At 46.7% G+C, this 57,553-nt stretch carries 59 protein-coding genes (2 of these 59 only partly in view); 16 read left to right on the top strand and 43 right to left on the bottom strand.

Annotation, left to right across the window (positions count from 1 at the left end; translation table 11 throughout):
• The 13 genes from QZ323_RS02390 to QZ323_RS02335 all read right to left on the bottom strand — a co-directional run.
• Positions 1–3,016 carry the 5' end (the start) of a CotH kinase family protein gene (locus QZ323_RS02390; RefSeq protein WP_294632490.1) on the bottom strand. 3,884 nt of this gene lie to the left of the window's left edge, so 3,016 of the gene's 6,900 nt are visible here — the first part of the coding sequence; the start codon lies at positions 3,014–3,016; its stop codon lies beyond the left edge, outside the window.
• Between the two features lie 5 nt (positions 3,017–3,021).
• Positions 3,022–3,327, bottom strand: coding sequence for a hypothetical protein (locus tag QZ323_RS02385; RefSeq protein ID WP_032596996.1), 306 nt, complete (start codon positions 3,325–3,327; stop codon positions 3,022–3,024).
• An 18-nt stretch (positions 3,328–3,345) separates the two neighbouring features.
• Complete coding sequence (locus tag QZ323_RS02380) at positions 3,346–7,128, bottom strand: hypothetical protein (RefSeq protein WP_051997795.1); 3,783 nt, start codon at positions 7,126–7,128, stop codon at positions 3,346–3,348.
• A gap of 35 nt (positions 7,129–7,163) precedes the next feature.
• Complete coding sequence (locus tag QZ323_RS02375; RefSeq protein ID WP_032596997.1) at positions 7,164–7,622, bottom strand: hypothetical protein; 459 nt, start codon at positions 7,620–7,622, stop codon at positions 7,164–7,166.
• Position 7,623: 1 nt separating this feature from the next.
• Complete coding sequence (locus tag QZ323_RS02370) at positions 7,624–12,012, bottom strand: tape measure protein (RefSeq protein WP_051997796.1); 4,389 nt, start codon at positions 12,010–12,012, stop codon at positions 7,624–7,626.
• Positions 12,013–12,249 carry a hypothetical protein gene (locus tag QZ323_RS14430; protein ID WP_084824269.1) on the bottom strand — a complete coding sequence of 79 codons (237 nt, stop codon included), beginning with the start codon at positions 12,247–12,249 and terminating at the stop codon, positions 12,013–12,015.
• A 38-nt stretch (positions 12,250–12,287) separates the two neighbouring features.
• Positions 12,288–12,773 (bottom strand): hypothetical protein, encoded by a 486-nt coding sequence (locus QZ323_RS02365; RefSeq protein WP_032596998.1) that lies wholly within the window; start codon positions 12,771–12,773, stop codon positions 12,288–12,290.
• Complete coding sequence (locus tag QZ323_RS02360; protein ID WP_155269185.1) at positions 12,766–13,365, bottom strand: hypothetical protein; 600 nt, start codon at positions 13,363–13,365, stop codon at positions 12,766–12,768. Before QZ323_RS02360 ends, QZ323_RS02365 begins: the two co-directional genes overlap by 8 nt.
• Before the next feature lie 278 nt (positions 13,366–13,643).
• Positions 13,644–14,054 (bottom strand): hypothetical protein, encoded by a 411-nt coding sequence (locus tag QZ323_RS02355; protein ID WP_032597000.1) that lies wholly within the window; start codon positions 14,052–14,054, stop codon positions 13,644–13,646.
• 21 nt (positions 14,055–14,075) lie between these two features.
• Complete coding sequence (locus tag QZ323_RS02350; protein ID WP_032597001.1) at positions 14,076–14,465, bottom strand: hypothetical protein; 390 nt, start codon at positions 14,463–14,465, stop codon at positions 14,076–14,078.
• Between the two features lie 9 nt (positions 14,466–14,474).
• Positions 14,475–14,939 (bottom strand): N-acetylmuramoyl-L-alanine amidase, encoded by a 465-nt coding sequence (locus QZ323_RS02345; protein WP_032597002.1) that lies wholly within the window; start codon positions 14,937–14,939, stop codon positions 14,475–14,477.
• Positions 14,939–16,144 (bottom strand): BACON domain-containing protein, encoded by a 1,206-nt coding sequence (locus tag QZ323_RS02340; protein ID WP_281513075.1) that lies wholly within the window; start codon positions 16,142–16,144, stop codon positions 14,939–14,941. The genes QZ323_RS02345 and QZ323_RS02340 overlap by 1 nt, the downstream gene beginning before the upstream one ends.
• A gap of 11 nt (positions 16,145–16,155) precedes the next feature.
• Positions 16,156–17,196, bottom strand: a complete 1,041-nt coding sequence (locus tag QZ323_RS02335) for a head maturation protease, ClpP-related (protein WP_032597030.1) — start codon at positions 17,194–17,196, stop codon at positions 16,156–16,158.
• Positions 17,197–17,389: 193 nt separating this feature from the next.
• On the opposite strand from QZ323_RS02335, the gene QZ323_RS02330 reads away from it, so the two are divergent.
• From QZ323_RS02330 to QZ323_RS02310, 5 genes are read left to right on the top strand one after another with little or no spacing between them, the layout of a single operon-like run.
• Positions 17,390–17,836, top strand: a complete 447-nt coding sequence (locus QZ323_RS02330; protein WP_032597004.1) for a helix-turn-helix domain-containing protein — start codon at positions 17,390–17,392, stop codon at positions 17,834–17,836.
• A gap of 1 nt (position 17,837) precedes the next feature.
• Positions 17,838–19,406, top strand: coding sequence for a hypothetical protein (locus tag QZ323_RS02325; RefSeq protein ID WP_032597005.1), 1,569 nt, complete (start codon positions 17,838–17,840; stop codon positions 19,404–19,406).
• Positions 19,403–19,828 (top strand): phage protein Gp36 family protein, encoded by a 426-nt coding sequence (locus tag QZ323_RS02320; RefSeq protein WP_032597006.1) that lies wholly within the window; start codon positions 19,403–19,405, stop codon positions 19,826–19,828. The genes QZ323_RS02325 and QZ323_RS02320 overlap by 4 nt, the downstream gene beginning before the upstream one ends.
• Positions 19,829–19,830: 2 nt before the next feature.
• Positions 19,831–21,186, top strand: coding sequence for a DUF935 family protein (locus tag QZ323_RS02315; RefSeq protein WP_032597007.1), 1,356 nt, complete (start codon positions 19,831–19,833; stop codon positions 21,184–21,186).
• Positions 21,180–22,781: a phage minor head protein gene (locus QZ323_RS02310; protein WP_050443417.1), complete on the top strand. Its 1,602-nt coding sequence runs from the start codon at positions 21,180–21,182 to the stop codon at positions 22,779–22,781. Before QZ323_RS02315 ends, QZ323_RS02310 begins: the two co-directional genes overlap by 7 nt.
• Here QZ323_RS02310 and QZ323_RS02305 read toward each other — a convergent pair.
• A complete protein-coding gene (locus QZ323_RS02305) occupies positions 22,771–23,016 on the bottom strand; it encodes a hypothetical protein (RefSeq protein WP_032597008.1) in 246 nt (81 codons plus the stop codon). The two genes, QZ323_RS02310 and QZ323_RS02305, sit on opposite strands and share 11 nt — an antisense overlap.
• A 46-nt stretch (positions 23,017–23,062) precedes the next feature.
• Here QZ323_RS02305 and QZ323_RS02300 point away from each other — a divergent pair, with 46 nt between their 5' ends.
• Together QZ323_RS02300 and QZ323_RS02295 are read left to right on the top strand one after the other, a co-directional pair.
• The gene (locus QZ323_RS02300) at positions 23,063–23,677 is read left to right on the top strand and encodes a phage virion morphogenesis protein (RefSeq protein ID WP_032597009.1); all 615 of its coding nucleotides are present in this window, start codon (positions 23,063–23,065) and stop codon (positions 23,675–23,677) included.
• 1 nt (position 23,678) lies between these two features.
• On the top strand, positions 23,679–24,128 hold the full coding sequence (locus tag QZ323_RS02295; protein WP_032597010.1) for a hypothetical protein: 450 nt from the start codon (positions 23,679–23,681) through the stop codon (positions 24,126–24,128).
• Here QZ323_RS02295 and QZ323_RS02290 read toward each other — a convergent pair.
• The 12 genes from QZ323_RS02290 to QZ323_RS02235 form a co-directional block, all read right to left on the bottom strand.
• Positions 24,094–24,399 carry a hypothetical protein gene (locus QZ323_RS02290; RefSeq protein WP_032597011.1) on the bottom strand — a complete coding sequence of 102 codons (306 nt, stop codon included), beginning with the start codon at positions 24,397–24,399 and terminating at the stop codon, positions 24,094–24,096. The genes QZ323_RS02295 and QZ323_RS02290 overlap by 35 nt on opposite strands.
• Before the next feature lie 118 nt (positions 24,400–24,517).
• The gene (locus QZ323_RS02285) at positions 24,518–25,171 is read right to left on the bottom strand and encodes a DUF3164 family protein (protein WP_032597012.1); all 654 of its coding nucleotides are present in this window, start codon (positions 25,169–25,171) and stop codon (positions 24,518–24,520) included.
• A gap of 18 nt (positions 25,172–25,189) precedes the next feature.
• Positions 25,190–25,618 (bottom strand): hypothetical protein, encoded by a 429-nt coding sequence (locus QZ323_RS02280; RefSeq protein WP_032597013.1) that lies wholly within the window; start codon positions 25,616–25,618, stop codon positions 25,190–25,192.
• Positions 25,615–25,851, bottom strand: coding sequence for a hypothetical protein (locus QZ323_RS02275; protein ID WP_032597014.1), 237 nt, complete (start codon positions 25,849–25,851; stop codon positions 25,615–25,617). Before QZ323_RS02275 ends, QZ323_RS02280 begins: the two co-directional genes overlap by 4 nt.
• Positions 25,852–25,870: 19 nt before the next feature.
• Complete coding sequence (locus QZ323_RS02270) at positions 25,871–26,164, bottom strand: hypothetical protein (RefSeq protein ID WP_032597015.1); 294 nt, start codon at positions 26,162–26,164, stop codon at positions 25,871–25,873.
• A gap of 411 nt (positions 26,165–26,575) precedes the next feature.
• Complete coding sequence (locus tag QZ323_RS02265) at positions 26,576–26,935, bottom strand: hypothetical protein (RefSeq protein WP_032597016.1); 360 nt, start codon at positions 26,933–26,935, stop codon at positions 26,576–26,578.
• A 3-nt stretch (positions 26,936–26,938) separates the two neighbouring features.
• Complete coding sequence (locus tag QZ323_RS02260; RefSeq protein WP_032597032.1) at positions 26,939–27,178, bottom strand: hypothetical protein; 240 nt, start codon at positions 27,176–27,178, stop codon at positions 26,939–26,941.
• A 19-nt stretch (positions 27,179–27,197) separates the two neighbouring features.
• Positions 27,198–27,785, bottom strand: a complete 588-nt coding sequence (locus QZ323_RS02255; RefSeq protein ID WP_230590682.1) for a hypothetical protein — start codon at positions 27,783–27,785, stop codon at positions 27,198–27,200.
• A 39-nt stretch (positions 27,786–27,824) separates the two neighbouring features.
• Entirely contained in the window at positions 27,825–28,697 is an 873-nt protein-coding gene (locus QZ323_RS02250; RefSeq protein WP_032597018.1) for an ATP-binding protein, read from the bottom strand.
• A gap of 21 nt (positions 28,698–28,718) precedes the next feature.
• Positions 28,719–30,824 carry a hypothetical protein gene (locus tag QZ323_RS02245; protein WP_032597019.1) on the bottom strand — a complete coding sequence of 702 codons (2,106 nt, stop codon included), beginning with the start codon at positions 30,822–30,824 and terminating at the stop codon, positions 28,719–28,721.
• Between the two features lie 11 nt (positions 30,825–30,835).
• The gene (locus QZ323_RS02240; RefSeq protein WP_032597033.1) at positions 30,836–31,213 is read right to left on the bottom strand and encodes a hypothetical protein; all 378 of its coding nucleotides are present in this window, start codon (positions 31,211–31,213) and stop codon (positions 30,836–30,838) included.
• Between the two features lie 13 nt (positions 31,214–31,226).
• Complete coding sequence (locus QZ323_RS02235) at positions 31,227–31,418, bottom strand: hypothetical protein (RefSeq protein ID WP_032597020.1); 192 nt, start codon at positions 31,416–31,418, stop codon at positions 31,227–31,229.
• A gap of 102 nt (positions 31,419–31,520) precedes the next feature.
• Between QZ323_RS02235 and QZ323_RS02230 the strand changes: the two genes are divergently transcribed.
• The gene (locus tag QZ323_RS02230) at positions 31,521–32,246 is read left to right on the top strand and encodes a LexA family transcriptional regulator (RefSeq protein WP_050443418.1); all 726 of its coding nucleotides are present in this window, start codon (positions 31,521–31,523) and stop codon (positions 32,244–32,246) included.
• Between the two features lie 397 nt (positions 32,247–32,643).
• Here the strand turns inward: QZ323_RS02230 and QZ323_RS02225 are convergent, their stop codons facing one another.
• Positions 32,644–32,856, bottom strand: coding sequence for a hypothetical protein (locus tag QZ323_RS02225; protein WP_032597021.1), 213 nt, complete (start codon positions 32,854–32,856; stop codon positions 32,644–32,646).
• A 340-nt stretch (positions 32,857–33,196) separates the two neighbouring features.
• On the opposite strand from QZ323_RS02225, the gene QZ323_RS02220 reads away from it, so the two are divergent.
• Entirely contained in the window at positions 33,197–35,704 is a 2,508-nt protein-coding gene (locus QZ323_RS02220; RefSeq protein ID WP_294632472.1) for a TonB-dependent receptor, read from the top strand.
• Positions 35,705–35,737: 33 nt separating this feature from the next.
• Here the strand turns inward: QZ323_RS02220 and QZ323_RS02215 are convergent, their stop codons facing one another.
• The 4 genes from QZ323_RS02215 to QZ323_RS02200 all read right to left on the bottom strand — a co-directional run bounded on the left by QZ323_RS02215 (position 35,738) and on the right by QZ323_RS02200 (position 39,038).
• Positions 35,738–36,799 carry a GNAT family N-acetyltransferase gene (locus QZ323_RS02215; RefSeq protein WP_294632470.1) on the bottom strand — a complete coding sequence of 354 codons (1,062 nt, stop codon included), beginning with the start codon at positions 36,797–36,799 and terminating at the stop codon, positions 35,738–35,740.
• A 93-nt stretch (positions 36,800–36,892) separates the two neighbouring features.
• Positions 36,893–37,807: a phosphatidylglycerol lysyltransferase domain-containing protein gene (locus QZ323_RS02210; protein WP_294632468.1), complete on the bottom strand. Its 915-nt coding sequence runs from the start codon at positions 37,805–37,807 to the stop codon at positions 36,893–36,895.
• Between the two features lie 183 nt (positions 37,808–37,990).
• The gene (locus QZ323_RS02205; RefSeq protein ID WP_294632467.1) at positions 37,991–38,686 is read right to left on the bottom strand and encodes an LrgB family protein; all 696 of its coding nucleotides are present in this window, start codon (positions 38,684–38,686) and stop codon (positions 37,991–37,993) included.
• 13 nt (positions 38,687–38,699) lie between these two features.
• Entirely contained in the window at positions 38,700–39,038 is a 339-nt protein-coding gene (locus QZ323_RS02200; protein ID WP_294632465.1) for a CidA/LrgA family protein, read from the bottom strand.
• Positions 39,039–39,359: 321 nt separating this feature from the next.
• On the opposite strand from QZ323_RS02200, the gene QZ323_RS02195 reads away from it, so the two are divergent.
• The 6 genes from QZ323_RS02195 to QZ323_RS02170 all read left to right on the top strand — a co-directional run bounded on the left by QZ323_RS02195 (position 39,360) and on the right by QZ323_RS02170 (position 46,543).
• Positions 39,360–40,043, top strand: coding sequence for a hypothetical protein (locus QZ323_RS02195; RefSeq protein ID WP_363174828.1), 684 nt, complete (start codon positions 39,360–39,362; stop codon positions 40,041–40,043).
• A gap of 34 nt (positions 40,044–40,077) precedes the next feature.
• On the top strand, positions 40,078–40,869 hold the full coding sequence (locus QZ323_RS02190; RefSeq protein WP_294632461.1) for a DUF4384 domain-containing protein: 792 nt from the start codon (positions 40,078–40,080) through the stop codon (positions 40,867–40,869).
• A 46-nt stretch (positions 40,870–40,915) separates the two neighbouring features.
• The gene (locus QZ323_RS02185) at positions 40,916–42,463 is read left to right on the top strand and encodes a hypothetical protein (protein WP_294632459.1); all 1,548 of its coding nucleotides are present in this window, start codon (positions 40,916–40,918) and stop codon (positions 42,461–42,463) included.
• Between the two features lie 131 nt (positions 42,464–42,594).
• Positions 42,595–43,611, top strand: a complete 1,017-nt coding sequence (pta, locus tag QZ323_RS02180) for a phosphate acetyltransferase (protein WP_294632457.1) — start codon at positions 42,595–42,597, stop codon at positions 43,609–43,611.
• 21 nt (positions 43,612–43,632) lie between these two features.
• Positions 43,633–44,832, top strand: coding sequence for an acetate kinase (locus QZ323_RS02175; protein WP_294632455.1), 1,200 nt, complete (start codon positions 43,633–43,635; stop codon positions 44,830–44,832).
• A gap of 307 nt (positions 44,833–45,139) precedes the next feature.
• Positions 45,140–46,543 carry an alkaline phosphatase gene (locus QZ323_RS02170; protein WP_294632453.1) on the top strand — a complete coding sequence of 468 codons (1,404 nt, stop codon included), beginning with the start codon at positions 45,140–45,142 and terminating at the stop codon, positions 46,541–46,543.
• A 195-nt stretch (positions 46,544–46,738) separates the two neighbouring features.
• Here the strand turns inward: QZ323_RS02170 and QZ323_RS02165 are convergent, their stop codons facing one another.
• From QZ323_RS02165 to efp, 6 genes are all read right to left on the bottom strand, one after another.
• Entirely contained in the window at positions 46,739–47,503 is a 765-nt protein-coding gene (locus QZ323_RS02165) for a UDP-2,3-diacylglucosamine diphosphatase (protein ID WP_294632451.1), read from the bottom strand.
• 15 nt (positions 47,504–47,518) lie between these two features.
• Positions 47,519–47,830: an iron-sulfur cluster assembly protein gene (locus QZ323_RS02160; RefSeq protein ID WP_294632450.1), complete on the bottom strand. Its 312-nt coding sequence runs from the start codon at positions 47,828–47,830 to the stop codon at positions 47,519–47,521.
• Between the two features lie 109 nt (positions 47,831–47,939).
• Positions 47,940–48,833, bottom strand: coding sequence for an Rpn family recombination-promoting nuclease/putative transposase (locus tag QZ323_RS02155; protein WP_294632449.1), 894 nt, complete (start codon positions 48,831–48,833; stop codon positions 47,940–47,942).
• Between the two features lie 789 nt (positions 48,834–49,622).
• Positions 49,623–50,309: a DNA repair protein RadC gene (radC, locus tag QZ323_RS02150; protein WP_294632447.1), complete on the bottom strand. Its 687-nt coding sequence runs from the start codon at positions 50,307–50,309 to the stop codon at positions 49,623–49,625.
• A gap of 57 nt (positions 50,310–50,366) precedes the next feature.
• Positions 50,367–51,356, bottom strand: coding sequence for a glycosyltransferase (locus QZ323_RS02145; protein WP_294632445.1), 990 nt, complete (start codon positions 51,354–51,356; stop codon positions 50,367–50,369).
• A gap of 208 nt (positions 51,357–51,564) precedes the next feature.
• Positions 51,565–52,131: an elongation factor P gene (gene efp / locus QZ323_RS02140; protein WP_294632444.1), complete on the bottom strand. Its 567-nt coding sequence runs from the start codon at positions 52,129–52,131 to the stop codon at positions 51,565–51,567.
• A gap of 189 nt (positions 52,132–52,320) precedes the next feature.
• Here efp and rpmH point away from each other — a divergent pair, with 189 nt between their 5' ends.
• Positions 52,321–52,482, top strand: coding sequence for a 50S ribosomal protein L34 (gene rpmH, locus QZ323_RS02135; RefSeq protein ID WP_004292199.1), 162 nt, complete (start codon positions 52,321–52,323; stop codon positions 52,480–52,482).
• 57 nt (positions 52,483–52,539) lie between these two features.
• Here the strand turns inward: rpmH and QZ323_RS02130 are convergent, their stop codons facing one another.
• The 6 genes from QZ323_RS02130 to QZ323_RS02105 form a co-directional block, all read right to left on the bottom strand.
• Positions 52,540–52,911: a rhodanese-like domain-containing protein gene (locus QZ323_RS02130; RefSeq protein ID WP_294632443.1), complete on the bottom strand. Its 372-nt coding sequence runs from the start codon at positions 52,909–52,911 to the stop codon at positions 52,540–52,542.
• Positions 52,912–52,943: 32 nt separating this feature from the next.
• Positions 52,944–53,633: a NigD-like C-terminal domain-containing protein gene (locus QZ323_RS02125; RefSeq protein ID WP_294632441.1), complete on the bottom strand. Its 690-nt coding sequence runs from the start codon at positions 53,631–53,633 to the stop codon at positions 52,944–52,946.
• A 30-nt stretch (positions 53,634–53,663) separates the two neighbouring features.
• Complete coding sequence (locus QZ323_RS02120) at positions 53,664–54,827, bottom strand: acyltransferase (RefSeq protein WP_294632439.1); 1,164 nt, start codon at positions 54,825–54,827, stop codon at positions 53,664–53,666.
• A 13-nt stretch (positions 54,828–54,840) separates the two neighbouring features.
• Complete coding sequence (locus tag QZ323_RS02115) at positions 54,841–55,827, bottom strand: D-alanine--D-alanine ligase (protein ID WP_294632437.1); 987 nt, start codon at positions 55,825–55,827, stop codon at positions 54,841–54,843.
• Entirely contained in the window at positions 55,824–56,894 is a 1,071-nt protein-coding gene (locus QZ323_RS02110; RefSeq protein ID WP_294632435.1) for an RluA family pseudouridine synthase, read from the bottom strand. The genes QZ323_RS02115 and QZ323_RS02110 overlap by 4 nt, the downstream gene beginning before the upstream one ends.
• A 95-nt stretch (positions 56,895–56,989) precedes the next feature.
• Positions 56,990–57,553, bottom strand: the 3' portion of a protein-coding gene (locus QZ323_RS02105) for a PASTA domain-containing protein (RefSeq protein WP_294632434.1). Its footprint extends 78 nt past the window's final position; 564 of the gene's 642 nt are visible here — the last part of the coding sequence; its start codon lies off the right edge, out of view; its stop codon occupies positions 56,990–56,992.

Genomic DNA, 57,553 nt, shown 5'->3' with positions numbered 1-57,553 from the left:
GATTAGACCTGTCCACATATAAGGCTTCCGATATATCATACTTCGTTTTTTTATTATTGTTCACGGCGGCCTGCAGGACTGTCGGCACACCGTTTTCCTGCTGCCCCGTAATGATAATGTAAGGCAGGTTATACGGAAGGGAATCCACGCTGATCTCTCCGTTGCCGTCCAATACATTATTTTCCTCATACTTGCCGACAAGTTCATCCGCACCGCCCAAGTCCATCATGTACGCATCAAGCATCTGCGAATCGGTCAGATAGACAGTGTAGGCACGCATGGAATAGACATCCAGCGTACAGCCACCGGAACCCATTGCAATATATTGGGGGAAGTCCTGATAAATGCTGTCGGAAGCCCCGCGCTGTACAGAACCGGACATAATACCGTTTACATATAAATACAGCATATTGTCATTCAGTTTTTCATCCTCCGTACTTTGCGCACCGGCTTTCGGATAGGCCACAAAACCGATATTATATATTTCATCCGTTGCAAACTTGGTTATTACCGTACTGTTGCCCCTGCTCACCATTTTAGCCTCTTGGGTAGTAATGACAAAACCGGTACCGTTCTTATCCACGCAACGGACAACCTCCGCATTTTCATCCATTACATTGGTAACCTTATAGCGTATCATAAATGCCATTGCACCGGTGGCGTTACTCTCCGGTGCCGCCAAAGGCTGGAAACGGACTTCGGCACGTGCGTCATCCGTCATACGGAGGGCACCGTTCATCCAGCCGTCACCGCCCCACTTAAAACCGGTGAATACCGTTTCAATATCATTATAACGCCATTCCTCACGGTTTACATCACTGTTGGAACGCCCGGTGGCGGACAGTTTCAACACCATGTTATCCGTAGGTTCCGTAATTTGAAGGTCGGACTTGCTCACTTCAAGAGAAAATACATATTGACCGGTACCGCATACCATGCTGCATTGGACAACACCGGCATTCATGGCACGGGATTGGAGTTCCGTGCGGACAAAGGAAACACTTGCCGAAGATATAAGGTTGCCGCCTTCATACACTTTTACCGTAGTTGGAATCTCTTTCGGGTTATATGCCGCATAAACCAATGTGTAGTTGTCATATTGAGAAACCGGAATATAAGGACGTGAACCGGATTTGATTACAGTTCCATCCGAATAATCGAAACGCGTGGCGAACACAGGCGTATTTTTCCCTTCCTCGCGGACGGCAAGGTCAAAATAAATACTGTTGCTTTTTATCAAGGAACCGTCTGCCTGTTCCAGTTCCGCCACCAACTGCACGGAATGCGAACCGTGGGAAAGTCCGGAAGTATTCACACTAAAAGAACCGTTCGCGCTGGAAGTGCCAATAGTGCGGTCTTCCGTATCCTTACCATCTATATACATACGGAGTGTTTTACTCCCGGAACCGGTAAGGGCAAAAGGTACGGAAACGGTATCGCCCTTATGAATAACCATTGCCACATTGAAGGAACTGGCCAGCGTCAGCAGGATGGCCGTTACCGTCCATGATATACTGGATACCTGCTGTTCCTCACCGCTACCGGCCACTACCCGGATGCGCACCGTATTACTGCCCGTACCGATATACTTGGTCACATCCAGCGTGGTCGTGCTTCCGGCGGCGATGTCAAGTTCATAACTGCTGGAGACAGCTCCACGGGTAACGGTTATAGTAGCTTTCGCACCGTTCCCGGTGGAATTACCGGAAGCCGTGTCTATCTGATCGTATATGAATTGGAGTTTAACGGTGTCACCCAACTTGACGGTAGGATTAGCTGTGATACGGGTAAGCACAATTTTAGTAGTGGCAATGCTGCCACCGCCGCCACCGGTAAAGGATTCAGTAGTACTCAGTACCTCTCCGTTTTTATCAAGCAAGGAAATGGAAAATGCCTTGTCATCGCCTTCCCCTATCGTGTTCAGTAATACAGAAGCTCCCGCCTGAATATTTTCAATGGCAGCATGGACGGCTTTGCCCTGTACGGGATTAGTGCCGTCAGGGGTAAGGGTTTCATCCACATTCACTACGGGTATATTTATGGTTCCGGTACCTTCCGCGTCCGGCGTTATATCCTTACTTTCCGTACCCATTGTCACATGAAGTTTTTTTATCGCATCACCACCGCCGTGTCGGCTCCATGCCGAAGGTACAAGAAAGCTGTCTGTTCCGGTACCTTCAAAACGGTAATCCTCCCACTTCCCGGCAGATGTCTCAAAAGTGATTATCGTGCCCGGCTTGTCTTCATCCTCGATTTCTGCATCCTTCATGGCGGCAATGGCAGTTGCTTTTGTATAATAGCCGTTCTCCAGCGGATGAAGGTGCGTTACATTATAAAAACCGCTTCCGGAACCGGAACCGCTACTCTTTACCAAATCACCTTTTTCATTATCCCACACATACAGGATGCCGTCATATAAGTAAATCTTATCTTTCAGCATTTCTGTACGGGCAGCATTCATATACAAGTCGGCGGCAGGAACATCCTGCACATTCCAGTCATTATAATATTTGTCACCAATAAAATAAGCAAAGACATGAGAACTACGGACATAGACAACAGTTCCACCTTCATCGGTGGATTGCAGTTGTTGGATAGTGACATTTTCCACAATACCGGAAAAACGTGCCGTTGCACCCCTTAAAGCTGCCCCGGCTGTATTTTCATACTTATTTATTACATTCCCCGCCTCCAAGGCTGCTTTTCTGGCTTCTTCTGCGGCTTTCTCTGCCACACTTGCCTTTTTTGCCGCATCTTCTCCCTTTTGGCTTGCATAATCAGCCTTTTCTTTGGCTTCCTTTGCCGCATCCTCTGCTTTGACCGCTGCATCCGTCGCAGGCTTGGATAACAGAGAGACAGGAACCACCACTACTTTACTTCCCTGCATGGCAGGAAGGGAATTAACCCCGGTTAGAGAAGATACGGTTTCCAGTTCCGAAACACCTTGTGAATTGGCTTTCACTTGATTCAGCACATCTTTTACAATGGCTTCTTTTTCCTCATTCGTTATTGCCATAATTATTATCCTTCTATTAATTTTATTATTTGTGAAAAACATCCGGGAGTCAACCCACCAACAGCTTCTTTTATCAATACCGCATCCTCCAATGTTATATCTACTTCCGCAGTGGAGCCCATTATTCTCATACAAAGATTATAGGACTGTAGTTTTTTTTCATTGTCCACTTGCAAATTACCGGTTGGATTGATACCGGTTCCGTTAAACAAACATTGTGCAACAATCCTTCCAATGCTTTGGGGTTTATCATTTATCAATAATTCACCACCATCAAAATCTTTAAAATACGTATTGAAATTTACCTTCATTATATAAATATTTAATAGTTATCCATATTGAATCAAAAGTCCGTTTACAAATCTCCATCTAACGCCACCGGCAAAAGATATATCCTTGGTCAGCCCTTTGGTATAAGAATACGTGCCATCACTGCCAAGTCCCCAAGAAGTACCGATTTCATTGGCGAGTATCACCCCACAATACACATTCCCGTTCACATGTACACCACCATCAAAATAGCCAGCGTAAGTGTTGGCACTGATAGGATAACTTTGCCCGGAGGATTTACTGGAAGCATAAATGGCAGCCCCGCCAGAATTGGAACCTACAGCCTTCACCCCAAATTTACCCTGCGTAGCCGCATTAAAAGACACGTCCACAATGCCTTCCATGCCTGTTTGTGATACTCCCAACTTTAAACTACGGGAATCATTTCCAAAATAATCACCGGACTTCCAATACAAGCGTCCGGATTCAATAGTAAAACCACCGATTTTACCTTCGTAGGCATACACCGTTCCATAAATTTTAGCATTACGTGTTTCAATACTTCCGTCAAGCAATATTTTAAAATTATTATTCGCTGTTACCAATCCTTCTAAAGTGATGTAATCTCCCTTTATCTTGACACCTTCAACGCTCGCACCTATGAGGGATTTAAGATTTCCGTTTTCATCAACTACAAATGCTCCGGCTGCATCCTTCTTGGTTATAAGCCCGGCACCGGAAACAAGATGTCCGTGTTCATCAAACAGGCCGGAAGCCATCAGATTCATGTCGGCTTTCGTTACAATCTGTGAACTTTCAATTATATTGCCGTCCTTATCGAAATTGGAAGCCGCAATCTTGATTAGCTTTTCACTCTGTTCGAATAATGTTTTGTATTTATAAGCCAACGCTTCCGCACGGTCTGTAGAAAGTACCAGCATGTACAGATAGATTTCACCCGTAAAAGACAGTTTAAAATCACCAGTTCCATTCCAAAGCCCGGAGTGGTTGAATATCTGATAACCGTCCGTCACTTCCAGCTCCCCGTCATAAGTGAACATGTTGAAGTTTTCAAAGCCGGTCTTATCCGCATTCTCAAAATCTATCCGTAAACGTCCGGCTTTGGCTACACGGTAGAAAAAAGCAAGATAAACCGCTTCCGGCCTTTTCTCACCTTCGTCGTTTACATCCGTATAGGTTGGAATGAAACGAAAGTTCTCATGTTTCTGGATGATATGTTTATTACAGATATATACAGTTACACGTCCGTCATCATTACGAACACAAGCATAATCCGTCTTTGTGGACAGTGGCGCATCGTTTACCCAAATCCATTTGCCACCTAATAGAAAGAAGGTCGCTTCATTCTCTGTGTCCCATTTGTTCATTCCATCGCCAAATGAAGCATTATCCAGATAACTCTTATCTTCCGTAAATTCCTTTCTCAATCCTTCAACGGCGGATGAAATTTTACCTTCAACAATTTCAAATTTTGTCAGAATATCCTCACCGGTCATCAAGATAAAAGTACCTCTCAAATACACATTGTCACCATACAATCCATTGTCATGCGGTTGATTATCCAGCGGAAAACGGTCATCCTTAATGCCGTCCAGGTTTCCAAAACGCACACGCAGACAACCGTTGAAATTCTTGGACTTTACGCCATCCAGCACATCGACACGGGGTTGTCCATCTTCGGTGGCAGCTATGGAGATAAGGTTCTGACGTAACGGATTTTCAGTATTACCCATCAATACACACTCATCACCGGCCACCGGTTCCACTCCGGAAAATTCCGACACAGGAACCGTTATTCCATTGGAATCACTTCTGGAAACTTCAACCCAATACCCCTTTATCGCACCTGTAAAAGAGGCACAACGCATCAGGTCATGTTCAACAAAGGCGTTATCTTGTTCAAAAACGATTTTATAATTATCCCCTTCACGTATAACACTCTTTATTTTGCCATTAGCCGCAGATACAATAAACTGCCCGCCGATACTGCGTACCTTTTCTATAAGCAGTTCCAACGCTACCAGTGTCTGACGAATGGTCACCTTGTCAACGGTAAGGTTGGAAAGTCCGGTCAGTTTATCCATCCATAACTGGAAACCTTCACCCAACATGCCATCCACAAACTTGGTGCTACGCAACAGTTCACGGATGACTGCGGTAAGAAATTCGGCATTACCCTCACCGTCAACACAGCCGCCATTTACCCCCTGTTCAAAACGCCCGAAATAAACACCTTTCAAATAGGTTATTATCTCTTTGGCCGTATCGGCTTTGAGTTTACTTATGAACTCCTTTTGTGAACGCCGGGAAGAAAACAGGTTATTATCTGTCGGAAGGGTGTTATCCCAACTTTTAATAATATCAGGGAATGTCGTTGTAGCAGTCTTAACCTCAGTCCTTATCGTCGTTATACTATCCTGCATACGGGATTGTGAGGTTTTGGAAAGAACATCACTGATTTCTATATCCGCCTCATTGGGACGCTGTACATTCCGGGTGATACGGGTTATACGGCTTTCACGATACCCGGTTTTAGGGAAATACCGGTCACTTACAAGACGTACGCGCTGTCCGATAGTCAATACCACTCCGCGCTGATCCAAGTTGATATAGTCCGTCCGGCATTTGAAGACAGAACGGTCGGTCATTCCGGAATGGGTCTCTAAAAAATCCCCGACCGCATCACCATACTCCGTTTCAGCCGCAGGATAGTATTCATCCGGCATACGGATATTATACAATATATAAGCATCACCCGTTTTTGGAACAAGCAAACCACCTGGCACTTGTGTGTCATCATCATAAGGAAAGGTGGTTATAATCTCAAAACGCTTTGTACTGGCATTATAATTTACTTCAAAATCACGTCCGGCCAGTTCCCCGTCCTGAAAAACAACATGTTTCACCAAACCACCGATTTCATAGTCATTCGGGTTAAAATTCAGGCTTTCATCCGTGAAATAATAAACGGTAAATTCAGTCCCGTCATCATTTTTAGCCTGTTCGCTGCTTACAACGGACACATGGCCGGTACGACGGGGGAATATCTTCTCGAAGGCTTCCGCCTCATAGTGCTCAATGACACCGAACTCCTCTGTATTCCTTTCCACGTATTTATCACCTGTAGGAAGCTGCAAACGGGAGTGTCCATATTTCTCCGGGTCAATATTCTTGGTGCTGCCTACCGGAAACAGACGTGTAAAGAATTTTACATTATCCGCATTATCCCGTTCGATAGAAAGAAGGCCGTTATCATAGCCCAAATCAATCGGTTCATCATGCTCACACCGGGAAAGGTTGACGGTCATTCCCTCCATCCACCATTCGGCACCTTCACCAACGGCATCTGAAATTTTATTCAATGCTTCATTGACGTATGTCCCACCGGAATAATCAATCACAAGGTTTTCCGTAGATATGCAGTCACCGACTTTCCAGTCCGTTATATTTCCCATCCAACGGTTAAGGTTCTTTACCACCATTGCAAGCTGTTCACGCGCAGGCGCAGTATAAGCTTCCAACGGGACATTTTCCGAACTAAGCATCAATGCTTGCCTGACAATGCTCTGTGTCCCGTAAAACTTCACATTATATTGCCACTCTACAGTACTGGCTTGTTTGGGTGTATAGGCTTCAACCAGCCAGAAACGGGCACCCAGGAACTCAACAAAATCCCCCGGTTCCAAACGGACACATTCATAAGAAGTCAGGGACAGGGTAAGAATATCATCCTCCTGTACACCGACCTGCTGATTGGAACTGTCAGATTCACACAGTACCACACGTGGTTCTTTATTTCGATCATATACTTGCAAAGCCATTGTTTTAATTCGTTTTAAATGCTGTTCTTATACCATTAGAATGCCGGTTGAGGCTCCCGGAACATAACAGGGAAACGAGCCAAAGAGCCGTCATCCGAGTAGGCAAGCTGTTCCCAGCCGGAAGGAAAATCTTTCAGATAAAAACGGAATGTCGTTTCAATTTCCGGCAAACGGAATAACAGCCACCCCTTATAACCCTTACGAAGAAATTCCCTGAACGCGGAACGTTTTCTTATAAAGTCTGCCCGACTGACCGCTTTAATGGCAAAAAACAAGGTCACATCACGCGGCTTGAATGTCACCGTCAGTTCGTCCGGCAGCCTTTCACCATCACGTTCACGAATATCCACCGCAATCTGCTCCTTTGTTCCGGCTGATGAAAACAGGGCATCATAATTTTCGTGCCCGTTCTTCGTTTTCTCCGCAAGAAAGGCACCATATTCCTCATACACGTCTATATCATTGATATATAAAAGTCCTTCTAATATTTCCATGTTACCGCGTTTTTACACCATCCCTTTTAATGGTGGCTATGTCCGACTTCATTTCACTAATCGCCTTGTCTATATTTTCCAGATGCTTTTTACTCTCACCGGTATTTTCCTCTATCTTCTTCAAATGCCCTATTGCCGTATTCATGCCTTCGGAAATTTCCTCCACATTCCCGTCAATATTGATTTCATGCTCCAACATGGAACTATATAAACCTTCCAAACGGGTAATGCTTTCCTGTGAGGCGGCTTCATAGGCACCGGCCTTACCGCTTTGACTGGCACCGTCCTTTTCCCAAAGATTGATGCCCTTATCAGCCGCCATATCCCTGTACTGTTCCAAAAGAGAATTATAATACCCCTGCTGGTTCAGAATATTATCCGTCATATTATCCAGTATTCTCACATAATTACTGAATTTCTGTTCATCGGTCAGTTCGTCATTTTTCATCACACCCAGCATTTCATCCTGCGCCCGTTCTATGTAAGGTGCCAGAGTGACCGTATAAATCATCTGTTCGGCTAAATCCTCCAACATGCCTGTAACGGCATCCACAAAATTTTCTGCTGCATCGGTACCGTTACGGAAAGCATCCACAAGCGCATCGCTCAAAGTCGTACCCAAATCGCCGAAAATCCCCTCAAAATAGCTGCGGACTTCTTCCCATGCCTCCTCAGCCTGCCGGGTAAGGTCTATCATGTTCTGCAGGGCTGCCTTATCTTCCTCTGACATCTCACGGGTGCTTACAATCGTTTCGGCTAAAGAAGCATTGAATTTACCGTTCGCATCCACCAGCTGAGGATACACGTCAAGTATGGAGGAATAAATATCCTTTCCCTTTCCCCAACCGAAAAGACCGGTTTTTTTATGCCCCGTCTTAACCTCTATATCGGCCAAACCCGAATAAACATCCTTCTGAACATTGTAGTTCCGGTTAAACGCCCGGTCAAAAAAGGCATTACCGGTACTTTTGTATGCAAAGGCATTCTGTTGGGATGCACTACCTTCCAATTCTTTCTGTAGCTGTTTATAGGCTTCCTTCATCACCCTTACCGCATTGGCTGCTTTGCCGTACTGATCGACACCGAATATCGTGGACGCTTTCTCATACGCCAGATTCTGTTCCAACAATAAGAGGTTATACGTTCGTTGCTGGGCTATTTTTTCATTCATTACAGCCTTTAATGCCGCCTGGTGACGGGCTTCCGCAGCAAAGGCTTTCCCTATAAAATTGGCTGCTTCACCAACAGCCGAAGCAATACCACCGACTATTCCCCCTTTGGCAAAACCCTGTCCGATATTGGAAATGGCACTCATGGCATCCTGTATGCCACTCATGGCATCCGCAGCACCGGTGTTTCCCATTTCTTCAAACATATCAGACAAGTTCCCGGCGAGATTACCTATCAAATCAGCCGTTTCCGATGCTGATTCACCAATTTTGGCAAGCTTCTTGGTAGTGGTTTCCTTGTCATCTCCCGTTTTAAACAATGCCTTTAAATCGTTTATCAAAGTGGAAAAAGGATTTTTCTTTACTCCTACTGAATACAATTCCTCTACCGCCTGCTGAATGGCTTTCAAATCTTTCGGTGAAGACTTCAAGGTTTTTAACTGCTCTGCCGTAAAACCGAATTTTGGAGTTATATCCTCCGATGGTGTAGTGGACAGATAAGCCAGCAATTCCCTTGTGGAAGCGGTTATCTTATTTATTTCCGATACGGACTTATTGGAAGCATCCTCAAACAAGGCAATAAGAAAAGTGGAATTTTTCTGCATTTCCTCCATTTCGGTATCATTAACTTGCTTGAGAGCCTCCTTGCGCCGCTTTTCCAATTCGGTTAAAGCAGTATTCTTAATATCTTCACCCAAGGGCTGGCCGTCCGCTCCGATTCCATTCTCCACAATCTTACGCTGGGCATCAAACTGTTTATTTATAGCCGCACGTTGTTGTTCATAACTACGGTATTTCCCTAACAGTTCTTTCAACAGTTTGTCTTCCGAACTCTTTTTATACAAAATTGCGGCATCTTCATAATCTTTCAACTGTTTTTTCTGGCTTTCAGAAAGGTCATCAACCGTAACCACCGGAGAAGTAAGTCCCTTTTTCTTATAATCCGGATGGGCGGTTTCAAATTCAAGTTGAGTTTTATCCTGCAACTCTTTCACCCATTGCTGTTCACGTCGATGGTTTTCTTCGATTAGCTTATCATAATGTAAATTTATGGCGGCTTTTTCTTTCTCCACACCTTCATCCATTGCGGAAATACGGGCTTCACGAATTTCAAACTCGCTCTGCCGTTCCTGTCTGGCCAGACTTTGCGTATATTCTCTTATCTGTCTCTCACGGGTGTCTTTCTCCACTTTTAAGCGGTTGGCGGTTTCCACCGCTGAAGTACCCTTGACGGTTTTCGTTTCACCGCCCAAATTCTCATACTTCTTTTTGGCCGATTCCTCTTTCTGTCGGGCTTTTTCTAACGCAGATTTATAGGCGGCTTCATCCGGGTATTTGATACGGTCGTTACGACCGGCTATGATTGACGTCACTTCGGCCTGTGCCTTTCCCCATGCAACCTTCGCATCGTTCAAGAAATCTTTGGAAGCATTTTCTTGAATAGTTTTTATACGGACGTTAAGTGTCTGAATACGTTTTTCAAGGGCTTCCGTGCTGACAGGCATCGCTTCTCCCTGTATTTGCGCCCATTTCTTGCCTGTATCTTTAGCCAGTTTCAGAAGATTCGAATAGCTTTGTGACATAGCCAATGCGGCATCTGCATTCATACCGTTAACAGAAGCTTCCCACTGGGTTTGTGCATCAGCTCTCACTTTTTCGATGTCTTGGGATATGGTGCCTTCCGCAGCTTTTATCATTTCGGACAACCCGGTCGTAAACAACTGAAAAGTTCCTTTGCTGGAATTAACTTCCGAACGGTATTTCTTGGCCAAGCCTGCATATTCAGCTTTTTCATCGGTTGAAAGGCTATTATAACCGTGGTCAGTACTCTTGTCAAACAGTTCTTTATACCGTTTCAACTCGGAAAGCCGCTTACGGTCATCTTCCAAATTCTTAATACCTTTCAATGTTTTCTCTTCACGCAACTCTTTGTTGTAATCCCTACGCACATCCGTCAGGTGTTCAACCAGTTCTTTCTCCGTCTTATATTGGTTAAACACAGAAGGCATAAGGGTTTTCAGTTCGTTCAGCTTCTCCAGTTTTTCCGCCTCCGTCCGATTCTCATCCTGAATGGCTGAAATCAACTCTTCTATTTTGCCCTTGCGCTGATTCAATAAATCCGCCTGCTCTTTCTCCCGATTATTCACCCGGCCTAATTCATCTTCCAGGACGGTACAACTTTTAGAATAAGCAACAGTGGCGGCAATCAAACCGACAACAGCCATTGTTACCAATACATAAGGATTGGCCAACATGGTTTTATTCAAAGCTGCGGTCTTCGCCTTCAATATATCCGTAACAGCCTGCATCTTGGTCATGCCGGCCATTTGCACCAACGTGGATTGGTAACGCAATTTCTCAGCAACGTGAACGGCCATGACAGCCGCCTTGTAGGAACCGTAAATGCTGATACAGGTTACAAGGGCTTTCCCTACTTCATCGTAGTTCTTGACAATGGCTGTTGCCATCTGAAGACCATCTACATATACATCCTGAAACTTGGTTCCAAGCCCGTTTAACATATCATCCACCGCTCCTTCATAATTGGATTTCATGCCGCGAACGCCTTCGCTCTGTTTCTCCAGCATACCATGAAACTTACCGCCTTCTGCCGTCGCATCGGCAAAAGCCTGTGCAACCATTTCGGCGGAAACGGCACCCTCTGACATTTCATCCTTCAACTGTGCCACAGACTTGCCGGTACGCTCTGAAATGGTCAGCAAAGGATTGAAACCGGCATTTATCATCTGGAGCAAATCCTGCCCTTGTAACTTGCCGGTGGCATACATTTGAGAGAAAGCCAATGTCATGGAATTAAAACGTTCGGCATCTCCCATTGTAATATCACCGATTTGCTTTAAGATTGGGATTACACGTTCCGAATCCACACCAAAACCTAACATCATCTGGGCACCTTTGGACAGGTCATCCAACATTAAAGGAGTTTCTACGGCAAAATCTTTAATTTCCGTGAAGAAAGCACTTGCCTTGCTTTTACCGCCCAAAAGAGTATCAAAGGATATTTGGAAACTGTCAATCTGGCCACGTACATCCATCATGACCTTACCGAACTCTATGGCCTTGTCAACGGTAAAAACCGCACCAACGGTCAGTCCGACACGTTTAAGCGTCGAATCCAACAGGTTGGCTTTTAACCGTGCATTGTCAAGACCGCCGGACAACCTGTCACGCATCAAAAATTCGATTTCTACCGGTTTCATTTATTTTAAACGTGATTGGAATAATTCGGTTATACGGCTTTTTCTTTTACCGGTAGCCGCAGACGGTTTGTTTTTCTTCTGTTTCTTATTTATAGGTTTACTGTCTTCTTGCCCCGGTTTTCTTCCGGTGCTTACATAATGTGGTGCATCATGTAACATCATCTGCAAAGTCTGCAAGTTTATACCCCAAAGGATATAATTAACGCTCCATCCGGTGGCAGACGCTATTTGCCAGATAAACCCGAAGAGGCTATGGGAACCTTCATAACGACTCGTTAACTCCCCTTCTTTTGTTGGCTCTGATTCAGCGGGACTGTCGGATTCGTCTTCTCCGCTGATCTGATAATATTCTCGAAAGACTTGGTTCCCAAAAGGGAAACAAAACGGGTACAGGCGGCTTGCAGATAAACATCATCCACCCACCAAAGCAATATCCATGACACCAAAGGAGATAAAAGCAGACCGGAATATCTGCCCCGACAAATGGTAAGCGCAATCATCCGGCAGACATCATGGCCATGTTCAACCATGAAGCTCATCTGTTCCTCTTTAGTAAAGTCACGCATCTTCTCATAGGTGACCCCTATTTTCAAGTAAAGCCGGGCAATACGAAGCTGAGTTCCCAGTTTGGGTCGTTTCATCGTCATACGCAATTGCACCGGCTTTTTTCTGAAAGGAAGACGGAAACGCCAAAAAGGAATGGAAACGCCTACGTCCAGCAGGGCTTCCGCCACTTGGGGTTCCACATCCTGTTTATTCATCTTCTGTCGGGGTTGGTTCGTCAGTTCCCGCTACAGGCAAATCCTCACCGGCGGACACCGAAGCCGCCACAGAAGCAGCCTGCCCCTCCAGCTTCGCAAAATCATCTTCCGTCATGTTCTCAATTTTATAGGGAGCCGTCTTGGTATCTACCGCAAGCGGTGTTATGGTAGTCTTGATTTTGGCTACCCCGCTCAAAGTCAGCTTATCACCCAGATAAGCGGTTATGGTACCCTTTGGAATAGTTATCTTGTGCCCACTGAATGTGTAAATCACAACTTTATCCGATACCTGCGTCAACTTGTTTGGGGCTTCCCAACCGGTAGCCTTTTCTCCGGTCTTTATAACCTTACCACCCATCACCCTTACCAGATTTTCATAAATCAGATGAATCAGGTCAAAAGTAGGCTTGATGGTTCCGTTTGATTTCGGAATAAGAAGAACCGGCGCACCCGGTATTTGTGAAGCCTTGACTTCCGTTGCCTCACCGGCCTGACCACCCAAATCAAAAGAATCCTCTTCTATAAAACCGATGTCTGTATCGCCTACTTCCATCAAGGCAAGACCGTATAAAAAATCTTGTACATTATCCATTTTTCCTTTTATTATATATGATTATTGTTATGAATACTCCGGCTATAAAACCGGATAAGATATATTTGAACGCCGTTTGAATACTCACAGAATACTGTTCCGTATGCTTCTCATCCGTCATGGTCTGCCCCCGAATGCGCACAAGTTCACGCTCATAATACTCGCAAAGCATTTGCAGGCTGTCGCAACTCGCGTAAATGCGTATTGTATCCTTGTCATGCTCCACCTTTACATTCGCCTGTCCGCTTTTTTGTGTATAGGAAGCGGAAGGCGGAAGGTTAAGGAGGCTTGCCGTCGGGATTGTTAGGCTCACCCTCGACTCCGGAATCCCTATCGGCTTCAACACCCGGATTTCGGATAGTAGGCTGTCCCGAAGGTCTTCTGTCCGGCTTGCCGTAGTTATATGCCCGTGTGTTCTGCAGCTCTGCACGCATAGGGCAAACAGGCCAATAACGGCACACGGAAGCACGCGCCACAATCTGTTCAAGCCTGACAAATTTCTTGTAAAGATTTCCGTTTTCATTTCGCAATTCAATTAGAGTTTTTTGCTGGTCTTCATACATGGTCTTGTAGGTATCGTGTACCTCCTTGACTGTCCGGGTATTCCGCAATGTGCGGTTGGTGAGCCAGACGATAGCAGTACCCAAAACAGGAACAAGCCATTGAAGAACTGTCATTATGGTATCCATCGTGGCTCATCCTTTTATCACTTACCCTTTCGAACCGTCCTTATCCGCAAACAGTCCAAGAAGCCACTGAATCAGCCCGGTGTCCGCCACGCCATTTGCCACTAAAGAAGAACCTAAACCGTAAAGCAAAGCCATATACCATGTCATCCCGGAAACAAATCCTACATCCAGCCACCACAATAACACAGCCGCCACAATACCGACACACCAACTGACTATTTGCGTTGTCAGTCCTTCCATTTTCGGGAACAGGGTTTTGATACCTTCAATAAGCAATACTACACCGCCGACAAAACCGGCGAAAGTGGCGATCATACTGTTATAGTCTACTTCCGGTACTGTAACCGTTTGGGCAAAAGTGGCTGATGCAAATCCAAGCATCAGCACAAAAAAGAAAAGAAATCGTTTCATGTTGTTAATTTATTGAGTTATACCTATTTGTTTAAGCCATTTCTGTACATCGAAACTGGGGCAGGCCTTGGCCGCCAGTTCATTATGCCCGACAATTTTCACGTTGGGAAAACGCCGGTGGAAGTCCTTCACGTACTTCTCCAATGCTTTTACCTGACAAGCTGTACGGGTGTCTTTCGGAGTTTTGCCGTCACTGGCAACACCACCGGCATAGACTACATGGCGGCTCACGGAATTGTAACCGGCCACCCCGTTAGTCACTTCCCACGGGTCTACATTCGCATCCTCGTTATTGTCCACCAAGCGTTCTATTCCACCGTTCAGATGAAACAAGTCAGTATATCCGACCTGCTTCCAACCACGACCGCCCTTAGTGACCGGATTGGTATGCCAGGCGCGAATCTCCGCACCGCTTACCTCACGCCCTTCCGGAGTGGCCGTGCAATGAATTACGAGATATTTCAATGCTGCCATTATTCCTCCGGAATGCTCTGTATTACGGTAATATCCACCTTTTTGCTCTTGTCGGCATCAAGTGTCAGAGTAATAATACCAGTTTTCGCTTTCCCGGTAGTATTAGCCTCCGCAGTAATACTGATACCGTCATCGGTACCTTTGACAGTAAAACCTGCCGGAGACACGCTTATGCTATACTCACCGCTGGCCGTTACAGCCACTTCTTCCGTACCACCTTCCGGCGCAATAGTCACCGTACTATCATCCACCGAAATAGTTCTCTCCGCTGATTTAAACACCGGGGTCTTACGGGTGTCAAGTACCACAAACTCTTCACCGAAAGCAATATTAGTATCGGCTTTCATCAGAAGTTTAAAGAAGTACAGTTCGCTGGCATTGGCTATTTTATCAATCTGAATGACATCTTCGTCATCCTGCAAATTGACGGCGGCGAAGAAATTGCCGTTCGCATCCGGAGAACAAAGGCTGACTACAATCAAATCATCCGGCCATGCCGCCAGTGTCTCAATGGTGATTCCCTTGTAACGTTTGCTATTCACATCCGTTTCGCTGGCATTTTTCGCCTCACGTTCTGTCAGTTCATCATCATACTTATCGAAGTCGTCCACGCTCATTATGATACGCAGATTGGGGTTATTACGCATAGGTTTCGGAATCATTCTGCGCACGGCCTTCAATTTGCCAATCATGGTTGTCTCATCGGAAGAAACAACAATCACCTCGGAATCCTTCGCCGCCTGCGTCAGAATACCATTCATCAAATGGTCATCATCGTTACCGAACTCGCCATTGATATAATGATCGCCCAACTCGAATTTTACCTGTTTGGTCAGTTCTTCCAACAAGACATTCTGGGCTTCGGGGGGAAGTTCCGCAAACACAAGGTTTCCTTTAGGTTGCCACTTACGCCAGATGTGCTCAAAAGCACGGGGATTGAACACTGTAAAAGCCATGAAGTCCACAGGATCCAGAGACTTTTCCGAATAGTTGAAATTTCCTTTGGAATCTTCAATTTGAGGGTTTTCTTTACGCTTCTGGAGCATTTTACCACTTTTGATACGTGGCAGGCTCATTTTCTTTTCCACACCGGGAATGACATAAATCAGCCCTTTATCAACAAACTCATTGCCGGTAGAGGCGACGGTCAGAATCTTTTCAAGTACCTCGCCGTTGTAATTGGTATTTTTTACTACTATTGCCATATTGATACTGGTTATTTACGGTTGTAATTATCCCGGATTTCATTCATACGCTTGTCCCACGGACTTTCACTTCCACCGGGAGCAATATGCAAATCCGTTGTCACTCTCTTTTTTGGTTTCAGGTTCTTCAAAGCCTTCTCACCGTTTTCGCGGTCACTATCCAGCAGATTCTTGTAGATGGCGCGAGTTTCGGCATTGATACGGCCATCACCTTCCGCATCATCCAGCAGTTTCTTTTTGGCGGCTTCGTCATCTTCCTTTGCCTTGTCTTCAAAAACCTTGTTTTTCTTTCTAAGGTCTTCCACCTCCGTTGTCAGGGAAGGAACCTTACCGGCCTCCGCTTCCAACTGATCCATAATGCGGAAAACATCCGCATCCGTCGCGCAATCCTTGAAGCGCGGACGTTTCTTCACTTCTTCTAAATTCATTTGATTATGATTTTGTGGCTGTTGCTTCAGCCGGTTATTGAATGTCCTGTAGATTTGTTCCGGGGTACTGTCCTCCGGTACCGGTTCCGCATCATAGATACCGTCAATAAAACCCAATGCAAGTGCTTCATCAGCTTTCAACCAATGGTCGGTATCATCAAAGTAGCGCGCCCTGATTTCTTCCTCACTGATACCCAATTTAGGGGCATACATCTGACACAGGGTATTTTCCAAAGCCTCCACTTCTTCCAGACACCTGCGAAGCTCCGTTTTGTTTCCGTAGCAACCGCCGGAAACACTATGCAGCATGAGACGGGCATATTTGCTCATTTTGACCGGCTTGCCGCATAAGGCTATGACAGACGCCATACTGGCCGCTATCCCGTCCACATAAATAGTTATGTCAGCCTTGCTGTTCCGGAAGGCGTTAAAGATGGCGATGCCTGCATATACATCGCCACCGTTGCTGTTAATCCTGACATCAATCTTCTTATATGCAGCTTCCGCCTCTATCAGTTCCCTTGCAATATCACCGCTACGTACATCCTCATACTCTCCGATGTCTCCATAAAGCAGGATGCAACACGCATCATTGCCGGGTATCATATTGAAAAATCTATTCATCATTTATTCGTTTTGATAGGCTCTCCGCCCGTTTTACGGTGCAAAAATGAAGCTATTTAAAGGGGTACGCAAATCCGGTTTTTATCATACCGGACTTATAATGTTACCATAACGTTATAAAGTTGTATCATGCGGCGGCCACTTTCCTAACTTCCTTTTTTAGAGCAATTTTGCAAATAAAAAAGGTATCAATATGGCAGATTTAAGCAACCTTCAAAAGAAAGAATGGGCAAAACTGCTCTTCACCAAAGAGAATCTTACACAGCAGGAGATTGCCGAACGTGTAGGGGTGTCGCGCGTCACCATTAACAAATGGATAAACTCTGAAAACTGGGAACATCTGAAAGTGTCCATTACCATCACAAGGGAAGAACAATTAAAAAATATGTACCGTCACCTGGCAGACCTGAACGCCGTCATCGCAGACCGCCCGCCAAGCGAAAGGTTCCCTAATCCGGCAGAAGCCGACACTATTTCCAAACTGGCAAATGCCATCAAGAAAATGGAAACAGACGTCGGGGTAGCAGACATAACATCCGTATTCGGGGATTTCATGAAATGGCTGCGTTCGTTTGACATTCAGCAGGCAAAGGCCATCTGTCCGGTATTGGACGCTTTTGTAAAATCAAAACTCACTTGAAATGGCAAAGAAGAAGCTCACACCAAAAGACAGACTTGCACTGGAGCAGTGGAACGAACTGGTGGCATCCATCAAGGAAAGTTCAGACATCAACACCTCGGATTCGGTAGCCGATATTGAAACCCGTAAAAAAAGGCTGGAAGCAGATGACGATGCGTGGTTCAAATACTACTTTGCCCAATACTACACTTGCGAACCGGCAGTCTTCCATAAGAAGGCCACCAAACGAATTATGCAGAATAACCGGTGGTATGAAGTACGGGCATGGTCAAGAGAGCTGGCTAAGTCCGCCCGTTCCATGATGGAAATAATCAAACTGGCTTTAACCCGGAAAATCCGGAACGTACTGCTCATTTCCAACTCTGCGGATAATGCGGAACGCCTGTTGTTGCCTTTCATGGCCAATTTTGAAGAGAACCAGCGCATCATTCAGGATTATGGCGCACAGAAAAAGCCGGGTTCTTGGGAAACGGGGGAGTTTACATGCCAATGTGGTTGTTCCTTCCGGGCTATCGGTGCCGGACAATCACCACGCGGTACCCGTAACAAGAACTTCCGACCGGACTTTATCCTGATTGATGATATAGACACCGATGAAGAATGCCGCAACTTGGAACGCATTAAAGCCAAATGGAAATGGCTGGAAGAAGCATTGATACCTACCATGTCCGTATCAGGCAATTACCGGATTCTCTTTAACGGGAATATCATTGCAGCGGACTGCTGTATCACACGCGCCATCGCCAAAGCTGAGGAACTGAAGGTAAAAGGTATCGGACATGTGGATATTATCAATATCCGGGATAAGAACGGTCATTCGACATGGCTGGAGAAGAATTCGGAAGAAGACATAGACCTGTTTCTCTCATTGGTCAGTGCATCGGCTGCACAAAAGGAGTTCTTCAACAATCCGGTTGCGGAAGGTGAGGTATTCAAGGAAATTGCCTACGGGAAAGTACCGGCATTATCCAAATTCAAGTTTCTTGTTATATACGGCGACCCGGCACCGGGAGAGAACAAGACAAAGAAAAGTTCGACAAAGACCGTATGTCTGCTGGGTAAAATAAACAGCAGACTGTATGTTATCAAGGCGTTTCTTGACAGAGGGTTGAATGCTGAATTTATAGATTGGTACGTAAAATTGCTGGAGTTTGTCGGGGGGCGCACTTCCGTGTATTGCTACATGGAAAACAACAAATTGCAAGACCCGTTTTTCCAGCAGGTATTCCAGCCGTTGGTAAGAAAAGTCAGAAGGGAAAGGAATATTTCACTTTACATACGTGGGGATGAAGACAAGAAGACCGACAAGGCGACACGTATTGAGGCGAACCTTGAACCCATGAACCGGGAAGGAAACCTGATACTCAACGAAGCGGAAAAGGACAACCCGCACATGAAACGCATGGAAGACCAGTTTAAACTGTTCAACCTTCAACTCACATTCCCTGCCGACGGTCCTGACTGCGTGGAAGGGGGAAACCGGATATTAGACAGAAAACTGCGTGATACGGAACCGCCGAAGAAGATTTCCCGGAAAGCGTTGCGCATAAACAATAAATACAGACAATGAGCCAATTTATAGAACTAAATGATTATGATGCGAGTATCCATAAAGAAATACTGGACGCATTGGTAAGGGAAGATGATACCCTCGTGGAAATTTGCGAAGACCGGGCTTTAGCGGAAATGCGATGCTACCTGTCAAAACGCTATGACTGCAACAAGATTTTCAACGCTACCGGCGAAAACCGGAACCAGCTTGTCCTGATGATAGCCATAGATATAGCCGTGTACCACATCTTTTGCATACACAATCCGCGCAATCTTTCCGGCATACGGAAAGACAGGTACGACCGGGCTAAAGAATGGCTCGCCGATGTAGCAGCGGAAGAAATAAGTATTGAAGGAGCACCGCTTCTACCGGAGGAAGAACGGAAAACAAAAGCAAATTTCCGAATAAAAAGTAACCGCAAACGTGTAAATCATTTCTAAATATGAGTAGAAAAAAGAAAAACAGGATAACGGTCGGCGGCAACATACCCAGACCGGGACAAAAAGGGGCACGGACGATTGTACTCACACAGCCCAAACGGTTTGGGATTGATATAGCGGACTTCACGGCATCCATACATGCAGCCGAGAATGTGGACTACTCGCGCCGGTATAAGTTATACGACTTGTACAGTGACATACTTATGGACACGCATCTTTACAGCGTGATTGACAAACGGATAAAGGCTGTTTTGGCCACAAACATAGAGTTCCGCAGGAATGGTAAGCCGGATGAGGAAATAAACGAACAGATTCGCTCGCCGTGGTTCCGCCGGTGTGTCGAAGATATTCTATCCGCACAATGGTGGGGATTCTCCCTTATGCAGTTCTATAAGAACAAACAGTGGATAGATTACGACCTGATTCCACGCAAACATGCAGACCCGGTACGAAAAATCATCCTGCGCCATCAGACCGACATTACTGGAACCCCGTGGGATGAATACGCGGACTTGCTGTTCGTCGGGGATGCGGATAATCTGGGATTGTTGGCCAAGGCTGCACCGTGGGTTATTTACAAAAGAAATACCACTGCGGATTGGGCACAGTTCTCCGAAGTGTTCGGTATGCCCATACAGGAATATATCTACGAAACGGACGATGATGATGCACGGCAAAGAGCCATTGACGATGCGACAAACGCCGGAAGTCTGGCGGTGTTCATTCATGCCAAAGATACGGAACTGCAATTGAAAGAATCCGGCAACAAGACCGGAACGGCGGACTTATACGAAAGATTGTGTGAACGGTGCAACAATGAAATATCAAAACTATTCCTGGGCAATACACTGACTACGGAATCTTCCGACAAAGGCACACAGGCTCTTGGAACCGTACATAAGAAAGTGGAAGACAAGGTCACACAGGCAGACCAGCGGTATATATTGGATGTCCTTAATTACAATATGACGGACATATTCCTTTCGATGGGTATCAATACCGTTGGTGGCGAGTTCTGTTTCCCGGAACCTAAGGATATTGACAAGGCTGCTAAAATGAATATACTAAGCCAACTAAAGACATCATTTGACCTGCCGGTTTCAGATGATTACCTATATGAAGAATTCGGAATTGAAAAACCGAAAAATTACAAGGAGCTTAAAGCGGAAGCCGAGAAAAGAAGAACGGAAGCGCGGCAGGAACCTACCCCGGCAAAAGAAGAACTGGAAGACGAACCGAAAGACGATCCGAATAAACAGACGGAACCTTCACCCGGACAAAAAAGGAAATTTGCAAACTGGCTGAGCGGTTTTTTCGGCCACGCCCCGAAGGAGAACGACGGGGCTTTAGAATGGTGATGAACACTCTTTACCGAGATGCGGCCACGGATGTTTCTTCTGATTTCACTTTCGACGACGAAGTTTTAAAAGCATTTCTCAAACACATTTACAGCAAAGACTTCCATCCGATGGACGAAATAGAGGAAGGTATGTTCAACGCTGTATGGGAAAAACTGAACATCGCTACCGACAAAGGATTCGGAACACGGCAGGCTCACGATCCCGATTACGATTTCTATCAGGAACTGCGGTATAACAACGCCGTATTTTCCGCCTTCAAGGTACACCGGATGCAGAACGACATGGCGGCATTCCTGCTGGATTCTAACGGCAATCTAAAACCGTTTGAACAGTGGGCAAAAGAAGTGATGCCCATAGCAGACCACCAGGTGTACCAATGGTTGCGGACGGAATATGATACAGCCATTATCCGGGCACATCAGGCAGCCGACTGGAAACAGTTTGAAAGGGAAATTGATATTTTACCCAATTTGGAATGGATTGAATCAACCAGCGTGACACCCGGCGAAGACCACCGGAGGTTCTGGGGTATCGTGCGGCCTGTCAATGACACTTTTTGGGACAACCATAGGCCTGGTGATCGTTGGAACTGCAAATGCGGACTACGGAACACCGGAAAACGGGCTACACCCAAAAACAAGCTGCCGGATGGCAGCAAAAAAGACAACCCATCAGACGGGTTGGACGGGAATCCGGGCAAAACCGGCTCCATATTCGGAAAGACACACCCCTATATAAAGAATGCCTACGACGGAGCAAAAAAGGCTGTCAGAAAGCTAATGGGGAAAGTGGAAGAAGAGGAATTTTCAAAGAAAATGCCTGAGGCATTATTGCCGGAGCAGGATTATCTGAAAGGCAAGAAAATACGGTTCAAGAAGGACTTCTTCAACCTTATAGATGATACACCGGGAAAAGACATACGGTTCCAGATAGACATCAACGGTTCCGGGTCTTATTATATGCCGGACACAACAAAGGTAAGAGAAGGAAGGAAGATTGTGGATGTACCGGAACCCAAACGCCGCATGGTGCATATTGCCGAAAACAAACGCAACAAGGCAAGCGACTGGCATCGGGAGAGTGTCATATACCATGAGTTCGGCCATGCCATTGATGCACAAAGAAACATGTATGCCAGCAAGGAATTGAAGGATGTAATGGATAAGGGACGGATGGAACTGGGCAGACGTGGCAAATATAGTTATTGGGATATCAGGTACAACAGCGAGAAACAGGCATTCGCACCGGTCAAGGTAGAAAAAACAATGAGCCGCTTTGAATATGTGGACAAACGCCTGGGACAACTTTATGAAAAGGTGCGCCGCATGGACGCGGAAACATTCAAACGGCGTGGAATAAGCCAAGAGGATGTCATTGAACAAATATGTTCTACAATGGACACCATCATGTCTTTAAACAGCCGGTTCGGTTTCGGGCATAGCAAAGAATATTTCAAGATTACAGGAATGAGCGAAAAAGAATTTATAGCCCATTGTTTTGAAAACACGTTTGCCGGGAACAGGGTGTTTAAGAAATATCTACCGGAATTGTATGACGATATGGTCAAATATATAGAAGGGCTTACTCCATGACAACCTTAAAAGGACAATCCAAGGCACCGGCTTCCCAAAGAGGATTATCGTATTTCAAACGAATACGCCTTCCCTCACGCTCGCACTGTTCAAGCATGGGGAAAAGGGTGTCGCCAATCTCAACATGGGCAGCCTGCAATGTCTGGCCATAGTCCCGGTCTGCCGCATCTGACAGTGTGTAATACCGAAACAAGTCCTCACCCTTCATCCGGGAAGTGTCTATCATTTCGCTCATAAAATGGATTTTTCGCAAATATACAACATTAAAATGAAAAAAGATTATGGAGATACAAGAATTTACCAGAATACTGGCTGCCAAGCAAAGGGAACTGGACACACTTATGCGCCGGAAATTACCGGTACAAGTGGGAAACATGGCCAAAACGCACTATCAGGAGAACTTTAGACAGGGTGGTTTTGTAAATGACGGACTTCACAAGTGGCCGGATGCAAAAAGAAGGCTGTCCGGTAACAAATCCGCAGCAGCCAATTACAGAACCCTGCTAAGCAGCAGGAACCATTTATACAGCAGCATGAAGTATATTCCGGCTGATTACCGCGTAAAAGTGGCCAATGATGTACAATACGCGCCTTTGCATAACTGGGGTGGCGATACACATCCGCGTGTTACACCGCAAATGCGAAAATTTGCATGGGCTATGTATTACAAGGCCGCAGGGATAAGAAAGAAAGGCACTACGGGTAAAAGAAAAGGCAAAAAGAGAAAAAGGAATATTCCCCCCGAAGCTGAAAAATGGAAACGGCTGGCACTGACCCGGAAAAAGAAATTGAACATCCGAATCCCCCAACGCCAGTTTCTGGGTGAGAGCCGGGAACTGAACGAACAAATAAACAACAAAATCGAATCGGAAATCAGAAATATAATTTTTAAATGATATGGAAGAACTATTAATCGCACTGTTGGAGCGAATTTCCAACAAAATACCTGAAATCTCACTGATAGATGAGGATTGCGGACAACTGGAAGCACTGGAAGATGAAAACGAGGATATGTACCCGGTTACATTCCCTTGTGTACTGGTAGGAAACACGGACATCAACTGGACGGATATTGCTCCGGGAGTGCAAAAGGGAGAAGCGCAACTGACCGTCCGTCTTGCTATTGACTGCTACAATGACACGCATATAGGTTCCGGAACAACCGACAGGATAGCGGAAAGACAGCGTTTGAGCAACAAGGTTTATAAGACCATACAGGGATTCAGGGTAAACCGTTTTTTCGGAGCTTTAAAACGTGTCAAGAGCCGGGACTACAATCTGCCCGGAAATATAAAGGTCTATGAAAAGGTGTTTACCTTCTACTATCACGATGAATCTGCCCGATAGGATAGCCGGCATCGTCTGAAAACAAGGCCAGCTGCTTGTATGTCAGACGGGGGGCACGGACTTTGGGGACAGGCTGAATGTCCGGGTCTATTTTGCTCCGTTCACGAATAACGGCCATGATACGTTCTTCGGAAATAAAGAACTCCTGCTCCGAAAGTATCTTCAAAGCACGGTCAAAGCGTAAGCCTTGTGTTTCCGTCCAATAATAATAGCGGCGGCACAAGGCTTCATCACGTTTTTTGATTAGTTCTTTATCTCTTCCTTTGGGCATATTTGAAACTGGCTGATTTTAAGTGCAAAAATAATAAAAGGTTTCACACCGAACAATAATAAAAGCCTGCATATTTCAGATATACAGGCTTTTATGTTAATAACTTAAACGTACAACACTACAAACGGCAGAAGGAAGGTTCTATCCTGCGCCAGACACTGTTCTCGTCACGTTGGTAAAAATAGTAATTGACCGCTGTTTTATAGACAACATTGCTCTCACGGAACAAATCCATTATTTCAATATATTCTGCGTCAAAACGCGGCTCCAGTTCATACAGTTTGCTAATGGACTTATAATCCAGATCACCCTGTTTGTTGCGTTCAAGTAAGGTCATGGCCAACTGATACATGGGGTCATCCACTCCCTTCTCCGTATGAGACACATAGCGTTTCAGATAGTCAACCAAACGCTCCGCCGCCATGTCCGCACGTTCATCAAAACTCTTGACCTTGTTGCTTTTCACTTCCAGTTTCATATCACCATCCACAATGGTGTAGCTGGATTGTTCCTCACCTTTACGCAACTGGCCGTATTCGCGCATCGTTTCACGGAACGCCTTGCTGTCCTTCTCCAGCCGTTCACGGAACATCTTCACATCTGCCACCATCGGTTGGAGCATCCCCCATACATCTACCATGAACTGACTACGCAAGCCCTCATAGGCATCACGACGGTTCTGTCTTTCTTCTCTCTCCTGTTGCTGCATTTCCGCAATTAAGGCTTTTCTTTCTTCGGCAGAAAGGCTTTTCAAAAATTCATTCTTATTCATAATCTGAAATTTAATGGTTTATAAATTAGCATTCTGTTTTTCTTTCTTACGACGGATAGAACGGATTCTGACCTGTAGGGAATCCAGTTCCTCACAATCCAAATCACGGAACTCCTTACCCGCGATACGGCTGTCTTTGCAAAAAGCATTAACACAATTCCAGTCCGCTGTATTTATCCCTAACAGTTGCATCTGATGCAATGCTTCGGAACGTTTTTTCTTTCGTACCTTCAATAACTGTTCCTGAAAAGTAGGTGGCACAAGTTTCTGAATTCCGGCACAAGCCGCATTATACTCCTTCAAAGTCATTTCCCGCAAACTACAAGTACGGTTATCGGTATATTGGAGTACTATGCTTTCCTTTAAGGCTTCTTTATCCGAAGAAGGAAGGCGGTTCAGCAGACCGTAAAAGGCTGCATAATTTTCGGGGTGTCGTTCGTTATTCATAACTTCACAATTTTAACGGGATTATCTAAAACATGTACTTTGGCTTCCGGTATATCATTGATGATAGCCGCTGCAAATTCTGTATGTCTGGTTTCAACCACCACCCAGCCCTCGTTCTTGACAGAAGGGCTGATAATCATTTTCTGCCGGGGTTCGTAGCAAGTCCAATTCAAATGCACATTGCTCAATTTTTCTATCGGCAAACCTATTTGATATAACTTGTTTTCATTCATCACTATATTGTCTTGAAAATTATTCAGTAGCCTTTTTAATTGCATCACATAAAATGTCATAAGCAGGCTCTTCAACGCAAACAAATTTAAGTGCTTCTTTACATGCCCTAAACAATTCAGGTGCAGCGGCTATTAATTTAGCATTCTCCCGCTGTTTTCTCGTTCCATTCTTATGTCTCCCCTGTGGAAAAGGAACAAGAGCCAAAGGATATTCAATAGAGGTGTCTTCTTTTATAAAAATCACACCATCAGGGAAAAGCGGTGTTTGTTCCTCAACTGTTTTCCATTTTATCAAAACTTCTTTTCTACTCATAATTAATCAGCTTTTAGGGTTATTTTATCACATCTGTTAATCGGTGTTTTTACTTCTTTCCCATACCACGAACACCAATAATATGGCTGAAATAAATTGGGGGAATGCGTGCAATATTTACATCTTTCACACAGGTGGATTATATTCATTTCTATTTTGTTTTGAATTATTGTTTGATTTCTTGATAACCTCTTTCTACAAAGAACTTTCCCATTTTGTAAGAATTACAAAAAGAACTTGTATCGGTAAGCCATTTATTATTTTTGAGGCATTTGTTTCTCCAATAAGTCGGTGCTGGAACCTTTTGCCTTTTACAGTATTCACAACTGGCGCATACCATGTTTGCCTTTACACCATAAGGACTAATCATTTTTTTGCTCATGTCTATTCAATTATTAGTCAATTATTCTTTTAATATTGTAAGTCCGTCCAATGAATTATATACCCCTTAAAATACTCATTAAAGAACATCCAAAAATCTACCAAATTAACAAAACCGTCATTCCATGCCAGCCGCTGCATTTCATTCAGTGACAATAAACGGCCTTCAACATAAACCTTACCGTCATTGATTATAGCACCCGGAACAATTTCTACGTTTTGAGTACAGATACATGTATTTTCAAGTACACATTCCCGTTTATCTTTATGATAGGGATATACTATATGTTTCAATGTCAGACCGACTGAAACCTTTCTTTTCCGAATCGTATGCAGTTTCACACCATTCCGAAGTGGTTCTGCATATTCTTTCTTATAGTGCATATTCATTGCTTACCCTTCCTTCTTTGATGGTTTCCATTCAACGGTTACAACCGCATCCAACTGGCCGGAACCACCACACACCGGGCAGGTCACTTTCACACTATCCCGAAAATCATCCATTCCCCAGTACCAGCCGTTTCCATGACAATAACTACATGTATATCCCGGACTTACAAAAAGTTCTCGGTTTCGGCCTTTTTGCATGTGAGAAGGCGGAACTAACACCACCTGCTTATTTATTCCACTCATAAAATCAAGTTTTAAAGATTTATTTATTTGCATAATACTTGGCGGCACCTTCTTCCCAAATAGTATAATAGTTGCCGGGTGCCGTAATGAACCGCCCTTTGCAGATTGCTCTAAATCCCTGAACGAATATTTTCACATCTGCATCATAAGCCACTTTTTTTGCGGCACGGCCTTCCGGATTCATCCCCTCCGCATGGCTGACGAAAATCAGCAGTTTGTTAGGATGCTTCTCCTTTAAAGCCTTGTAAGTGGCGTATGTCAGACCGGTATATTGAAAACTATCTATTACTACCACTTCCGGGCTCCGGCGTTTTAACAGGCGTTCCGACAATTCTTCCATTGGTTCACGGTCAAGTATCAGAAACTTGCCGTTCACCTCTTCCATTTTATGCCGAATCAACGAGTTTTTTAAGGAAAGTCCCGTACTTTCTTCCAGGCTGTCTAAAGCGACTTTATTACAGTATTGGCACAGTTTCTTTATCAGCTTCATTACAAAAGAACTTTTCCCGTTACCTGATTGTCCCCAAATAATCCACACACCGGTTCTATCCGGGTGTCCGAATGCCTTTTCCCATTCACCGTCGAAAGGAAAAGAAGGTATGTTCATAGACTGAACTTGTGTTGGTGAATATGCACGTCCCATAGCTTACGATCTAAGTTTCTCTATTTCGGTATATAAACGGCGTAAACCACCACCGGAAAGGTTTACAAGACGCATGATGTCGGTTCCATCCGGTGCATTGACTTTGGCAACTATGGCCGCCTGTGCTTTTAAGAATTTCGCGCGTTCCTGCCCGTCATCCGGAGTAACCTTACTGTATGTATCACCATACCGGGACAACATTTCCGTATAACCCACTTTCTTACCTTCAATGGCACGGTTTATTTTTTCCTTTAATCCGTCAGCCCCCATCATGTACCATGCGCAGCAACGTTCCGTTGCATTCCACAAGGCTTTCAACTCTAAAAAGGCTTCATATTGAAGGTCGCCTGCTTCATCCAAAATAATAAGTGGGGTGTCTATGGTACGCAGATAAAACACAAGGTCTTCATATACCGTATAATAACGACCATTACTATCCACACCAAACTCTTTGGCGATATGACGTATCAATTTTAGCTTACTTTTAACCTGTGAACAATCCACATAGATAGCATTCTTATGGCTTTTCACATAGGCACGGGCTGTGTAAGTCTTACCCAAATTCGGAATATCGCAAAGTATTGCGCTCAAACCGCTTTTCTGACATCTTTCAAGCTGCTCCGTGATAAAGACAAATGTCGGGGTTTCAGCAGCCCTCCATGCCATTTCATCTTTCAGCTGTACACCCAAACGGCGAGCGATGCAAATCCATTTTGCATCACTGACCTGTTTGTCCGTCAGCCCCTTTTTAAGATTATTGTACACACTGGTGGATATACCCAGAGCAACCGCATGTTTATTATCCGAAGGATAGTTCACTCTGTCGGCCTTGATAGCTTCCAGTATTCTGTCTTTGATTTCGATTGTCAATTCCATTGTTATAGTATTAAAATGTTATTATAATGCAATTGTAGCCTTCCGTCTGTAGCTGCTTATATCCATAAACTCGGAAAAATCATCATCCGTTTTTTTATCCGGGATAATTGCCGCACGCGCTTCGGAACGTTCTATCGCGTCCTTTTCATCCGGTTTCAATATGCCGACTTTCTGTATCTTCTGCTCTTTTATCATGCTGTCAAAACGAGAGACGTATTTAGCTTGATTGGTATATGCTTCCCGGTCATCTTCCGTCTGTTCTGCCGCAGCTTCATTATAACGCTGTATCAGGCCGCAGGTCGCAATAAAAGTATCATTCTGATAAATATATACCTCGGTAATGTTTCCGTCCATATCGGGCAAATAATAGGCTTCCACCGTATAATTGCGGGGTTCCAGACGTTCAATCAGTTTCGGGTCGGGTAATCCGTATTCTTTATACATTACCGTACAATACATATTGCGCCGGATGGTCGTCTGTGTCTTTTCACCGATATAACGTGCCAACAAATACCTATCATAAGGAGCCAAGTTCGGATTTTGATTACCACAAAGTACATCCCAGCGTGTCATACCCGGATAAAGTTTCTGGTTAGGGTGTTTTTGGCTGTTATACGCTTTAATGGCGGCAATGTCATCCGCTACAAGTTCCTCATAACTGTATGTTTTTTCCTTGTAGGTGTTATTAAACTCATCATAGATTTTTTCTGTCTTAGGTCTGTTGGCTTCCAGAGAAGCATACCAGCGTCCAATACCTACCTGCATATTCTTTTCTATACCGTACTTTTTAGCACGGTTCCCGTGTTCCGCACGTTTTTCCTGCGAGTTACCCGGATTACACCAGCGGACAAAAGGGAAAACCACACCGGCTTTCATAAGCCCGTCCGCAAAGTTGTTTACGAGGTGGTGCTCCACTTCAACCTGTGCAGGCATATACCAGCCGTTTTGTTCTATCGTTTGAAACATGTTTCTGACACAATCAAGAAATAGATCAGCCGTTTTCAATCTGTTATAAGCATATCCGACAACACAGCCGGAAGCGACATCGTAAGCATAATAAGCCTTTACACGTTGACCGTTATTCATTTTACGGGGTAAATCCCGGTCATCCATAGATATTTTACTGAAAGCGAAGAACGGGCTATGGCGCAAATGATGCGGACGATACATGTTATTAAAATCCCACTGGCTGTCATGCAACTTTGCACGGAGAGCCTTGTTTTTAGGGTTGTTCAAATAGTTTGCTATCGTAGCCTCGCTCAACACAAGCGGATTTCCCTTCTTGTCCGTAAACTGCATGGGATTGTAGATTTCACCCGTTTCAGGGTCAAACACCTGCAACTCACCACAAACAAACTGATTATACATTTCGGCCACCGTCGTGTTGTACGGTCTTGTAGGTAAACTGTCAAGGCTCAATATAAGTCGTTCTATCGGGTAGTTGACTTTCCGCGTGTTCTGATTCTTAAACTTCTTACTGATAAGACACTCATAACCTTCCGACTTGAACTCGTTTACCCGTTTTTGAAAACGTGTCGGCGAAAGGGGAAGTGTATGCCCGAACTCCACCTGATAGAAGCTGATGGCACCGGCCATCTCACCCCAGTTTATACGATTGTTCTGCATTGCCTGCCGCATGGTTCTCGTGTCATTCATCACCGACAGAACGGCTTGAAGGACGGAAGCATTTATCGTATATTCATTGATGTGTTCCGGCGGTAATGTAGTTCCATCGGCAAACCGGAACTTCGTAAAGAACTCACGGGCTTTGGCATCTATTTCATAATGCACCCCAAACCAATCACGCAATATATTAGTATTCATATCACCGTATTTTGCTTTAATTCTGTCTTTAAACCGTTGTGGCAACGTCGCCACTTCAACAAGAGCATAACTACCCAAACCCTTTCCCGGACGTACTACGTTAATCTGACCGCGCCTCTTCAACTGCTTGTAATTTGATTCTGTCATGATCGGCGCAAGAATATCATCCGACAGCATGGAAGGATGATTGCCATTCAGAACCCGACTATTACTGTAATCCAGTTCTCCGTCTTTCAAGACAGGCCGGTCATCATAAGTCAAGTCCATAGCCGATATGCACAATATTTTTCCGTAGTATTCCATGTTTCAGGAGATTAAAGAGAGGAAGCAATAAACTGTACTTCCTTTTGCAATTTCATAAACTCCGTAACCGTCAAATGCGACACCTCACGCTCCAGTTTATCATCAATATATACCAAGATGAGCCCGTTCTTGGTATTAGCCACAATCTTCACACGGCTGCCGAACGTTTGTGTCATGGTATGTTCAGAAGTCTGGAATGTCGTATCACATTCCGGAATCGCAGCACCGGAAAGCTGCCCGCCACGCTCCAGTGCAGCCTTCCGTATTCTACGAGCCAAATCACTGTCGCTTTCAAAAGTCAGGGCTTTCCATACCATCACATTGGTACAGTCGAAGAGTTTTTGAAGATACTTCTTCTCTGCCCGGTCTGTTAAAATCTGCTTTTTCATATCACAATCCATTTTAAATTAATTCGATACAATCCTCCGGTACACATATCATAGTCCATACATTTCCGGATTTTATATAATCAACATCATACTGCGCTTCAAAAGTGCAACAGTTGTAGTCCCAATCCTTGATAACACCATCAACGGTTTCACCATTCAACTTTGTAACTCTAACCTCTTGACCTTTCTCAAATCTTGCTTTCATATTCTTTAGTCCTTAAAATTATTTAATCTCGCGGCCTTTTCGTATATTTGGCCGCCGTTAATATCTTTAACACGCTGCAAAGAAACAAAAGATTTCGCCATTATGCAAGAAAAAGAACAAAATATTTCGCCAGTAAAACAGAGAATTTTGCAATTCGTTGATGAACTTGGAATTAGCAAAAGAGAATTTTATGCAAAAACTAATATTTCAAGAGGAACATTAGAAAGTAAAACAGGTATTACAGAAGATACTTTAGCCAAATTCACGCAAACTTTTCCAGATATAAGTTTGGAATGGTTGTTACTTGGAAATGGCGAACAAAAAAAACAAAAGATTTCGCCACAAGGTGAAAAAATAGGAGAGGAGGGTAGCTACGAAAGCAATAATAAAGCAATACCGTATGCGGAAGCCACTCAAACCGGCCTTAAACGAATCCCACTTGTAAGCCCGATGGCAGCAGCCGGTTTTGGGAGTGCTGATTTTTCCATACTGAAAGAGGATGTGAAAGAATACTATGTTATTCCAAAGTTTAAATACTGTAAAGTTGATTTTATGATTGAAGTTACTGGTTTATCTATGCACCCTCATTTCAATCCGGGTGATGTTATAGCCTGCTCTATTCTCCATAACAGCCAATTTATTCAGTGGAATAAATGCCATGTCATTGCAACTCGCGAACAGGGCATACTCGTAAAGAGGCTTATGCCAGGAGATAACGAAGGATGCTTAAAAGCAGTATCCGATAACAAAGAATATCCACCTTTCAATATCCCATTAGAAGAGATAACCGGTATTGCACTTGTTGTCGGTTCCGTCGGACTTGAATAACCTCTAAATCATACACGCACACAGTTTGAGGGATACAAATATACGTATATACATATAAAAGGCTATAAATAGGGCGATTACAACTCATATAATAATGTATATTGTTTATTACAAGTGGCTTTTTACCCTATATATAACCTATAAACAAGCCAAAAACAAACATATTATTGCCGTTTAGGATAGCTGTACTCCACTCCTAAAACGGCAAAATGTAACCCTAAATGTAACCCTAAACTATTGAAAAGTGTAACCCTAAACTGTAACCCTAAGTGTAACCCTAAAGATAAAAAACGACTTGAAAAGGTATAAAATAGGGGAGACACATGGCCTCCCCTATTACATCTTTATGAAAAAGTTCCTATCATGCTATTTTAGTGCCCACATAGCCACTTCCCTTTCAAGCCTTACGTTTACCCCGAATGAGTGTAGATTGCTTGATTATAGCGGTTTTAGTAGTTATTGTGCCATTACCTGATAATCCGGCATGAAGTAAATAACTCTTCTTTACTCCGACTTCTTCTTCAGTCAGTACATTATATACGGCTGAAATACTTGCAAAATAATAATCGCGACGTTTTCCTACTAAATGAACATGAATAACTTTTGCCATAGCTTAATAATATTATACTGCAAATATACCAAATAATAACTATATGGAATATTTTATATATGAAATTCAAAAATAGAGAACAAAAAAAGTGGCCAACCATAGACCACTCCCCTACTCCACTGCCAACTATCAAAATTCTTTTATTAGAGCATCCAAATGTAAACCTCAGACAACTTTAAGCATCCATATTCCCTATCGAATATAAAGCCCATGTAAAGCCGTGTAAACGCTTCGTTTTTTTGTGCCCCTCTCCTACTCTATTCGTAACCTATTGAAGCAAAGGGGGTTCAATTCATTTTCGTTCCTACTCTATTTTAACGCTTCGTTTTATCCCCCATAGATGCTGGCGTTAGCCCCATTGGCAGTGGCACAAAACTCAACGCCTCAGTTTCAGATAAAAGGAGTTCTGTTAGACTCGCTGACACAAGAAGGCGAACCCTACGCCACCATTAAAATAGTAAAAAAAGAGACACCCGCACAAGCACTGAAAATGCTGGTAACAGACATGAAAGGCAAATTTCAGGAAAAAGTTCCGGGAACGGGGAATTTTATCCTGACAATCTCCTCCGTAGGCAGAAGTACGATTGTAAAGAACTTTGCGGTGAAAGCCGGAGAAACGGTAGTGGACTTTGGAACACTCTACATCACGGATGCATCCAACGAACTGGGACAGGTGGAAGTCGTCGCCCAGAAACCGCTGGTGAAAGCCGATATCGACAAAATAGAATACAACGTGCAGGATGACCCCGACTCGAAGTCAAACTCCGTACTGGAGATGCTCCGCAAGGTACCGATGGTGACCGTAGACGGCGAAGACAACGTGAAAGTGAACGGCAGCAGCAACTTCAAGGTCTACGTGAACGGAAAGCCCAACAACATGATGAGCAACAACCCTACGGAAGTGCTGAAAAGCATGCCTGCCAACTCCATCAAAAACATCGAAGTAATCACTAATCCCGGTCCTAAGTATGACGCCGAGGGAGTGGGCGGCATACTGAACATCGTCACCATAGGCGGAGGGCTGGAGGGCTACACCGCCACTTTCAGCGGAAACGTCAGCAACATGGGCGCCGGAGGCGGACTGTTCGGCACGATAAAGAGCGGCAAGCTGACGCTGAGTGCACGCTACAACTATAATTACAACAACTCGCCACGCAACTACTCCGGCGGCACACGGCGCACCGTAAGCGGCAATACCGAGGGAGCCTCCGACCTGGACTACAACGGAAGCAGTAAAGGACGCGGCAACTTCCAGTCCGGAAGCATGGAAGCCAGCTACGAGATAGACACCTTGCGCCTGCTGACCATGTCCTTCGGGCTTTGGGGCGGCGGGAACAAGAGTAACAGCCAGAACAACACCTTCGCCACCCAGCCCGGCACCGGCGACGACCTGTATCAGTATATCTCAAACGGCAACAGCAAGCGGTCGTGGTACTCCATCGACGGAGGCATCGACTACCAGCGCATGTTCAGTGTCAAGGACCGTATGCTGACTTTTTCCTATAAGATCAATACCCGGCCGGAAAGCTCGGATGCCTATTCCACCTACGAATATGACATGGATAACGTAGCTCCCGACTGGCAGGACTTCATGGCGCGAATGAAGAACCAGCATAACGACGGTTCGCAAAACACGACCGAACATACCTTCCAGACCGACTATACCACCCCGATAGGCAAGATGCACACCCTCGAAACCGGTGTGAAGTACATCGTGCGCAACAACACTTCGGAGAACGACCGCTACGAACAGATGACAGCGGCACAAGCCGACTACGAGTTCGACAGCGAGCACAGCTCCCACTACAAACACCGCAACGACATCCTCGCCGCCTATATCGGCTACGGACTGAAGATAAAGAAGTTCTCCGGACGGCTCGGCGCACGTTACGAGCATACGATGCAGGACGTGAAATACCACTTGGGTAAGGGAGATGATTTCAGCAAGAACTTTGACGATCTAGTACCTTCCGCAAGCATAGGATATAAGCTGACGGACATGTCCAACCTCCGCTTGGGCTACAACATGCGCATTTACCGTCCGGGAATATGGTATCTGAATCCCTACCTGGACGACAGCAATCCCACGAACATCAGCCAGGGTAATTCGCACCTCGACAGCGAGAAGAGCCATGCATTCGACCTGAGTTACAGCAACTTCACGCAGAAGTTCAACATCAACTTCTCGGCTCGCTACAGCTTCACCAACAACAGCATCGAGCGCGTGACGGAGCAGAAGAAGGATACGGAAATCGACGGACTGCAGAACCCCACCGGAAAGGAAGTGCTCTATGCCACCTTCCAGAACATCGGCAAAAGCAGAAACGTCGGCCTGAATGCCTACGTCAACTGGAACGCCACCTCCAAAATGCGCATCTACATGAACCTCTACGGCAACTACAGCTACATGGAAGGTGCCAACGGACTGAAGAACGACGGCTGGAGCATGTTTGCCTACGGCGGCATCCAGCAGTCTCTGCCTCACGACTGGCGGGTCAGCCTGAACGTCTTCGGGCAGACACCCTGGATCATGTTGCAGGGCAAGGGCAGCAGCTTCATCGACTACAGCCTGAACGTAAACAAATCATTCTTGAAGAAGCGCCTGACTTTGTCGGCTTTTGCCAGCAACTTCTTCAATAAGTACCAGCGTCCGACTTCCACAATAGAGGGCATCGGTTTCATACAAGAAAGTTGGAACAAATATACCCGCCAGCGTTTCGGTCTCAGTGTCAGCTATCGCATCGGCGAACTCAAAGCCAGCGTGAAGAAGGCTTCTCGTAGTATCAGCAATGATGACGTGAAGAGTAGCGGCGGCGGAAGTGGCGGAAGTGGCGGAAGTGAAAACTAAAAAGCATGCTCTCGTTAAATGGAGGAGAATGCCTTAATTTAACATCAAACTCATGTATGTTTGCTCAGTAGGGAAAAGTTTGATTGCAAGTTGCCCGATGGTCAATTGTTCGTGAGGCTGTTCCGGAAGTGGGGTACGGTGGTAGGTACACTGACCTTCGGCCAGGCGGTAATAACCGTTATTGACGGGCAGGTACTCGTCGGTAAGAGCGATGTCTAACTTCTCTTCGGGATGGGCGGCGGCGTAAAGACGGAGTACGGGCAGGGCTTGAATGATGCGTATCATGCCTAAATCGAAACCGGTATGCCTGTCTGTGCAAGGGGTGATGATGTTGAGGCTTTCGACCTCCATGCTCTTGCAAATGTGGGTAAGGAGGGCGTGCTCTGTTTCCGGCGTATCGGAAAACAGTTCTCCGATGTGGAAAACAACAGGGGGAACAGTATGCGAAACGGCAGGAGAAACATCCGGATAGGCTACTGCTAAAGCGCGGACGCCACACTCGTCCGATAGTGTAAAGATAGCACCGCCGCTCAATTTCAGGTCGGCAAGAAGTACGCGGAAGTCAGCGTCCGTATGTTGCAGGCAGCAGGAACGCTCGTGCATCTTGCGGTTCAGATAGTGGTAGGCTTCTTCGTTGTAGTCGGTGAACGATTGAAATTCTTCGTTCTCGGAAGCGGACGGAGAAGCGTCTATCTCTTCTTTCGGCAGGCGATAAGTACGTTTCTCGTATCGGAAGGCCGTTGCATACCCCGTACGGGCATAATAGCCGAAGAGCCACGGTTCGGCAGGAATGAGGGTGCTGAAGAAGGTCCCGTTGCGGTACATCCTGCCGAACGCTTCGGATAGCAACCGATTCATTACGCCCCGATTGCGGTGATCGGGATGCGTGCAGGCACCTGAGACGTATGCCGTAGGGACTTCACTGCCACAGAAGGTCATCGGGTAGGGAAGCATCTGCAAGGCGGCTATCACCTTGTCACCGCTTTCGATGGCTATGTTTACTTTGTTGTTGTAGCGGAGGCGGAAATACATCTCCACAAACTCTTCGCTGTCGTCGAAACAGAGTTTCCACAGGGCTTTTACTTTCTCGCGCATCGTTCGTTTTCTGTTTTTTTAATGAAAGATCATGAAGGACTATGTAAGATTGGTGAAAAGAAAGACTGATTGACCGGAGTGGGTGAGGGCAGGCTACCATTTCACGGGTTCCACAGGAGCCTCCTTCAGGCATGCAATGTATTTCTCCAAAATGATTGCCGGCTGATAGGAGAGCTTTGCCTTGCGCAGACCCTCGATGCCCAAGTCCTCTTCGCGGTTGATGTAGGTGTACTGTTCGGGGATATGGTTGGCAAATTCATAGTTTATCATGGCATAGGCACCGTCGATGTGGGTGTCTGCTTTCTCTACATGCACTCCGAACGTATCCTGATTGATGGGCATGCCGAACGTAAAGGCAGCAATCCGATTGTCCACATGCAGGATGCCGCCCGTCAATCCGAGTGCTTCGAAGTGATGCAGGGCGTAGGTGAGGGCGCGGCGTTCGTTGCCGGTGCCTTCGTGCTGGTTGCAGTTGTTGGCTTTGCACCATTCGGCTTCCAGGTCGAGGCATTCGCGGATGCGGTCGGGGGTGAGAGGCACATACTCGTAGTTGTAGGTCCTTCGGAACTTGTTCAGATGGTTTCGCTTGGCTTGCAGTTTCTTGCCGGCCAGCGTGGCGAGGTCGGTGCGCAGATAGAGGTAATCGGCATAGTCCCTGTCCGCCTCGAAGTGGAATTCGTCCGGCATGATGGCTTCCAAGTCTGCCCGCATACTGTCGCTTACGCCAAGCATGCAGAAACGTTCGCCTTCTTGTGCGGCGTCCTCCATCATCTCGTCCAATACCTTCTTCATATCTCCGTTTCCTATGGGCGTCATGTACACCAGCTTGCCCTCGGCCCAGAATTTCAGTATCAGAAATCCGTCCTGCGTGGCAAACTGCGTGTTGTAGAGGAAACGCCAACTGCATAAGTTGGAGAAAGAGAGGTCGCAGTTCCGCTGGGGAGCGGCCTGCGTATAGGACGTGATCACTTCTTTGTCCTTGATATCGATGTCTTTGAATGATAGCATACGGTTGTTGATGTTAAGTTAATGATAGGGGTATAACAACGGACGGGAAGAAATTGTTAGAAGTCGTTTTTACTTTTTTAGAGCCTGTTTCAATTTTGTTCAGTCTTCTTTTGAGAGTTCTTTTCGGTCTGTTTCTCTGTTTTTATGAGGATCATAGCGGGCTATGTGACGAATAACAGGCTCTTACAGCAGTCCCAATAATTGCAGGATGGTCGGCGTGAGCATGGCGGTGAAAATGCCGTTTAGCGTCAGTCCGAGTCCGGCGTAGGCTCCGTATTTCTTGCTGATGTCCATTGCAGTGGATGTTCCTACGGCGTGGGCGGCGGTTCCGAGAGACAATCCTTGGGCGATGGGGCTTTCTACATGGGTCATCTTCAGCGTTTTTACGCCCACGATGCTGCCCAGCAAGCCGACACACACCACTACCGCTGCCGTCAGCGACGGGATACCACCCAGCGTGCGGGTCACTTCCATCGCGATGGGGGTCGTGACAGATTTAGGGGCGAGCGAATAGATAATCTCCTGAGGGGTACCCATCAGTTTGGCAATCACTACCACCGAAATGACTCCCACCAGACAGCCCGCCAGTTGGGAGAGCAGAATGGGGAGCAACTGTTTCTTGATGGCCTCCAGTTGCAGGTAGAGCGGCACGCCGAGTGCCACTACGGCGGGTTTCAGCCAGAACTCGATGAGATGTCCGCCCTTGTTGAAAGTCTCGTAGCTGATATTTGCCGTCTTCAGAAAGATGATCAGGACGGCGATGGTCAGGAGAATGGGGTTCAGCAATAAGATCCCCGTCTTCTTCTGCAACAGTTTGGCGAAGAAGAACAAGCCGAATGTGACGGCAAGCAGAAAGAACTCGTTGTTTAAGTAACTCATTTGATTAAATAGCTCATTTGATTTTACGTGTTAGTTGATGTACCCACCCTGTCACGACCAATACCAGCAGGGTGCTGACTAAAGAAGCGATGGCTATGGGCCAGAACTGTGCGGCGATAATGTCGAAATAGAGCATCAGTGCCACGCCGGGAGGGATAAAGAAGAATCCCAGGTTAGCAACCAGAAAGTCGGACAGCCCTTGCACCCAGTGCAACTTGATCCAACCTAATTTCAAGAAAAGGGTGAGCAACAGCATTCCTATGATGCTGGATGGCAGCTTGACTCCCGTAAGGAAAACAACCAGTTCACCCAAAGCCAAACATCCGAAAAGGATGGCGCATTGACGAATCATATACTATATACCTATTTATTATGTTTTTCGGAATTATTATGTTCTTCGGAAGTTATCGGGAGCTCTTCGGAAGTTAGAGGCCGATAATTCCCGAAGAGCTTCTTTAATGTCCTGTCTCCTTCTGTTCCTGAAAAAACGCCGCAAAGTTAGATATTTTGTGCTTCACTGTCACTGTTTACCGTGATATTTATTTTTATTTATTTGGAGTTTGATGAAAAAAGTGACACAAAATGTATCTTATCAGAAATATTTGTTTATTTTTGCAAAGTATAATGTGCATGAAGTTTCAATATAAATATTAATCATTTAAACGGAAAGAACATGAAAAGGAGTTTATTTATTAGCGCTTTATTCGCGCTTGTTATGATGTTTTGTGTAAATGCGAATGCACAAGAGAAAGCAACAGGAAAAGCTTATAGCGACCTGAAGAAACAAGAGAAAGTTTTGGATAAGGAATTGCAGAAAAAAGCAATCAAAGAGGCACGCAAGGAAGCCAAGCAACTGGAGAAAGAGGGTTTCAAAACACCCGTAGGAAAACTTCCTTTGGCCAAACAACTGGAAAATGCATGGGAAAAGCAGGCTGAAATGGATACGGAAGGCAATCCGTACTGGTATATCGCTTCTTCAAGAGTGGTAGGCGGCAATCAGTCGGCAGCCGTTTTGCAGGCCACCAACGCTGCAAAGATTGATCTGGCCGGTCAGATTCAGACTAAAGTGTCGCAACTGATCGAAGCCAAAGTGGCCAACGACGACATGGGACAGGAAGAAGCTGCCAGTCTGTCGAGCGTAGTCGCTTCCAGCAAGAGCGTGATTTCGGCTACATTGGGCCGCACTGTTCCCTTGGTAGAAGTATATAGAACATTGCCCAATAAGAACGTAGAAGTGATGGTAACTATCGGCTACAGCATGCAATCCGCTAACCAGGCTGCCATCCAGGCTATTCGCAAAGAGCTGGCTTCCAAATCGGAAGAACTGGCAAAACAGTTGGATAAACTGGGCTATTGATCTCGATCTCCTATAATAAAAAAGCAATTGCTGAATGAATAGAAATAGCCTGATAGGGTGGATATTCTTTGTGATAGGTATGACAACCGCTCCGTTGCACGCCCAGACCGTCAAGGTGAAGGGCGCGCAAGGGCGTTGGCAGGTCAGTGAGGAAATCACGCTGAAAGAAGCGGAAGAACGCGCCTTTATGGAGGCGAAGAAAGAAGCCTTGCGCAAAGCCGGCGTCATGGAGAACGTGTGGTCCGTGTTCGGACAGATTTCTCAGGAGAGCGGTACGGAACTTCACGAAGCGTATTCGCAGATGAATGTACTTGCCATTGGTGGAATGGTGAATGTCACCAACAAGAAAGTGGAGGAGATATGGGATACGAATGCCCGCAGCCTCTATAAAGTGGTGACTATCGATGCCGTGGTGCAGAAAGAAGAGAAAGTGGACAAGTCGTATGCGCTTGAGGTGAAAGGCGTGGCAAATCTCTATAAAGAAGGGGATGTGTTTTCCTGCCGGCTGACAGTGCACGGGACGGACTCTTATCTGAAATTCTTCTGGTTCGATAGTAACGGCGGAGCACTGTTATATCCTAATACGTATGAGCCCAACACCTTGTTGACAGCAGAGAAAGAATATACGGTTCCCTTCAGTAACGTGGTGGACTACCGCATGGAAAAGCAAGGAAAAGAGAGCGAGAAAATCAATATGATGATGGTGGCTACCAAGGAGAATATCCCTTTTACGGAAGAGGTTACCTACCAAAATGTATTGAAATGGGTCTATTCTATCCCTAATGACAGGCGTTGTGCCTTTTATGACATGATACTTATCAAGTAATGCATGTTACATTATAAAAAAAACTTCTCATAAATCTATGATACAGATGAATAAGATGAAGTGCATCTCGGTTGTCAGTGCCGCGTTCTTCTTGTCGGCATCGTCCTTGTGCGCACAGGACGTTGAGAAAGAGTTTGAAGAGTTTGCGAAGCGGCAGCAACAAGAGTTTGAAGATTTCAAGAACAAGGCAGATGCGGAATTTGAAACGTTCCTCAGGGAAACGTGGCAGAAGTATGAGGCATTTGCCGCTATTCCGGCACCCGAACGTCCCGAACCGCCCAAGCCGGTTGAGTTTGACAAGTCGAAACCGGCCTTGCCGCCGGTGAACATAAAGCCCGCCGCACCGAAAGTGCCGGATGCACCGGTGCCGGACGTAGGCGGTAAAGTGCCGGTCGACGTGAAGCGTCCCAATCTGCCCGCCATCGAGAACAAACCGGCGCCGGGAATATATGTGCCTGGAAAGCCTTATACGCCCGTATTGGTGGAAGTACCTCACGTGAAGCCCGGAAGCACTGTCAGACGTACACCTGTGAGTTTCTATGGCACTACGTTTGAGGTGGCGCTGGATGTGGCGGAAGAGCTCTCCCTGAAGGGAAACCGCGAAGCCGACGTAGCGGATGCGTGGAAGGCCCTTTGCAAGCTAGATTATGAGCAAATGGTGAAGGACTGCATGACCATCAAGAAAGAGAGTAGCCTGAGCGACTGGGCCTATCTGCTTTTTACCAAACAGATAGGTGTGCAGCTGTATGGCGCGGCAAACACGAACAACATCGTGTTCTTGCAGATGTTCCTGCTGAACAAGTCGGGATACAAAGTGAAACTTGCCAAGATCGACGATCGGCTGAAACTGATGGTTGCACCTGCCGGAACGATCTACGGCACGCCCTATCTCACGATGGGGGGCAACAAATACTACGTGTTCGAACCCAAACCGGGCGGATCGATGGGGATTTACACCTATCGTCAGGACTTTGCCGATGCCAAGAATCTGGTATGCCTGAATATAGAAGGTATCCCCGCCTTCTCCATGAACAGCGTTGAAAGAAGCCTGACCTCATCCACCGGTGCCGTGAAAGTGCAGACGCAGGTCAACAAGAACCTGATGGACTTCTACTATGACTATCCGCAGTGCGACGTGGTCATCCACTACAAGACACCGATGAGCGAAGAGTTGCGTTCGTCACTCTATGCGCAGCTGAAGGCGGCCATTGAGGGAAAATCGCAGAAAGATGCCGCCAACATCCTGCTCAACTTTGTGCAGACCGCCTTTGAATATAAGACGGATGGCGAACAGTTCGGATTCGAAAAGCCGAATTTCCCGGATGAGACATTCTACTATCCGTATTGCGACTGCGAAGACCGCGCCATGCTTTACTCTACTTTGGTGAGAGACTTGCTCGGCCTGGACACGATTCTTTTGGACTATCCGAACCATATCGCTTCCGCTGTCCGCTTCTCGGAAGAGGTAGCCGGCGACCATGTGGTGCTGGATGACGGCAGCAAATACTTGATTTGCGATCCTACCTACATCGGAGCACCGATTGGCATGTGCATGGACCAATACAAACAGGTGGCTCCGGAAATCATTCGTTAGTGTTAAATTTTATAATAATTGCAATTCGGGGTAATTTTATACCCCGAATTGCAATGTTGATGTTGCAAAATTGTGTATTTTTGTGGCGTGAATAACACGTCTACTGAATTTTAATACACAATTTTATAGATATGCAGAGATTAATTAATGAAATCGTTGAGCGGGCGAAAGCCGACCGCCAGCGTATTGTTCTTCCCGAAGGTACGGAAGAACGTACTTTGAAAGCTGCCAATCAAATCTTGACAGATGGAGTTGCCGACCTGATTCTTCTGGGTAATCCGGACGAAATCGAAGCTCGTGCTGCAGAATGGGGACTTGGAAACATCAACAAGGCCACCATCATCGACCCGGAAAACCATCCGAAGAAAGAAGAGTATGCACAATTGCTGTGTGAACTGCGTAAAAAGAAAGGCATGACCATTGAGGAAGCCCGTAAATTGGTGGTTAATCCGCTTTACCTGGGTTGCTTGATCATCAAGAACGGTGATGCTGACGGTCAGTTGGCAGGCGCGCGCAACACGACGGGCGATGTGCTTCGCCCGGCTTTGCAGATCATTAAAACCACACCGGGAATCACGTGTGTATCCGGCGCAATGTTGCTTCTGACGCACGCTCCCGAATATGGCAAGAATGGTGTCTTGGTGATGGGCGACGTGGCCGTTACTCCGGTGCCCGATGCTTCTCAGCTGGCTCAGATCGCCGTATGTACGGCACGTACGGCAAGCGCAGTAGCGGGACTCGATCCTAAAGTGGCTATGTTGAGCTTCTCAACCAAAGGCTCTGCTAAACATGAAGTAGTAGACAAGGTGGTTGAGGCTTTGAAGATTGCCAAAGAACTGGCTCCCGATATCGCTATCGACGGCGAACTGCAGGCAGACGCAGCTTTGGTGCCGGAAGTAGGCTCAAGCAAGGCTCCGGGTTCTTCTATCGCCGGACATGCCAATGTGCTGGTAGTGCCGAGCCTGGAAGTAGGTAACATCTCCTATAAGCTGGTTCAACGTCTGGGTCATGCAGATGCGGTAGGTCCGATCCTTCAGGGTATTGCCCGTCCGGTGAACGACCTGTCACGCGGTTGCTCCATCGAAGATGTTTATCGCATGATAGCTATTACGGCTAATCAGGCTATTGCAGCAAAGAATCAAAAATAACCGTTAAATCTGAGATATAAAATGAAAGTTTTAGTTTTGAACTGCGGTAGCTCGTCCATCAAATACAAACTGTTTGATATGGACCACAAGGAGGTTATCGCACAAGGAGGTATCGAAAAAATCGGTCTGCCGGACTCTTTCCTGAAGTTCACGTTGCCCAACGGCGAGAAGAAGATTCTGGAGAAGGCGATCCCCGAACATACCGTAGGAGTAGAATTTATTCTGAATACATTGACTTGTCCCGAATATGGTGCCATCAAGTCGTTGGACGAAATCAATGCCGTAGGCCACCGTATGGTGCATGGCGGTGAGAAGTTCAGCGAATCAGTGTTGCTGACACCGGAAGTGCTGGAGGCTTTCACGGCATGCAACGACCTGGCTCCCCTGCACAATCCTGCCAACCTGAAGGGTGTGAACGCCATTTCCGCTATTCTGCCCAATGTACCGCAGATTGGCGTATTTGATACGGCTTTCCATCAGACTATGCCGGACTACGCATATATGTATGCCGTTCCTTACGAACTGTATGAGAAGTACGGCGTACGTCGTTACGGTTTCCACGGAACATCCCACCGTTATGTCTCAAAGCGTGTTTGCGAGTTCTTGGGTGTAGAGCCGGAAGGAAAGAAAATCATCACTTGCCACATTGGTAACGGTGGTTCCATCACGGCTGTCAAAGATGGCAAATGTGTGGATACCAGCATGGGGCTGACTCCGCTGGAAGGCTTGATGATGGGTACCCGTAGCGGTGACATCGATGGTGGCGCTGTTTCCTTCATCATGGAAAAAGAAGGCTTGGATGCTGCCGGGATCTCCAATCTGCTGAACAAGAAGAGTGGTGTGTTGGGCATCTTCGGCGAATCCAGCGATATGCGCGACTTGGAGAATGGCGTGAATGCCGGCAATCCGAGAGCTATCCTGGCAGAGAACATGTATTTCTATCGCATCAAGAAGTATATCGGTGCATACGCTGCTGCTTTGGGCGGTGTGGACATTATCGTGTTTACCGGTGGTGTAGGCGAGAACCAAGCTTCTTGCCGTGCTTGCGCATGCGAAGGTTTGGAATTCATGGGTGTGAAGCTGGATGCTGAGAAGAATAATGTTCGCGGCGAGGAAGCTGTGGTTTCCACGGAAGATTCTAAAGTGAAGGTGGTAGTGATCCCGACTGACGAGGAGTTGATGATCGCTTCGGATACGATGGATATCCTGAACCGGAAATAATCCTTTTTTGATAATAGATAGCACCGTAACAACGGTGTAACAATAATGCCGGAGGCAACGTGTTTGCTTTCGGCATTATTATTTGTAGGGGCGTTTTCTGTTGTATGTCCGCCTGTTTTCTGCCTATCTGTCTGTTTGTTGTCCTCTTGTATGTCTGCCTCTTGTACGTCTGTTCGCGGCAGGAATATATCGTTTCGGGCATAATTTTTTTGCATAAGAATGAAAGCTTTATGCCTAAATTGCTTTATCTTTGTTATCACTTTAGCGAAAAACATGCTTATTCATAATCACTTAGATATATCAATTTATGAAAAAACTAACCAATTTATTGTTTTTTGTGCTGTTGGCAGGCATGACCTACGCCCAGCAGGCAAAGTATGTGTTTTATTTTATCGGTGACGGAATGGGAGTGAACCAAGTGAACGGTACGGAGATGTACCTTGCCGAGCAGGAAGGACGTATCGGCGTGACGCCTTTGCTGTTTACGCAGTTTCCGGCAGTGGGTGTTGCCACCACTTTCTCTACCACCAATTCTGTGACGGACTCTTCGGCAGCCGGTACGGCCCTTGCCACCGGAGTAAAGACATATAACGGTGCCATCGGCATGGACGACGAGAAGAATGTGATTCAGTCCGTTGCCGAAAAGGCGAAGAAGGCCGGAAAGAAGGTGGGTGTGACGACCAGCGTCAGTGTGGACCACGCCACTCCCGCTGCTTTCTATGCACATCAGCCCAACCGCAGTATGTATTATGAGATTGCCCTCGACTTGCCGAAGGCAGGTTTCGACTTCTATGCCGGTGGCGGTTTCCTGAAGCCGACTACTACTGCCGACAAGAAGGAGGCTCCCAGCATTTTCCCCATCATCGAGGAAGCCGGATATACGATTGCCAAAGGCGTGGAGGATTACAAAGCCAAGGCGGCCAAGGCTGAGCGGATGGTGCTGATCCAAAAGGACGGTGCTTCTCCTTCGTGCCTGCCTTATGCCATCGACCGCAAAGAGGGTGACATGTCGCTGGCGGAAATCACGGAGAGCGCCATCTCTTTCTTGACCAAGGGAAAGAACAAGGGTTTTTTCCTGATGGTAGAAGGAGGAAAGATCGACTGGGCATGCCATGCAAACGATCCTGCCACTACGTTCAACGAGGTGATTGACATGGACAACGCCATCAAGGTAGCATACGAGTTCTACAAGAAGCATCCGAAAGAGACGCTGATCGTAGTGACTGCCGACCATGAAACCGGAGGTTTGGGACTGGGTACAGGCAAGTATGAACTGCACCTGAAGTCTTTGGATAGCCAGAAGAAGTCTCAGGACTTACTTTCTACCGCCATCACGGACTTGCGCAAGGCTAAAGGAAACAAGGTGACTTGGGAAGATGCCAAGGCGCTGCTGACTGAGATGATGGGCTTCTGGAAGGAACTGCCGCTGACATGGGAGCAAGAGAGAATGTTGCATGATGAGTTTGACCAGTCGTTCACAAAGAATCATGTGGTCTTTGAGGAGAGTCTTTATTCGAAGACCGAGCCGTTGGCTGCATGTGCAAAGCGTGTGATGAGTCAGTTGGCTATGGTAGGTTGGACGAGCGGCAGCCATACTGCAGGATATGTCCCTGTATATGCAGTCGGAGCAGGTTCTAAAGAGTTTGCCGGAAAGTATGACAATACGGAGATTCCGAAGCGCATTGCCAAGGTAGCTGGATACAACAAATAAGTTGGTTCGTATTCGAAAGACAATAGGAGATGTTGTGAGTTTGTAAGTTTTTGAGTTTGTAAGTTGATGAATTTTTGAGTTACTCTCATGAGTGGCCAACTTACAAACTCATCAACTTATAAATTCATCACTTCATCAACTTACAAACTCAAAAACTCATCAACTCAAAAACTATCAACCGTTAATTCCTTTCTTCTACAATCTTGTTTCCCCCTCGATGAAGTTTTCGAGGAACAGGTTCTCTCCGTCGAAAACGGCATAGGAGAAGAGGTTGATCCAATCGCCCAATATCGTGACGCGTGCGGTTGAACTGAGCATCAGGTCCAGTTCGATGTGCCGGTGTCCGTAGATGAAGAAATTGATATTGGGATGGCTTTTCAGGTATTCCTTGGTGTAGAGTACCAAATATTCTTTGTCCTCACCCATGTAGTCGGGTTCCTTGCCGTCGACGCGTTTCAGGCGGCTGTGCTTCGCCCAGTTCAGTCCGAATTCTATGCTCCAGCGTGGATGTATGGCGGAGAAAAGGGTCTGTAAGGTTCGGCTGTGGAACATGTAGCGAAGGAGTTTGAACTTCTTGTCCGGGTCGCCCAGGCCGTCGCCGTGTGCCAGGTAGAACTCTTTGCCGTATATCTCGGTGGTGAGCGGTTCGCGGTGGATAATGACGCCGCACTCCGTGGTCAGATAGTCGCCACACCAAATGTCATGATTGCCGATGAAGAAATGTACTTCCACGCCCATATCCGTCAGCTCGGACAGTTTGCCCAAGAAACGTGTATAGCCTCTGGGCACGACCGTCTTGAACTCATACCAGAAGTCGAACATGTCTCCTAACAGGTAGATGGCGGCAGCTTTGTGCTTGATACTGTCAAGGAAATTGACAAGACGTCGTTCTTGGGTACGTCCGTGCTCGATGGCTCGTGAACCGAGGTGCGCGTCCGAGAGGAAATATACATTTTTCATTACTGTATGCTTTTATTATAAGAAACCCAGTTCCAGCTTGGCTTCCTCACTCATCATGTCCTTGTCCCATTCCGGTTCGAACACCAGGTTGATGTTGGCGGCACTGATGCCATCTACCGACTCTATTTTCTGCCGCACATCTTCCATGATGAAATCGGCGGCGGGACAGTTCGGTGCGGTCAGGGTCATGTCAATGCTCACTTCACCCTCATCGGATAGGTCAATCTTGTAGATAAGCCCTAAGTCGTAGATGTTCACCGGAATCTCCGGATCGAACACGGTCTTGAGCATGGCTACTATTTTCTCTTCTATTTCAAATTTGGTCATATTCGTATATACTATGAAATCTTCCTTTGCAAATTTAAGAATAATACTTGGGGAAATAGCATTATAATCCTCCAAAAGTGGATCGACAAAGTATGGATTTACCGGCAGTTTATAAGGCGTCTATTTCTTCGGAAGACAAACCGGTATATTGGGCAATGATACTTATCGGCATATTGTTTTGCTTCATTGTCCGGGCAATGGCTAAGGATTGCAGTTTCTTACCTTCTTCTATGCCTTCCTTTCTTCCTTCTTCCCTTCCTTCTTCCTTTCCTTCTTCTCTCCCTTCCTCTCTCCCTTCCTTTTTACTTGCCTCTTGTACACTCAAGGCAGTACGATAGGCATTGACACTTTTCCAATAAAGTTCGTGCTCTTCAGCGTTGAGGGAAGCTACGTCGGCTATTTCTTCCAGTTTTTCAAAGACCGCCTTGCGTGCTTTGAAAGGCATTCGTTTCAGAGTGTCCATATTCTTTAAAGTATAAATCCAACGTTCAAAATCGGTTTCACAATTCTCCTCCGCCTTGTTGAAAACGGGTAAGGCAAGGAAAATCTGGCGCATCTTGTCGGTGAATTGCTCACCGGTCTCACGGTCGGCAAGGATGACGTCCGTACGGAACTTAACATTGTCTTTCAACAGAAAGTTCATGAAAAAGACCCCGTAAACGGCTTTAAGGTCGAATCGCCAGTCTTCGCCCGTCTGCCCTTGACGCGTCACGGCATGTGAGAGATAGAACAATGCCCGCTCCTTGAAGTGGACTTGTGACTTGTTCTGCATCTCGACGATGATTTTCTCTCCCGTATCTGTTGTGCAATAGATGTCGTATATCAGTGCACGGGCATCCTCCCATTCAGGAAGTTGCTCATTGTTCAGGAAAATGAGGTCGGTTATCACACGTTCGCCTTCCAACAGGTCGTTCAGGAAATCTATCAACAAGTCTTTTGATATCTCCTGGCCGAAAATCTTTTTAAATCCGTAGTCGGTAAACGGATTGATAAACTTGCTCATAATGTGACGGTTCTTTTTTTTGATTAAGATTTCACAAAGATAGGGAAATACTCTGAGAAAGCAAGATTGGGGAGTGTTTTCTTGAAGCAAATCTTTTCATATCCTGTATTACGAGTTTACATTATTATAATTCTTATTGATTATAGTACTCAAGTTTCGCAAGCTCCATTTTCGCAGAAAATAAGGTAACGAGGAGACGATGTGACAAGGGAAAAAGGCTTGAAGACTGTCATAACAAGTAATGTAATGAAGCATAACAAGTAATGTAATGAAGCATAACAAGTAATGTAATGAAGCATAACAAATAATGTAATGATGCCTTTCATTACTTCTTATGCTCTTAAGTTTCGTAAATTCTACTTCTTAGTTTTCAATGGTTTAGTTTACAAGTTTGCAAGGGAAACAGTACAAGTAATAACTCTTAGCTTGATGACAAGTAAGCCTTTCCCTTGTTTTCTGCGAAAGTTGAGTTTATGAAACTTGAGTTACTTTTTTGTATGGTGTGATGCATTCCTCCGAACTAAAAGAGTAATCGAAAATAAGTACCGTATTTCATCCCTCACATCTTTCACTTTATTTGTTAATCGTGTAGTACACAAATGTTTATGGTGAAACATTTTGCATAGTCACAAAGAGAAGGCAAAGTAAACATGATAAAGCTAAGGTTTAGCGGCATAAACCTTAACTTTAGCTTACTAAACCTAAGGTTGGGAAGAAAGGTATGCCTTTTTCTCTTGTCTTCTCGCAATTTAATTTTGTTTGACTATAACTGTCGTTCGGGCGATAGGCTTAGAGTATCCCTTCGTCAGTGAAACTGTAGTAGCTTCTGTCCGTCACGATAATGTGGTCGATGAGGCGGATGTTCATCGTTTCCCCTCCTTTTTTGACGAGTTGCGTCAATTGCCGGTCGGCATTGCTTGGTGTGGTGTTGCCGGAAGGATGGTTGTGAATGAGTGCTATCTGCGTGGCACGTTGCAACAGAGCCTCGCGAAGGATGGTGCGCACGTCGGCACAAGTCTGGTCTATGCCTCCGCTGCTGATGCGGATTTTGCTGATTACGCGCGAAGCCTGATTGAGCAGCAATACCCAGAACTCCTCGTAAGGCAGGTCGCAGAGCAGCGGGTGGAAGATCTCGTGGATATCCTGTGAGCAACGGATAGTGGCGCGTTCCGGACGTTCCTGCTGTTTGCGGCGCTTGCCCAGTTCCAGTGCCGCCATGATACTGATGCTTTTGGCGGGACCGAAACCTTTGAAGCGCGCGAAGTCACGCACTTCCCATTTGCCCAACTGGTTCAGGTCGTTGCCGCACTCCGCAAGTACGCGCTGCATCAGGGCTACGGCACTCTCCTCCGTGTTGCCCGAACCGATAAGGATGGCAAGCAGTTCGGCATCGCTCAGGGCTTCTGCACCTTTAAGCATCATCTTCTCTCGCGGGCGGTCTTCTTTAGCCCACTGGTTTATGTTGAGTTTATTCATTGGTATCGATGGTTTGGGTTGGAGTTGTATAGAACATAGTGGCGTGTGCGTTGCACATTACTTGTAGAAGTTCTTCTTGAACGCTTCAAATTCATCCTTTCCCCGTACGCAACGCTTCCACCATGCCCGCCAGAAGCCCGTCCCGTAGCCGATGAGTTGGATGAAAGAGGCGGCAATGGAGTAGACGCCAATGCGCAGGCTCCGGTTTTTGACGGTAGAATCGGCACATACCAGCAGGGCATATAGTCCGATAGGCAGTAGGCTGTAGGGGCAGAACGGCGCGCCGAGCAGCAACACAGCCGTGCCCAGTGTGAACACTGCCGGCAACAAGTGGACGATCTTCAACGATTCGGGATACTTCTTATACAGATTGATGCGTGCGATGCCTGAGTTGTGCACCTGCTTGAAGAACTTCTTCAGGTCCGTACGCCGCTTGTGATACACCCAAGCATTTGGAAACAGCCGGCAACGATAACCTCCCTTGAAAATGCGGATACTGAAATCGATGTCCTCGCCAAAGCGCATCTTGGAGAATCCGCCCAATGCCACGTACACTTCCCGCTTGATTCCCATGTTGAAACTGCGCGGATAGAACTTATCCATCTTCTTTTTCCCTCCACGGATGCCCCCTGTAGTGAAGAAAGAGGTCATCGAGTAGTTGATGGCTTTCTGTATGTTGCTGAAGGAGGCATGCGCCCGGTCCGGTCCGCCGAAGGCATCGGCAGGGGAGGAGAGAAGCTCCTGGTCGACTGCCGAGAGGTAGCCTGCGGGCAGGATGCAGTCGGAATCCAGTACGATCAGATATTCGCCTTTGCTCCGTTCAGCACCGTAGTTGCGGCTCTGTCCGGGACCGGAGTTGGACTTGTAGTAGTAGTGGATGTCCAGCTTGTTCTGGTATTTCTCCGCTATTTCCTGACAGGGAGCCGACGAGCCGTCTTCCACGATTACGACTTCAAAGTCCCTGAGTTGTTGTTTCGTCAGACTTTCCAGCAGTTCGTCCACTTCTTCGGGACGGTTGTAAACGGGAACGATGATGGAATATTTCATAAATGCATCACTCTTTTTGGGGATTTGTTTTCGCCAATCCTGTTTTGTTTTCGCCAATTCAGGTTTGGTTTCGCCAACAAAGATAAACCTTTATTTCTCGATACCGCTTTTATTTGTCTTTTCTTTTCCACTGAGGACGAAAAAAAACTGCTTGCCGGAAGAAGGAACTCCCGACAAGCAGTGCAAAAAATCAATGAGAACGATAATTTTATGCTTTTACGCGGCTGACGTAAGAACCGTCGCGCGTATCGATTTCGATTATTTCACCTTCGTTGATGAACAAGGGAACGCGTACGGTAGCACCTGACTCAACAGTGGCAGGTTTCAGCGTGTTGGTGGCAGTATCACCCTTCAGACCAGGTTCCGTATAAGTGATCTTCATCTGAACCTTGATAGGCATGTCGGCATAAAGTACGGTTTCGGTAGAAGCGTCGGATACTACGTCGAGCACCATTCCTTCCAGCAGGAAGTCAACACCGTTGATCAGGTCGTGAGCGATGGGGTGTTGGTCGAAGGTCTCTTGGTTCATGAAGATATAGTCTTCGCCTTCTTTATACAAGAACTGGTGCGGACGGCGTTCTACGCGTACGTCTTCCAGTTTTTCACCGATGTTGAAACGACGTTCGAGTACGTAGCCGTTTACCACGTCTTTCAGTTTCACACGCATGAACGTGTTACCTTTTCCCGGTTTTACATGCAGGAAGTCGATGCAGAAATACAACTTGTTATCCATTCGGATGCAAGTTCCGATTTTAATGTCTTGGGCATTAATCATACTGATATATTTTATTTTAGATGTAATTTAATTGTTTTTAGTGAACTTTGCGGATGCAAAAGTAATGGAAATCGGTAAAAATCGCAAAAAGTTTTGAGAGAAAAAGACTTAACGCTTGGTTATTTTGAAAAAAGTCTCTATTTTTGCAGCCCGATTACGTGAAATAATAACATAAAACAAGATACAGCAATGAAAAGAACATTTCAACCCTCTAACAGAAAGAGAAAAAACAAACACGGTTTCCGTGAGAGAATGGCTACCGCTAACGGTCGCAGAGTATTGGCCGCACGTCGTGCTAAGGGTCGCAAGAAACTGACTGTTTCTGACGAATATAACGGAGTGAAAGCGTGAGCTTGAAGAAATTAAAGAAAAGCCGCAAGGAACTGTGAGAGTTGCTTGCGGCTTTTTTTAGTGCCCTGCCTTTTTCCATCCCTCAAACCCTTCGTTGAGTTCATAGACCAGATAGCCTTTTTGGCTGAGCAGTGCAGCGGCTTTCTTGCTGCGCTTACCGCTGCGGCAATAGACTGCTACGGGCTTTTCTTTCTGCAGGAGGGAATCGGCGATTGCCGGAAACTCCTTGCCCAGCACGTTGATGTTGATGCTGCCCGGAATGTGCGCTTCCGAATATTCTGCAACGGTACGTACGTCCAACCGTTGAACATCGGGGTCGATAATGATGGTGGAAAACTCTTCCACCGAGACAGACTTGAACTCTCCTTTCTGCTGGCAGGAGAATAAGGAGCCAAGTGACAGGTATATGCTTGCTATAAGGATTTTCATCGGATGATTTCTATTTGGGATTTATACTCAATCTATTTGGGGTTATACTCAAATTCGTAGCTCTTTTCCTCACCGGAGTAGGTCATAAGGGAGAAGCGCACATCCATCTTCTCCATCCCATCTTCTACGTATTGCCGTAGTGGAAGGGAAAGATAGGCGCGTCGGCTGTATGCCTGCACATCGTCGGTGCTGTGATAGAGCCGCACATGGACGAATCGGCGACCGGTCTCCGCATCCGTGCCCACCTCGTCTTCGATGAAGTGGAAGGCGTGTTTGCCGTTCTGTGCCTTGATGTCCAGTATGATGTTCAGATAGTCAAGTCCCATCCAGATGCTGGTGACGTCGGCTGGATCGTTCTTCACTCCGTCTTTGAACTCCGATTCCGGTTTGGGCGCGGGCGATATGGCGATCAGCGAGGCGTACAGTTTCACTCCCGATGCATTGTCGGACGTAGTTGCCGGACCATAGTTGGCGACTATGCGTGCCGAGGCATGGGCATCGAGGCGTGTGTCCGATGCGTTCTCCACTACGGTGAAAGTCTCTCCCTCGTCGGTCAGGATGGATTTGATGTTGCCGTTGCCGTCTGCCTGTGCTGTCAGAAACTCCAGTTTGACGGACGGATAATGATAACCATCGTCATCGCTGCACGCAGCTGCCAGTATACAGAGCAACACTGGGAGCAGCCGGAATAGGTAAATAGTGAAGTGACTCTTGCCTTTCATCTCTCTTCTATGGTTTTCAGGTGGGTTACATTACTTGGCTTCGTTCTGCTGCCCTTGGGCGGCGAGATAGTTGGTCAGCGGGTTGGCGTACATCAGCAACAGCTTCTCGCGCAGGAAGGCGATGTCTTTGTGCTCCAGTTCGATGCGGTCGAGCTGGCGGTCGATGTATTCCATGAAGTGCTGTTTCTCTTCGACAGTATACTGCCCGCAGAAGGCATCTGTGCCCGACAGGCAGTCGTGTGCAATGTAATTGCCGGGATAGATGCGGTAGTTCGCATGGATTTTCCGGTCAATGAGAGCGGCGATCTGTGCGAAGAGTTCGGGCTTCGGAAGGGAGCGGTCCAGCTTTTCCAACTCCTCGTTGATGCAGTTCGCCACTTGGAAGTGTACTCTGCCTTTGAATCCGAACAGTCCGGTATGCATGTTCTTCAGGTCGTCTGCCTGCGTCTTCTTATATTCCGGGTTGTCGCGTTTCTGTTGGAACTCCTGCGCCTTCAGGTAGTCGCACGGGTCGTATTCGTAGGAGATGGCTAACGGCACGATGTTCATTTCGGTGAGCCGTTCGATGAGGTGTCCTTCGCCGCCGATGGCAAGCATCTTGAGCACGCTTTCCTGGGTACGGTCGTTCGAGTCTTTGGCACGTCCTTCGCGTTGGGCGATCCAGATGGACTGGTTCTTATCCTTGATGGTGTGGTGCATATAGCGCGACATGCGTGCCGACGCTTCCAGCATCTGGCGCATGGTGAGCGAACGCTGCACGATGAACGACTTGTTGACGCGCACGAACTTCTTGATCCAAGGGTAGATGAGCAGGTTGTCGCCGATGGCTATTTCCACGGTGTCCATGCCTTGTTCTATCAGTCCTATGGAAAGGAAACCGGAGTCGAGGATGATATCCCTGTGATTGGATATATAGGTATAGGCAGCCTGCTTGTCGGCAAGTGCGGTATGATCCAGGGTCATTCCTAATGCCGCTTCCTTGGTTAGTTTCTTCAGCAGCGGGTAGCAAAATGTCTTCTGGAATTCCAGTTTCGTCTTGCAGGCCCGCATTTTCGGAGCGATCGCCTCGAAGGGGACTTCCGGAAGGACGGTAGTAGCCGCTTGCCTGAAGGCGGGGTCGGCAATCAGTTCCTCCATGATCTGGGGGAGTTCTTCATCGTGATAAGGACGGATTTCATCAAATTCCACTTCCATAATGATTGTCGTTTTAGCAGTGAGTGTTAAACTGGTTTTCTATGATATCTGTCATGACATCCTTGATATCTAACCCGGCGGCACGCACTTGCTGGGGGATGAAGCTGGTGGTGGTCATTCCGGGGGTGGTGTTCACTTCCAGCAGGTTGATGGTTTCGCCGGCGGTGATGATGTAGTCCACGCGGATGATGCCGGAGGCGCTCAGTATGTCGTAGATGGCGGAAGTGAGCTTCTGCACGCGTTGGGTCAGTTCGTCCGAGATGCGGGCCGGAGTGATTTCGTCCGATTCGCCGTCATACTTGGCTTTGTAGTCGAAGTATTCGTTGTGGGTCACCACTTCGGTGATGGGGAATACGACGGACTTCTCCTTAGTCTTGTAACAGCCGCAGGTGATTTCGGTACCGTCCATGAAGGCTTCCACCAGTACTTCCTGCGCCTCTTCGAAGGCTTTGGCGATGGCAGGCTGTATCTCCTCTTTGGTCTTCACCTTGCTCACGCCGAAGCTGGAACCTCCCAGGCTGGGCTTGACGAAACAGGGCAAACCGATCTTCTCCATCACGTCTTCGTCGGAGACGGACTGTCCTTCGCGCAGTAGCAGCGATTCGGCTATGCGCACACCGAAGGCATGCAGATATTGGCTGCAAGCGAACTTGTTGTAGGTGAGCGATGCTGCCAGCACTCCGCAGCAGGAGTAGGGGATATGCAGCATGTCGAAGTAGCCTTGCAGGCGTCCGTCTTCTCCCGGAGTGCCGTGGATGGTGATGTAGGCAAAGTCGAACGTCACCTTCTTGCCGTCCAGTTGGAAACTGAAGTCATTCCGGTCGATGGGAGCTTTGTTGCCGTCGGGTAGCTGGGCATGCCAGTCCAAGCCCTTCATTTCTACGATATATAAGGTGTACTTTTCCTTGTCGATGAAGGAATAGATTCCTTGTGCACTGCGCAAGGAAACTTCAAATTCGGAGGTGTCTCCTCCGCAAACGATAGCGATTGTGCGTTTCATTCTAAATTCCTATTACTGATATAGCCTCTCCATTTGTCTATCAGCCGGGTCATGTCGTCGGGCAGTTCTGAGGTGAAGTGCATCTCCTCGCCGGTGACGGGATGCACAAACCCCAGCGTCATGGCATGCAGTGCCTGCCGCGGGCAAGTGTCGAAGCAGTTGTTTACGAATTGTTTGTACTTGCTGAAATGGGTTCCTTTCAGGATCTCGTGTCCTCCGTAGCGCTCGTCGTTGAAGAGGACGTGCCCGATGTGCTTCATGTGCACTCGTATCTGGTGCGTGCGTCCGGTCTCGAGGATGCATTCGACGAGGGTGACGTAGCCCAGGCGTTCCAGCACCCGGTAGTGGGTTACGGCATGCTTGCCTTGGTCGTCGGGCAAGACGGCCATTTGCATGCGGTCTTTGGGGTTGCGTCCGATGTTGCCGACTACGGTTCCTTCGTCCTGTTCTACAGTGCCCCACACCAAGGCGCGGTAACGCCGTTTGGTGGTCTTGTTGAAGAACTGCATGCCGAGGTTGGTCTTGGCATCCGGGGTCTTGGCGATGACGAGCAGTCCGGATGTATCTTTGTCGATGCGGTGTACAAGACCGACATGAGGGTCGTTGGCATCGTATCGGGGATTATCTTTCATGTGCCAGGCAATGGCGTTGACCAACGTTCCGCGGTAGTTTCCGTGTCCCGGATGCACCACCAGTCCGGCGGGCTTGTTCACCACCATGAGGTAGTCGTCTTCGTAGACGATGTTGAGCGGGATATCTTCGGGGATGACCTCGTTTTCGTAGCGCGGGCGATCCATCATTAGAGTGATGACGTCCATCGGTTTCACCTTGTAGCTACTCTTCACGGGCTTTCCGTTTGCCATGATGCAGCCGGCCTCCGCAGCTTTCTGGATACGGTTGCGCGAGGCGTTCGTCAGGCGGTCGAACAGATACTTGTCTACGCGTATCATCTCTTGACCCTTGTCCACAACGATGCGGAAGTGCTCGTAGAGTTGCGCTTCGTCACCGACGGGTTCCACATCGTCCAGGTCGTCAGTTGCTATGTCGTCCGGCAATTCTTCTATCATGTCTCTTTATTCTTGGTTATACTCTATGTGGGATACTGTTGATGAATGTAGGATACTGTAATGAAAGAGTTGTCTCAGTCTTCCGCCGTGCGGGGTCAGAACCAGGACTCGTCTGCCGCAGAACTTTCGGAGGAGACGGGCACTTGGGTTTCCGTTGGGGAGGAGGAGTCTTCTTGCAGCTGTTCTCCGCCGTCGCCTACGACCAAGGTGAGCGTGGCACCCATAGGGACTTTCTCGCCGTTGGTCAGAGTATGTCCGTTATACTTCACTCCGTACACCCAATCTTTCTCGCCGGATATGTATTCATGTTCGGTCAGTTTGAATCCGGTGGCAAGCAGGCGTGCTTGTGCCTGGCGCATGGAACTGTTGTCGGCGATGTCGGGAACGGCCTGTAGGGGGATGTTTTGGGTGTTTATGGTCAGATAGATGGTTCTTCCTTCTTTCACTCGTTGTCCGGAGGCGGGGTGATAGTCGAGGATGCAGCCGGCGGGCTGTTCTTTCACGTAGGTGGAGTCGGAAACGATGTAGTTCAGTTTGTGGTTGCGGAAGAGTTTTCCGGCTTCTGTCACTGTCATGCCTTTCACGTTGGGCACTACTATTGCTTCACCGTGGCGGGTGTAGACGTCCAGTCCTTTCAGGACGCCGAATAGGGCAATAAC

Source organism: uncultured Bacteroides sp., from assembly GCF_910585845.1.
In the GTDB taxonomy this organism is placed as follows: Bacteria; Bacteroidota; Bacteroidia; order Bacteroidales; family Bacteroidaceae; genus Bacteroides.
The sequence above is the reverse complement of the archived record's forward strand: the minus strand, read 5'-3'. Positions and strand labels throughout refer to the sequence as shown.

Excerpts from the sequence above, each read along its gene's own strand:
- QZ323_RS02355 (WP_032597000.1), bottom strand. The coding sequence starts at position 14,054 with ATGGATACCATAATGACAGTTCTTCAATGGCTTGTTCCTGTTTTGGGT.
- QZ323_RS02215 (WP_294632470.1), bottom strand. The coding sequence starts at position 36,799 with ATGCGCGAGAAAGTAAAAGCCCTGTGGAAACTCTGTTTCGACGACAGC.
- QZ323_RS02115 (WP_294632437.1), bottom strand. The coding sequence starts at position 55,827 with ATGAAACGCACAATCGCTATCGTTTGCGGAGGAGACACCTCCGAATTT.
- QZ323_RS02160 (WP_294632450.1), bottom strand. The coding sequence starts at position 47,830 with ATGACCAAATTTGAAATAGAAGAGAAAATAGTAGCCATGCTCAAGACC.
- QZ323_RS02345 (WP_032597002.1), bottom strand. The coding sequence starts at position 14,939 with ATGGCAGCATTGAAATATCTCGTAATTCATTGCACGGCCACTCCGGAA.
- QZ323_RS02365 (WP_032596998.1), bottom strand. The coding sequence starts at position 12,773 with ATGAATAAACAGGATGTGGAACCCCAAGTGGCGGAAGCCCTGCTGGAC.
- QZ323_RS02360 (WP_155269185.1), bottom strand. The coding sequence starts at position 13,365 with ATGGATAATGTACAAGATTTTTTATACGGTCTTGCCTTGATGGAAGTA.
- QZ323_RS02205 (WP_294632467.1), bottom strand. The coding sequence starts at position 38,686 with ATGAGTTACTTAAACAACGAGTTCTTTCTGCTTGCCGTCACATTCGGC.
- QZ323_RS02295 (WP_032597010.1), top strand. The coding sequence starts at position 23,679 with ATGGAAGAACTATTAATCGCACTGTTGGAGCGAATTTCCAACAAAATA.
- QZ323_RS02275 (WP_032597014.1), bottom strand. The coding sequence starts at position 25,851 with ATGAATGAAAACAAGTTATATCAAATAGGTTTGCCGATAGAAAAATTG.
- QZ323_RS02185 (WP_294632459.1), top strand. The coding sequence starts at position 40,916 with ATGAATAAGATGAAGTGCATCTCGGTTGTCAGTGCCGCGTTCTTCTTG.
- QZ323_RS02350 (WP_032597001.1), bottom strand. The coding sequence starts at position 14,465 with ATGAAACGATTTCTTTTCTTTTTTGTGCTGATGCTTGGATTTGCATCA.
- QZ323_RS02240 (WP_032597033.1), bottom strand. The coding sequence starts at position 31,213 with ATGAAAAAGCAGATTTTAACAGACCGGGCAGAGAAGAAGTATCTTCAA.
- QZ323_RS02370 (WP_051997796.1), bottom strand. The coding sequence starts at position 12,012 with ATGAAACCGGTAGAAATCGAATTTTTGATGCGTGACAGGTTGTCCGGC.
- QZ323_RS02330 (WP_032597004.1), top strand. The coding sequence starts at position 17,390 with ATGGCAGATTTAAGCAACCTTCAAAAGAAAGAATGGGCAAAACTGCTC.
- QZ323_RS02380 (WP_051997795.1), bottom strand. The coding sequence starts at position 7,128 with ATGGCTTTGCAAGTATATGATCGAAATAAAGAACCACGTGTGGTACTG.
- QZ323_RS02165 (WP_294632451.1), bottom strand. The coding sequence starts at position 47,503 with ATGAAAAATGTATATTTCCTCTCGGACGCGCACCTCGGTTCACGAGCC.
- QZ323_RS02340 (WP_281513075.1), bottom strand. The coding sequence starts at position 16,144 with ATGGCAATAGTAGTAAAAAATACCAATTACAACGGCGAGGTACTTGAA.
- efp (WP_294632444.1), bottom strand. The coding sequence starts at position 52,131 with ATGATTAATGCCCAAGACATTAAAATCGGAACTTGCATCCGAATGGAT.
- pta (WP_294632457.1), top strand. The coding sequence starts at position 42,595 with ATGCAGAGATTAATTAATGAAATCGTTGAGCGGGCGAAAGCCGACCGC.
- radC (WP_294632447.1), bottom strand. The coding sequence starts at position 50,309 with ATGAATAAACTCAACATAAACCAGTGGGCTAAAGAAGACCGCCCGCGA.
- QZ323_RS02260 (WP_032597032.1), bottom strand. The coding sequence starts at position 27,178 with ATGAGTGGAATAAATAAGCAGGTGGTGTTAGTTCCGCCTTCTCACATG.
- QZ323_RS02250 (WP_032597018.1), bottom strand. The coding sequence starts at position 28,697 with ATGGAATTGACAATCGAAATCAAAGACAGAATACTGGAAGCTATCAAG.
- QZ323_RS02245 (WP_032597019.1), bottom strand. The coding sequence starts at position 30,824 with ATGGAATACTACGGAAAAATATTGTGCATATCGGCTATGGACTTGACT.
- QZ323_RS02335 (WP_032597030.1), bottom strand. The coding sequence starts at position 17,196 with ATGAATAGATTTTTCAATATGATACCCGGCAATGATGCGTGTTGCATC.
- QZ323_RS02145 (WP_294632445.1), bottom strand. The coding sequence starts at position 51,356 with ATGAAATATTCCATCATCGTTCCCGTTTACAACCGTCCCGAAGAAGTG.
- QZ323_RS02385 (WP_032596996.1), bottom strand. The coding sequence starts at position 3,327 with ATGAAGGTAAATTTCAATACGTATTTTAAAGATTTTGATGGTGGTGAA.
- QZ323_RS02125 (WP_294632441.1), bottom strand. The coding sequence starts at position 53,633 with ATGAAAGGCAAGAGTCACTTCACTATTTACCTATTCCGGCTGCTCCCA.
- QZ323_RS02320 (WP_032597006.1), top strand. The coding sequence starts at position 19,403 with ATGAGCCAATTTATAGAACTAAATGATTATGATGCGAGTATCCATAAA.
- QZ323_RS02285 (WP_032597012.1), bottom strand. The coding sequence starts at position 25,171 with ATGAATAAGAATGAATTTTTGAAAAGCCTTTCTGCCGAAGAAAGAAAA.
- QZ323_RS02195 (WP_363174828.1), top strand. The coding sequence starts at position 39,360 with ATGAAAAGGAGTTTATTTATTAGCGCTTTATTCGCGCTTGTTATGATG.
- QZ323_RS02200 (WP_294632465.1), bottom strand. The coding sequence starts at position 39,038 with ATGATTCGTCAATGCGCCATCCTTTTCGGATGTTTGGCTTTGGGTGAA.
- QZ323_RS02290 (WP_032597011.1), bottom strand. The coding sequence starts at position 24,399 with ATGCCCAAAGGAAGAGATAAAGAACTAATCAAAAAACGTGATGAAGCC.
- QZ323_RS02225 (WP_032597021.1), bottom strand. The coding sequence starts at position 32,856 with ATGGCAAAAGTTATTCATGTTCATTTAGTAGGAAAACGTCGCGATTAT.
- QZ323_RS02305 (WP_032597008.1), bottom strand. The coding sequence starts at position 23,016 with ATGAGCGAAATGATAGACACTTCCCGGATGAAGGGTGAGGACTTGTTT.
- QZ323_RS02155 (WP_294632449.1), bottom strand. The coding sequence starts at position 48,833 with ATGAGCAAGTTTATCAATCCGTTTACCGACTACGGATTTAAAAAGATT.
- QZ323_RS02220 (WP_294632472.1), top strand. The coding sequence starts at position 33,197 with ATGCTGGCGTTAGCCCCATTGGCAGTGGCACAAAACTCAACGCCTCAG.
- QZ323_RS02375 (WP_032596997.1), bottom strand. The coding sequence starts at position 7,622 with ATGGAAATATTAGAAGGACTTTTATATATCAATGATATAGACGTGTAT.
- QZ323_RS02300 (WP_032597009.1), top strand. The coding sequence starts at position 23,063 with ATGGAGATACAAGAATTTACCAGAATACTGGCTGCCAAGCAAAGGGAA.
- QZ323_RS02190 (WP_294632461.1), top strand. The coding sequence starts at position 40,078 with ATGAATAGAAATAGCCTGATAGGGTGGATATTCTTTGTGATAGGTATG.
- rpmH (WP_004292199.1), top strand. The coding sequence starts at position 52,321 with ATGAAAAGAACATTTCAACCCTCTAACAGAAAGAGAAAAAACAAACAC.
- QZ323_RS02280 (WP_032597013.1), bottom strand. The coding sequence starts at position 25,618 with ATGAATAACGAACGACACCCCGAAAATTATGCAGCCTTTTACGGTCTG.
- QZ323_RS02210 (WP_294632468.1), bottom strand. The coding sequence starts at position 37,807 with ATGCTATCATTCAAAGACATCGATATCAAGGACAAAGAAGTGATCACG.
- QZ323_RS02265 (WP_032597016.1), bottom strand. The coding sequence starts at position 26,935 with ATGAATATGCACTATAAGAAAGAATATGCAGAACCACTTCGGAATGGT.
- QZ323_RS02255 (WP_230590682.1), bottom strand. The coding sequence starts at position 27,785 with ATGAACATACCTTCTTTTCCTTTCGACGGTGAATGGGAAAAGGCATTC.
- QZ323_RS02235 (WP_032597020.1), bottom strand. The coding sequence starts at position 31,418 with ATGAAAGCAAGATTTGAGAAAGGTCAAGAGGTTAGAGTTACAAAGTTG.
- QZ323_RS02120 (WP_294632439.1), bottom strand. The coding sequence starts at position 54,827 with ATGGAAGTGGAATTTGATGAAATCCGTCCTTATCACGATGAAGAACTC.
- QZ323_RS02170 (WP_294632453.1), top strand. The coding sequence starts at position 45,140 with ATGAAAAAACTAACCAATTTATTGTTTTTTGTGCTGTTGGCAGGCATG.
- QZ323_RS02175 (WP_294632455.1), top strand. The coding sequence starts at position 43,633 with ATGAAAGTTTTAGTTTTGAACTGCGGTAGCTCGTCCATCAAATACAAA.
- QZ323_RS02325 (WP_032597005.1), top strand. The coding sequence starts at position 17,838 with ATGGCAAAGAAGAAGCTCACACCAAAAGACAGACTTGCACTGGAGCAG.
- QZ323_RS02110 (WP_294632435.1), bottom strand. The coding sequence starts at position 56,894 with ATGATAGAAGAATTGCCGGACGACATAGCAACTGACGACCTGGACGAT.
- QZ323_RS02315 (WP_032597007.1), top strand. The coding sequence starts at position 19,831 with ATGAGTAGAAAAAAGAAAAACAGGATAACGGTCGGCGGCAACATACCC.
- QZ323_RS02270 (WP_032597015.1), bottom strand. The coding sequence starts at position 26,164 with ATGAGTAGAAAAGAAGTTTTGATAAAATGGAAAACAGTTGAGGAACAA.
- QZ323_RS02230 (WP_050443418.1), top strand. The coding sequence starts at position 31,521 with ATGCAAGAAAAAGAACAAAATATTTCGCCAGTAAAACAGAGAATTTTG.
- QZ323_RS02310 (WP_050443417.1), top strand. The coding sequence starts at position 21,180 with ATGGTGATGAACACTCTTTACCGAGATGCGGCCACGGATGTTTCTTCT.
- QZ323_RS02130 (WP_294632443.1), bottom strand. The coding sequence starts at position 52,911 with ATGAAAATCCTTATAGCAAGCATATACCTGTCACTTGGCTCCTTATTC.